This window comes from Streptomyces sp. NPDC028907 (assembly GCF_055564995.1).
The window spans coordinates 447864-505534 of sequence record NZ_JBVHVE010000005.1; the positions used below are offsets into that span (position 1 = coordinate 447864).

Here is a 57671-nt window from a genome sequence, read left to right on the forward strand (position 1 = left end):
GTGTCCGGCTTGGCGAAGCGGAATTCCTTGCCGTGCTTGGGCGGCCGCCCGCCCTGCGGATAGGCCAGGGCGTACTCCTTGAGCGTGGGTGTCCGCCGTCCCAGCGGCCCATCTCGATCAGGTCCTCGACCACGCTGCGGAGTTGGGTGGCGGTGATCTCGGCGACGTCGTCCTCGGGCCCGAGACGGAGGCGTCTAGGAGCTGGCACCAGGACGTCCGGCCTGATTCGAGGGCGGCGACGAAGGAGTAGGGCCAGCCGGGGATGAACTGGTCCGAGGGGCGTCCGCTGCGGCCGTAGACGTGGGAACTGGGCGCTGTGTTCCATGCGTTGCAGCTGCGGCGCTGCCTCTTGGTGCACGAACTGGGCCTGCTGGCGGAACCGGTCGAACTGGGCTTCGTTGACGGCGTGCCGGGCGGTGTCGTCGGCCATGGCCTTCGAGGCGATGGCCGGACGGCGCAGGTAGTCGGTGGTCACCACGGCCGCGACCGCGTCGTCGGTGGCCAGGTCGTGGATCGGGTTCAATGCCCCGATCTGTACCCTGGATCTCCTGCTGCCGGTCATCGACTTCGGTCAGCAGAATGCCTTCGCACCCACCGGCGTTTACCAGTGGTTGTCCTACCTACTGATCGCCGTCGGTTGGGTTCTCGCCACGACCATCGCTGCCAGGATCACACGCACCCTCAGCCGCCAATAGCGCCTGCAGCGGATCGGGATGACGCCGTCGGCTTCCCTGCCCCTCGGCGTATCACGCTGATCACGGCTCGCCGGCGGCACTCCGCGCTACCCATGACCAAAGAGGATGAATCTGGATGAATAACTAGATAGCGCTCAAACCGCCCGACATGGCGAAACCCTCTGCCCGTCTCACCGAGGTGTGGCCGAATCCCCGGTTGCCCGTCGTTGGCCGGGCCACATGTCGTCATACGCGGCGTCCATGAACTGCGCCTGCGGCCCGCGCAGCGCAGAGGAGTCGGCTATCTCGCCCCGGACTGCCTGCACCAGGCAAAACGCGTAACGATAGGCAGAGCCTCGCAGGGGCTCGCTTCTGGCCGCCAGGTCGATCTCCGCCTGCGCGAGCCACAGGTCATCGACGAGTCGGTCGAGCACCGCATCGTCTGCCGTGCCATCACTGACCGGGTGCGTGAGGGCCGCCTTCTCCACCTGCGACGCGATGCCGAGGAACTTCAGGACCGCGTTCTTCAACTCCGCGCGGTGCGCGGCTGATTCCTGCACTTCGAGCTGCCGGGTACTCGCCCGCGACACGAGGTACTGGCCAAAGATCGACCCGCCAGCGCCGAGTGCGACACCGGCCAGAGACAACAATGCCGGCCCCAAGGTTCCCCAAGATCCCATAGCGGGAGTCTCTCAACTCCCCCCGATCGTCGTCCCCATGGGGACTCGTGGCCCTGAGGGTGAGGAATTCCGTGACCGTCGACACGTGGTGGGTCCTTCGACGTCGCCGCGCGCCGGGACCTCCACATCTACATGAAGAGCAGCGGCCCCTACCACCGGGGCAACTCCGGGGCGTCCGGCTTCGACTACTGTGCCGCGTTCATCTACACCGTCCTCCCCACGAGGACTCCCGGCGCCGCGCTGTTCGGCTCCACGCATAGGCAGAGTGGCTCGGTCAGCGTTCCGTGGCTCCACTTGTCAGCCGCCGCCGGCCCCACCTGCCGACCTGCGCTTTGCGTACGCCGTGCGGCCAAGTTCGGCTGTCGATCACGGCGTCCGAGATCGACAAGTGGGGCCGCTTCTCGGTGTCGAAGCCAGGCAGAGCACGGTTCCGACAGCGAACCAGCCTCGATCGTGGGCGTCGACGAGCCGGAAGGGGTAGGAGACCTGGTCCCCGACGGTGCCGGCTCGCCGCCTCCGTCGGGGACCAGGTGGTGCGCAGGCTCGGGTGCGCCTGGTGGTCTTGTACGTGGCAGCCAGCAACGTTTGCCGACGGTTGGGGTAGCACTTAGCGATCAAGCCGTCCGGAAACGTCGATGAGAACTGGCAACGGTCCCGGGGCGCTGACCGCTCCTGAACCCGCGCGCTCCGAAGTCATGATCCACCTCGCCATGACCCGATCTGGTGGCCCGCCGCCTCACCGGCGCAGCCGCCATCTCGTTGCGCGACGAGATGCAGTGCTCAAGTGAAGTCGGGGGCGTGATCGTGCGCCCATTGACGGAAGGTGCGAGCTGGGGTTCCTGTTATCTGATCAAGTGTGACGTAGGCGTCGTCGTCCGGTGCGCTCGTGTCATGGGGTTCATCTGCGATGCCTTCGACGCCGTCGTAGCTTTCGAAGCCGAACAGGAAGTCTGCGTTCGCGGCCGCGAAGCCCCCTTGGGCTCGGTAGAAGCCGCGGGCTTGTTCGGCGGAGACCTCATCGAGCGTGATCTGTTCTCCGATCGCTTCTGCGATCACTGCAACCTGTTCGCGCTTGGTGAGACTGTCCGGTCCGATGATCGTGTCGATCCGTCCGCGGCGGCGTGGGTCGAGCAGGTTGGCCAGGACGACGTCGGCAATGTCGGCCTCATGGATGGGGTGCCCGATCTGATCGGGAAAGGGCTCCACAGCTCGGCGATCTGTCTTGATTGCCGGCCCCCATATGAGGAGTGAGTTTGCCGCGAACTCACCGGGACGCACGATGCTCCAGCCCAGCCCCGAGCCCATGACGGCCTGCTCGACGACCGCGTTGTGCGTGGTGTCGTAGCCGGCTGTCACGGCGGCGGAGGAGACCACGGCCACGTGCTTGATGCCCGCCTGCTTTGCGCGAGAGACGACCGCCTCAACGGTCTCGGGGACCGCGATCAGGACGAGTTGCGCGGCACCGTCGAATGCGTGCCTCAGCGTGGAGGGGGCGTCCAGGTCGCCGAAGACAACGTCCGCACCATCCGGGAGTGAGGCACGTTGCGGGTGCCGCGACATTCCGCGCACCGTGTGACCGGCGTCAAGTAGTCCTGCGACGACCAGGCGGCCGACCGCCCCGGTTGCCCCGGTGACAGTAATGGGAGAGGTGTTCTCTAAATGAGACATATATTCTCACTATAAGACGTCGACGTATCATGACGCAATGGATCTCTCCCCTCAACGCGCCCGCACCCGTCAGGCGATCCTCGATGCCGCAGCGACGCAGTGGTCTCGCGATCCCACCGTCGGCCTGGGTGACATCGCCGCTGCCGCCGGCGTGGGGCGAGCAACCATTCACCGGTACTTCTCCGACCGTCAGGTCCTTCACACGGCACTCATCACCGACTCGTGGATGACGCTGCAAACCGCGATCAAGCAGGCTGGCCCCGTCACAGACTCGGCGCTCGAGGTGATCCAACGGATTATCACCGCGATGGTGCACGCTGGTGATCGGGTGAGCTTCTTGTTCACCACCACCGAAGGCACGCCTTCTGAGGCTGACGCCGGTATCGCACGAGAGGTCGACGAGCTGATCCTCGCCGAGATCGAGCGAGGCCAGCGTGAAGGGGCACTCGACTCGGCAGTTCCCGCGAGGTGGATCGAACTGATGATCTGGAGCACCGTCTACACGGGCATGCAAGCCGCCGCCGACGGACTCGTGCCACGGCACGGCGTGAACGAACTGATACGCCGAACTCTTCGCCGAGTGGTAAATCCGTCCTGAAGCCTGGCCGGTGCGTCCTCCAGAGGAGGGGCCGGCATGACCGGCCATGCCCGGAAGCAGCGGCCGACGGGACTGACGGGACTGTATTTGCGGGGCCGGTCACTGGCGGGCGGGGCCCGGGGGCTGGGCACGGTACCTCGAACCGCGTCGGTGTTCAGTCCCGGGATGAACCCAGGTCAGGCAGCCCTCCTCGGGGTATCACGGGACTGACGGGACTCACCCTGTCAGTTGTAACCATGGGCGCGTGCGTATGCGTGCGTGCAACAAGCTGGCCCCGGAGGGCGGAGCGGTGTAAGGGAATGCCGACAAGGCGTTCGGCAAACGCCTGCGTGCTCCTGGCGAGGCGGTCCCCGGGGAGCCGCTGACCGCCTGGCCGGATGCCGGCCTGGAGTGCAGTGGCTGCTGACGCCACTGGAAGTCGGCGGCACGTTCCACTGGGTGTTCGCTGTCGCGGACGGCGGTCTGTCCACCCCGGCCGTGTACGCCGAGTTCAACCGCCTCACCGAGGGCGTCACCGTAAGCCCGAGCCGTCGCCCGCCTTCCTCGAAGCCCGACGATCGCCGAGGCACTGCTCGCCTCCGGCACCTTTCGTACGGCGCGAGTGGCGGCCTCGCCGGCACAGGGGGCCGCGGTCGTGCAGTAGGTACCGCAGCGGTATGCACGTACGGAGAATCGGCGGTCTTGGCCTCAGGCAGTCGTCGCGATGGCGGATGCCCTTTCAGGCAATCGCTCCCGAACCAGCAGTGACTCCCCGACGGCCACAAGGTTCTGATGCCGTCGGGGAGTTCTTCGCCCGACCCACCGGGTGGACGTCAGCGCCGTGGGCGGCCGGGCCGCCGATCTACCGGCGGGGCCGGGGCGTCATTTGATGGGGCTGAAGAGTGCTATCGCGAGCACCAAGGTGAGCACATTCCTGGGAGTGAAGATTTGGAGTTTGTCCAGCATGCTCTTGTGCCGGCGCATGAGTTCCTGGGTGAGCTGGTCGTTCGGGTTGTTGACCTCCCGGTTGGCGATCTCGGACATGGGGTCCCAGCTGTTCTCGAGGTCCAGGATGTGCCCCTCCGGAAGCGCCGCCTCGGTGGTGTAGGTGTTGCGGAACAGGTTCTCGATCGGGCGGAACCGGGCGGCCTCGGAGATCGCCTGGATGAGAACGATCAGGCCGCGGGCCTGCTGGGCTGCGCTGGACCCGCTCCTGGACAAGTCGCGGACCGCCTGCCGGGCCGAGTTGGGAGAGAGCGGGATGTTCGCGCGGTCGCCGGCCCGGCGCTCCAGATCGATGTAGCTGCCGTTGAAGGGGGTGTCGCGCGCCGTGACGTCCGTACCGAGGGGGGGAGTGCCGGCCTCGAGCCGGTTGTAGATGTTCTCGTTCTGGTTGAGCCAGCCGACGACGAACAGGTCGCTGGCGCGGATGAGCACCCGGATCTGGCTCGGGGTGCTCGTTCCCTCGTCCTGCACACTGATGTTGACGCTGAAGAATTCGTTGCTGGCCTCGGGACGCGTGCGGTGCGTGTTGTCGTGCAGGAAGGTGCTGCTCGACGCGCGCTGCCGTACGGCGTTGAGCATGCTGGTGTAGCGGGACGCGCCGGCGTTTCCGTTGCCGATGTCCCAGGCGACCTCCTCGAGGAATTTGGTTTCCCCTGGTGACGACGTGGCGCGGGGTGCCACATCGTCGCCGGCCGCACTGGCCTTCTCCTGGAACTGCGGGGCCACCAGGGCGGCGCCGCCCAGCAGCGTGGCGACGGCGAGGAATAGCACCAGGAACTTCCCTGTGAACCATCGGGAACCGCGCCTGTGCCCGCGGCTGCCCGCCCTCGGCGGCGGGGCTGGATCGGAGACCGAGTGCATGTGCGTGTGCCCTTTCTCTGCCGGCGTACCGTCCTGCCCCAGCGGATCCGTGGATCGCATGGTTCGGGGGGAGTGCTTCCGGGTGCACGCCGACATGTCGTCCGCATGCCGCCCCGAATGGCCCAGGCAGGAGGTTTCTGGGCGTCTCAGTTTTCACTCGGGCAACTGACTTCACCAGAGTCAAACATCCCGACCAATGAGCAACGAGAAGAGTTCGGGATGCACGCATCGGTCCGGTTCGCAGGGCCGAGGGCTGCGGCCTGGTAGATCAGTTCTGGTGCCTTGGAGCGGAGGATGAATCCGGCGCCACGCAGACGGTTCCTCAATTCCCGAGCACCCAACGGAGTTCCCTCACCGACAGCCGGATCTTCTGTCCTGCCGGAAACTCCGTTGCCGCGTCCCGGCCTTCGCGGCGCATTACCCGAAGTGACGAACTCCGCAACATCCACCAGGGGATATTTGCCTGGAATCCACCACCGGTAAGCACCTGAACTGCAGAAACGGGGTAAGTCACCGGCCTTGCGGGTCACTCATACTATTTTGGCGGACTCACGCGAGGCGCCCCGCGCCCGCACTCCGGGCCGATTCCTGGCCCGACTCGACGACAACGCCTGGACATCGCGACCGACACCTGGCTGAACCATCTTGGCCGTCAGTGGCGACGCGCCAGTCGGCGGCCGGACGACCTGTGACCGGGTCGAGGACGCGCCCATTCGGGGCCTGCCACGCGGGCGGGATCTCATCGGGCCGTCGCGCGGGGGCCAGCACAGGGCAGCCGTCTCGGACGACCACCACGGCTTTGCTCCGGTGTTCCGCGAGCCGCTCCAGCGCCTCTCGGAGGGACCAGGTCTCCCCGGTGCGGTGGACGAGGCCGTGGTCGGCGAGGCGTTGCGGGGTCCGGTAGGTGGTCGCGCGGGAGACCGAGGAGGTACCGACGAGCTCGCTGGCCGTCCGGTCGGGCGCTGGTGCAGCGCGCTGATGAGCATCAGGGCGGCACTGCCGAGGCCGTGTCGGGCGAAGGCGTCGTGGCCCATGAGTCGGAAAACGCCTGCTCAGATGGTTGATCGGTACGCAGGCTGAGAGATCGCTACCGCACCTGACCCGCGTTCCGCCTCGCGGACCGGGCTGCCGCGATGTTGCGCGAAGGATTGACACCTTCTGTTCGACTGCGTAGATATGACTGCGCAGTCATGACAGCGCAGTCATACGTGACGGTCAGCTGACATCGGATGGCGGAACGTGACGGGCTAGGATCTCAGCCGCCGGACATCGGGAGACACGAATGACGCGAGTGGGAGGACGGGGCGGTAGCCCTGCGGCGCCGCGGAGCGTGGACGTGGCCCGGTCGGCCGGCGTCTCGCAGAAGACGGTGTCGCGGGTCCTCAACGGTGAGCGGTACGTGTCCGCCGAGGTGCGTCGGCGCGTTCTCGACGCCGCCGAGCAACTCGGCTACCGCATGAACAGCGCGGCCCGGGCACTGGCGTCGGGGCGTTCCCGCACCATCGGGGTGGTCACCCTGGGGACCGCCTTGTACGGACCTGCCTCACTGCTCATCCGAATCGAGCGGGCCGCCCGGGACGCGGGTTATGCCCTGCGGGTGTCGAACACGGTGGAAGGTGACCCGGGGGGCGTCTCCGGCGCCGTGGCGTCGTTGCTCGAGCAGGGTGTGGACGGAATCGTCGTGTCGGAACCGATCGACGAGGGAGACGAGGGATCAGTCTCGCTCAGCGTCGACGTACCGGTCCTCGTCCTCGGCGCGCCCGGGACTTTCGGTGGCTCCCGGACCGTGGTCGCGGGAGTCGGTGCCGAGTCGCTGGCGCGGGAGGCCACCGAACACCTTCTGGATCTCGGACATGTGACGGTCCATCATCTCGCCGGACCACAGCGGTGGTTCGCGGCCCGGGACCGCATCGAGGGCTGGCGGGCGGCGCTGTCGGCACGGGGCAGGGAACAGCCGCCCGTCGTCGAGGGCGACTGGTCCGCCGCGTCCGGCTACGCGGCGGGTCGCCAGTTCGCCTCCACCGGTGACGTCACGGCGGTGTTCGCCGCCAACGACGACATGGCCATCGGTCTGATCCGCGCTCTGACGGAAGCCGGCCTGCGTGTGCCGGACGACGTGAGCGTCGTCGGCTTCGACGACACCCCCGTCTCGGCCTACGTCACTCCACCACTGACCACGGTGCGCCAGCCGTTCGACGCCGTGGCCCAGGAAGGGCTCAGGCTCCTCGTGCAGGCCATCGAGAAACCGGACGCGGATCCGGCACCGGCGAGTGATCCGCCGGTCGAACTCGTCGTCCGCTCCTCGACCGCACCCCCACCGGCCCGGAAGACCCCGGGACGCGGGCAACGCGTGGCCTCCCGCTCGAACGACTCGGCACACGCACCCCCGGCCGAACACGGACCGTGCACCACCGACTGATCAACGTTCATCGGCCCGAGCGTCACCCGTTCATGGCCGGGCGGTGAGCCCGCCGGCGCTCACCGCTCCTCGAAGACCCTCCACGACCGTGGACTTCCGCTGTAGGGCACGCGACGCGCGGGCCCGCCACAGCCCGCGCGACGCACACCCGAACACGGCGACCCCGATGCCCTGGTAGCGACGTCCGTGCCTCGCCCCTCCTCACACCTCATCCTTCCCACCCGTGCGACACGCCCACGTCAGGCGTGCCGTGCCCATGCCCATCGGCGGGAGTTCAACCATGCCCAGATCCTTCGTACCCACGTCCTCCATGAGCCGTCGGCGGTTCCTCGCCGCGACCGGAGCGGTCTCCCTCGGTGCCGCACTCGCCGCGTGCAGTGGCGACAGCGACTCCGGCGGCTCCTCCGCCGCCACCGAGCCGGTCAGCCAGGCGGACATCGACAAGGCGATGAAGACGCCGACCCAGCTCACCTTCTGGACCTGGGCCCCGGACATCCAGCAGGAAGTCGCGCTCTTCGAGCAGAAGTACCCCGCGATCAAGGTCAAGGTCGTCAACGCCGGTCAGGGCGTCGCGCACTACACGAAGCTGCGCACCGCCCTCAAGGCCGGCACCGGCGCGCCCGACATGGCGCAGATCGAGTACCAGGCCATCCCCACCTTCACGATCACGGACAGCCTGCTGAACCTGAGCCCGTACGGCGCCACGGCGCTGAAGGACCGGTTCGTCGACTGGACGTGGGGACAGGTCAGCGGACCCGGCGGCGAAGTCTGGGCGATCCCCCAGGACACCGGCCCGATGGGCATGCTGTACCGCAAGGACATCTTCGACAAGCACGGCATCCAAGTGCCGAAGACCTGGGACGAGTTCGCGGCCGCGGCCCGAAAGCTCCACAAGGCCGACCCGGACGTCTACCTCACCAACCTCGCGGCGAACGAGCACGCCGCCTGGCACGGACTGCTCTGGCAGGCGGGCGCGAAGCCGTACGCCACCTCCGGCAAGAGCGACCTGACCATCAGCGTCGACGACGCGGTCTCCAAGAAGCTCGCCGGCTACTGGGGCGGGCTCGCGAAGGAAGGCGTCATCAGTACCGACCCGGACTTCACAGACGGCTGGTACGCCGGGTTCAACAAGGGCAAGTACGCCACCTGGCTCACCGCCGCCTGGGGCCCGGCGTTCCTCTCCGGGTCCGCCAAGCCCACCGCGGGCAAGTGGCGGGCGGCGCCGCTGCCGCAGTGGGACGCCGCCAAGCCGGTCTCGGGCAACTGGGGCGGCTCCACGACCGCGGTCATCCGCTCCACCAAGAACCCGATCGCGGCAGCCCAGTTCGCCCAGTTCCTCAACAGCGACCCGGCGAGCGCCAAGATGTTCGCCACCAAGCAGTTCTTCTTCCCGGCGACCAAGGCCCTGCTCGCGGACGAGAGCTTCACCGGGGATGCCCCCGCCTTCTACGGCGGCCAGAAGGTCAACCAGGTCTTCGCCGACATCAGCGACACGGTCCCGACCACGTTCCAGTGGCCGCCGTTCCTGGACCAGGCGGCGAAGGACTGGACCGAGACCGTCGGCAAGTCCCTCGCCGACCGGGCCGACACCGTCGCAGCCCTCGGCGCCTGGCAGTCACGGTTGACGACGTACGCCAAGAACCAGGGCTTCACGGTCAAGGGGGCCTGACATGGCAGCCACCGCCGCCGCCCCTGCCCGGAAACCACGCCGAGCCGGACCGCGCCGCCGGCTCGGCGGTCCGGGCCCCCTGTTCGTGGCCCCGTTCCTGGTCCTCTTCCTCCTGCTGTTCCTCGCGCCGCTCGGCTACGCCGCCTACCTCAGTCTCTTCCAGCAACGCCTCATCGGCGGCACGGTCTTCGTCGGCCTGGACAACTACGTCACCGCCCTCAAGGACCCCCTCCTCCTGCACGGCATCGGTCGCGTGGCCCTGTTCTTCGTGATCCAGGTCCCGCTGATGCTGCTGCTGGCCCTGGCGTTCGCCCTCGCCCTCGACAGTGGTCTGCTGCGGCTGGCGCGCGTGATCCGGCTGGGCATCTTCGTGCCGTACGCGGTCCCGAGCGTGGTCGCCGCGCTCATGTGGGGCTACCTCTACGGCCCCGACTTCGGCCCGTTCGCCCAGGTGAGCCGGGAACTGGACATCCCGGCCCCGGCCTTCCTCAGCGAGAGCTGGATGCTCGGCAGCCTGGCGAACATCGTGACCTGGGAATTCGTCGGCTACAACATGATCATCCTGTACGCCGCCCTGCGCACCATCCCGCAGGACCTCTACGAGGCGGCGGCGATGGACGGGGCCGGCGCCTGGCGCATCGCCCGGTCGATCAAGCTGCCCGCGCTGCGGCCGGCGCTCCTGCTGACCCTGCTCTTCTCGGTGATCGGCAGCTTCCAGCTGTTCAACGAACCGAATCTGCTGATGAAGATCGCCCCGGACGTCATCAGCAGCTCCTACACCGCCAACCTCTACTCCTACTCCCTCGCCTTCACCGGCAACCAGCTCAACTACGCGGCCACGGTCTCCTTCCTCCTCGGACTGGTCATCGTCATCGCCTCCTACGTCGTCCTGCTCACCACGAACCGCAGGAGGGCCGCATGACGACCACCTTGCAGTCGCCGGCGACCGCGGCGGCCCCCACCGCGCCCAGGCGGCGCCGGCCCGCTCCCCGCCGCCGCAGCACCCCGCTGACGATCGCCATGCTGGCGGCCCTTGCCTACTTCCTCCTCCCGCTGTTCTGGCTGCTGGTCGCCTCGACCAAGGGCACCCAGGACCTGATCAACAGCTTCGGCCTGTGGTTCTCCGACGCCCCGCAGCTCCTGGCGAACATCAAAGCCACCTTCACCCAGGACGACGGCGTCTTCGTCCACTGGCTGCTCAACACCGCCGCGTACGCGGGCGTCAGCGCGGTCGGTGCCGCCCTGCTCGCGGCCGCCGCCGGATACGGGTTCGCCAAGTTCCGCTTCCGCGGCGACCGCGCCGCGTTCAACCTGGTCCTCGGCGCCATCATGGTCCCGGCCACCGCCCTGGCGATCCCGACCTATCTGCTGTTCGCCAAGGTCGGCCTGGTCAACACCCCCTGGGCGATCATCCTGCCCTCTCTAGTCAACCCCTTCGGCCTCTACCTCATGCGTATCTACGCGGCCGACGCCATCCCGGACAGCCTCCTGGAGGCCGCCCGCATCGACGGCGCGGGGGAGGCGCGGATCTTCTTCCGGATCGCGCTCAGGCTGCTGTCCCCCGGCCTGGTCACCGTCCTGTTGTTCACGCTCGTCGCGACCTGGAACAACTACTTCCTGCCGCTGATCATGCTCAACGACCCGCAGCTGTATCCGATCACGGTCGGCCTCTCCTCCTGGGCCGCGCAGGCACAGAACGGAGGAGGCGGCGCCAGCAGCGACATGCTGCCACTCGTCGTGACCGGCTCCCTGCTCTCCATCGTGCCGCTCGTCATCGCCTTCCTCCTGCTCCAGCGCTACTGGCAGAGCGGGCTGGCCACCGGCGGCGTCAAGCAGTAACCCCCTCAACTCTCCCGGAGGTTCCTTTCATGGCGGATCTACCCGCCCGCGTCCTGTTCGGGGCCGCGTATTACCACGAGTACATGCCTGCGTACGACCCCGAATCGCGGTCCGACGAACGGCTGAAGACCGACCTCGACCTGATGGCCGAGGCGAACTTCACCGTGATCCGGGTGGGCGAGTCGGTGTGGTCGACCTGGGAGCCGGAGAACGGCCGGTTCGACCTCGACTGGCTGCAGCCGGTGCTCGACGGCGCCCACGAACGCGGTATCTCCGTCATCCTCGGCACACCGACGTACGCCGTACCGCCGTGGCTGGCCCGCCAGTACCCGGAGATCACCGGCGAGTACGCCACCGGGAAGCGCATCGGCTGGGGCGGCCGCCAGGAGGCCGACTTCACCCACCCCGCCTTCCGCTTCCACGCCGAGCGCGTCATCCGCAAGATCGTCGCCCGGTACGCCGACCACCCGGCGATCATCGGCTGGCAGGTCGACAACGAACCGGGACTGCACCTCTTCCACAACCAGGGCGTCTTCCAGCGCTTCGTCGACCACCTGCGCGACAAGTACGGGGACGTCGAGACCCTCAACCGGGAGTGGGGCCTGGTCTACTGGTCCCACCGCCTGTCCACCTGGGCCGACCTGTGGACCCCGGACGGCAACCAACAGCCCCAGTACGACGTCGCCTGGCGGGAGTTCCAGGCCCGCCAGGTCACCGAGTTCATCGGCTGGCAGGCCGACATCGTCCGCGAGTACGCGCGCCCCGGCCAGTTCGTCACCACCTGCATCTCCTACACCCGCCAGGGAGTGGCGGACGACGAACTGTCCGCCGGCCTCGACATAGCCTCCGGCAACCCGTATTACGACATGCAGGACGGCCTCCTGCTCCCCGACCCCACCCCCGAGGACCACGAGCAGGTCTGGAAGACCACCGGCGTCTGGTCGATGTACCAGACCGCCGACTGGATGTTCTCCTCCCGTCAGGAGCCCTTCCTGGTCACCGAGACCAACGCGGCCTCCATCGGCTTCGCCTGGGACAACCGGCCCGGCTACGACGGCCAGTGGCGGCAGGCCGCCTGGGCACACGTGGCACGCGGCGCCCGCATGATCGAGTACTGGCAGTGGCAGACCCTGCGCTTCGGCGCCGAGACCTACTGGGGCGGCGTCCTGCCGCACAGCGGACAACCCGGTCGCGTCTACGCCGAACTCGCGCGTCTGGGAGCCGAGTTCGAGGCCGCCGGGCCACTCGTCGCCGGGATCGAGCCGGACGCCGACATCACGATGGTCTACTCGACACCCAGCAAGTGGCTGATGCAGAAGCACCCACCGCTCGCGACCCCCGACGGCGCCCCCGACCCCGCCGCCTACCACCGTATCTTCGACCCCTTCTACCGCGGCGCGTTCGACGCCGGCCGCCAGGTGCGGATCGTGCACGCCCGCCAACTGCACGACCCGAGTGGCGAGCAGGAGGGCATGACCCCGGCAGAGGCGGCCGGCCGCCACCCCGTGCTGGTCGTACCGGCGTTGTACATCGCCGCCGACGCGACCCTCGACTGGCTCACCGCCTACGCCGACGCGGGCGGCCACCTGGTCCTCGGACCGCGCACCGGATACGCCGACCACGAGGCCCGCGCCCGGCATGAAGAGGCACCCGGACGCCTCACCGAGGCCGCGGGAGTCACGTACGACGAGTTCAGCAACCTCTCGCGCGCCATCCCGGTCCGCCCCGTGTCCGGCAGCCCGCTGCAGCTGCCCCAGGAGGCGACGGCGACCCGCTGGACCGACGGCCTGACCGTCACCGACGCCGAGGTCCTCGCCGTATACGACCACCCGCACTTCGGCCGCTGGCCCGCCGTCACCACCCGCCGCCACGGCGCGGGCCGCGTCACCTGTGTCGGCACGGTCCCGGACCGGAGCCTTGCGCACGCGGTGGCCGAGTGGCTCGTGCCCTCCGCGGTCAGCGGCTGGCGTGACCTTCCGGAGACCGTCACCGCGACGACCGGCACGTCCCCCGACGGACGCCGAGTCCATGTGATCCACAACTGGAGCTGGGAGCCGGCCCGCGTCACGGCTCCGGTCGAGCTGTCCGACCTCCTGGACAGCGGTCCGATACCCGCAGGCACGGCGCTGGAGCTCCACGCCTGGGACGTACGGGTGTTCATCGCCGCAGACAGGCCGACGGCCTAGGACGAAAGCCGTCGGTACGGGGGCACCGTGATCAACCTCGAAGGAGAGGCAATGCAGAGAAGAAGACTGGGCAAGGCACTGGGAACCTTCGTCGCGGCATCCGCGCTGGTGGCGATACCCATGGGCGGTGCGCAGGCATACAACCCGACAGGTGGGATCCTCTACCAGCTCGGCAACGAGCCGTGCCTGAAGGGAAGAGGCAACTGCGCGATCTACCCGAAGTCGACGCAGCTGCCGAGCGGACGTCTGGTCGCGTCGTTCGAGAAGGCCACGGTCGTGCCGCAGACGGGAAGCGCCGACCAGGAGACGCTCCCGATCTACAAGAGCGACGACTACGGAACGTCATGGCAGCACCTGTCGGACGTCAAGGCCCCGGCGTATCTCTCCGACGATCCCCGCTACGCGAAGTACAAGAGCAACTGGGGGAGCCCGTACCTCTACGCGCTTCCGCAGAGCGTCGGCATGCTGAAGAAGGGCACGCTGCTCCTCGCGAGCGTCGTGACGGGTGACGACGCCTACTACAACGAGCACAAGGCAGCCGACCCGAACTGGATCCCGTCCAACGACGGGGACCGCCCCGACATGGCGCTCGCCCTCTACTCCAGCACTGACGACGGTGCGACGTGGAAGGTCCTCAACATCATCGCGACAGGCGGCTGGCAGGGCGGCAGCGCGGGCGCGATCGGCAGGAACGTCGCCACGGCGAACACGTACAAGCAGGTGGATCCCCTCTGGGAGCCGTACCTGATGGTCCACGACGGCAAGCTCGTCTGCTACTACTCCGACGAGAACGACTACACCGGATTCGACCCGGTCACCGGCGTGGCGAAGGTCGATCCGGAGAACGAGACGGCTACGGATTCGCACGGCCAGATCCTCGTCCACAAGACCTGGAACGGCCGCGGCGCGCAGTGGAGCGAGCCCGTTCTCGACGTCGCGGGCCTGACCACCGACATGGGAGGCGGCAGGAAGGAGATCGGAGGAGGGCGGCCGGGCATGACGAACGTCGTCCCGACGACGGACGGCAAGTGGCTCCTGACCTACGAGTGGTGGGGCGGCGGAGAGAACACCAGGTACGTCGTCGCCGACGACCCACTGAAGTTCTACGAGGGCTCCGCGGGCAACCCCGTCACCAAACTGCCGCTCGCCGCCGGCTCCCGCCCCCTCGCGACCGGCGGCAGCCCGGTCATCATCAGGCTCCCCGATGGACGCCTGGTCTACAACGCCCACGGCAGCGGCAACGTCTGGGTCAATGAGAGCGGACGCAGCGACGGCGAGTGGAAGGAGTACCAGACGACCTCGCGCAACGGCTACAGCCGCAACCTGCAGTACGTCGAGGGCACCGGCCGCCTGTCGATACTCAACAACCAGGGCACCTCCACGCTCGCCTACGCCGAGGTCGATCTCGGTGACTCGGAGGGCGCCTACTACGAGTTGGTGAACCGAAAGACCGGCCAGGTGATCGGCACCGGGAACAAGACCAACGACGCGAACATCGGCAACGGGGACGTTCCTGACGTCGTCATGGAAGACCGTGGCTCGGCGGCGAACAAGGACACCCAGTACTGGCACGTGGTGGACGCGCCGAAGGGCGGCACGACCCTGCTGAACAAGTCGGGCGGCCGCATGGCGGGGATCTGGACGGGGAACGCGACGCCCGGCCAGCGGATCGGCCAGTGGGTCGACAACAGCGCCGCAGGAGTCTGGAACGTCGTCAGGACCGCCGATGGTTACTACAAGTTCCAGGCGGCCAAGAACACGAACCTGTACCTGACCGGTGCGTCCAAGGGCGCGCCACTGACCCTGCAGAACGCCGCCACGGACGGCTCGCAGGAGTGGCAGCTCGTCCAACAGGTGCCGAGTGCCGCGGAGCTGACCAAGAGCAAGCGGTCGAAGCACCTGGTCACGAGCAGCGTCAGGCAGAAGGCCACCGTGTCGCTGAACGTCGCCGCGTCGGATCCCGCGGGCACGGCTCTGCACGCGAACACGACAGGCCACGCCTATGCGTTCACGGCCGGCGGGAAGGTCACGGACCTTGGCACGGTCTCCTTCGACGAGGGTCAGAAGGGCAGCGTGACGCTGCCGGCGACGATCGCGGCCGGAAAGAAGATCAAGATCGCCGTCGTCTTCGACGACACGCCCCTGATGTGGGACGCGGTCACCGTTCGGGCTGCTGCCACCGAACGCTGACCCAGGGGACGGGGTGAGCCGGCGAGGCGGCTCACCCCGTACCAGGAGCAGTGCGGCGTCGTCCTCCGCCGGCCCGTCAGACCATGCGGCGGTGATAGCGGGAGATGACCTGCGGCGGCGGCGCGGGGGTGCGCGTGGAAGGGGTCAGGGCAGGAGGCCGGCGCGGCGGGCGATCACGACGGCTTCGAGGCGGGTGGTGGCGTGCAGCTTGGACATCGCGGACTTCATGTAGCTCTTCACGGTTTGCGAAGTCAGTCCGAGCCGGTCGGCAATTGTCTTGTTGGGCAGCCCCGAGGACGCGAGAGCGAGCACGTCCAACTCTCGCCTGGTCAGGTTGTCCAGGGGGCGTGCGTCGGTGCCGGGCTCGGTGAGCTGTCGCGCGATGTCGTGGAGCGCCCGTTCCACCGCGGGGTCCGAAACACGTCGGCCGAGGGCCCGTAGCTCGGTGTACGCCTCCCGAACGCGTTCGCGCAGCCTTCCGAGATCCGCGTCCGTCTCCTCCTGGCTGCCGCGCAGGGCGTGCAGGGTGACGAGTTCCTGTTCCAGCGCGCGGGCCTCGTCCTTGAGGCCGTCCTGGATCCGGTCGCCCACGATCTCGTCGGTGCGGAATGCCGCGTACACCAGGGCTATGGGCCTGCGGTCGACGACCACGGGAACGGCGGCGATGGAGCGGATGCCCTCGGCGCGGATGATGAGGTCGTAGCGGTGGGTGATCTGGTCACAGGAGAAGTAGTCGTTCACCGCGATCGGCCGGCGTGAGGCCACTGCTCGGCCGCCCAGTCCTTCGCCATAGCGCAGGATCACCCCGGGTAGGGCGCCCACCGTCGGTCCCGCGAAGTTGCCGAGCACGAGGTCGTTGGCGGGTGTGACGGAGCCTGCGAAGGCCAGCGAGACACCTGTCACCTTGCGGACGCGTTCGGCCGTTCGGTCAAGCCGGTGGGGGAGGTCATTGGCGATCTTCATTGATCCCCTTCTTCGTACATGCCTGCCGTGGTGTCGGAACGTCTGGGCGAGGGGAAGGCAGGAAGGTCATTCTCAGCGAAGGCCAGGACGTCGGCAATGAGTCCGCCCCCCTCCATGGGGGGTGTGGCTCCACCTTGCCAGGAGGAGACAGTGGACCCCGCAGCCTCCCGGCCGCTTTCCTGGGGCGTGGGCGCTGTTCGCATTGATGCCAGACCCACGGAGGCTCGAAGTGTCCGACCCCATGGCCGGTCTGCCGGCCGCCCCAGCCGCCGATGACGTCCCCTTGGCCGCCCCCGCACCATGGCTGGACCTGCCGGACGTCGTGGATGAGGTGGCAGACCTGCGCCGGCGATTCGATCAGCCGGATCTCTGCGTGGCGTCCGTCCTGTGCGACGAGCATCCACGAGAGGACACGGCCTTCATCCTCGTCGACAGTGAGCTCGATGTCCGCCGCCTGACCTTCGGCGAACTCGCGGACGAGTCGCGCAGGCTCGCCGCCGCACTCCGTGCGCGGGGGATCGGCCCGGGGGACAGGGTCGGGGTGCTGATGAGCAGGAGGCGCGAGCTTCCGGTCGTCCTGCTCGCGCTGTGGCGGCTCGGCGCTGTCCAGGTGCCGCTCTTCACGGCCTTCGCCGCACCGGCCATCAGCGTGCGGGTGCGGGGCGCGGGCGCGAAGCTGGTCGTGACCGAGCCAGGTCAGCGTGCGAAGGTCGAAGGGCTGGGGACGGACGTGATCGAGGCGGGAGACGAGCTGGACGGTCTTGTCGCGGCGCACCGCCCGGTCGAGGACAGCGCGGCCGTCGGCCCGGACGGTCTGTTCATCGAGCTGTACACCTCGGGAACCACAGGTGCCCCGAAAGGCGTGGGAGTGCCGGCGCGGGCCATCGCCGCGTTCGTCGCCTACATGCGCTACGGCTTTCACCTCCTCGACAGTGATGTCTTGTGGAACGCCGCCGACCCGGGGTGGGCGTACGGGCTGTACTTCGGTGTGGTGGGCCCCCTCGCCACGGGGCGCCCCAACGTGCTGCTCTCCAGCGGGTTCTCGGCGGAACTCACGGCACAGGTGATCAGCGCGGCCGGTGTCACCAACTTCGCGGCGGCGCCGACCGTCTACCGGGCGCTCAAGCAGCGGGGAGTGGTCCTGGCGGACAGCGATCGTCTGCGCGTCGCGTCTTCGGCCGGCGAGCCGCTGACCCCCGATGTCACCGCGTGGGCTCCGGATGCTCTGGGGACACAGGTCCGCGACCACTTCGGCCAGACCGAGCAGGGCATGGTGATCGTCAACGCCTGGGACCCGAGACTGCGGCGCGAGGTGCGTCCCGGCTCGATGGGGCAGGCGCTGCCGGGATTCGTGGCCGGCACGGTGGGCGCGGCGATCACGATCTCGGCCGAGAGGAGCCTCCTGATGTGGTTCACCGGATACGTGAACGCGCCCGAGCGCACCAGGGAACGCTTCGTCGCCGATGGCAACTGGTACCTGACCGGGGACGTGGGACGTGCGGAGGACGGCGACTTCTTCTTCGCCTCCCGTGACGACGACGTCATCCTCGCCGCCGGCTACCGGATCGGCCCCTTCGACATCGAGAGCATTCTCACCGCGGATCCCGCTGTGGCCGAGGCGGCCGTGGTCGGGCGGCCCGACGAGATCCGCGGCGAAGTCGTCGAGGCGTTCATCGTGCTCCAGCCGGGCGAAGCAGGCGGCACGCCCCTGGTGGACCGGCTCCAGGGGCTGGTGCGCAGCCAGTACGGCGTCCATGCGTACCCACGCAGAGTGCACTTCGTCGAACGTCTTCCGAAGACGCCGAGCGGCAAGATCCAGCGCTTCGTCCTCAGAGGGATGAGCGACGAGGACATAGCCGGCCTGTCCTGACAGTGAGCCCCGCTGGGACATGCCTCAGTGGCGGGAGTCGAGTCAGTGCACGAGTTGGGTGGGTGCCGCTTGCCCGGTCGGGGTGCGGGAGTCCGTCATCGTCAGTCTCGCGCAGAGGTAGGAGAAGCCGCGGTGCCGCGATGTCCTGAACAGCGCGATGAGCGAGACGGCGGCCAGGACGACGGCAGGGCCGGACAACAACTCGAAGTGGTTGAGGAGGAGGAAGCCGCCGACACCCGTCAGGCCGCGCAGGAGTCTCGCCTTCACGTCCGGTCGGCGGCCGTCAGCGGTGGTCGCCTGCAACTTGACGATGTGCTGTCCGAGACTGGCCCCGCTGCCTGCCAGGGGAATTCCGACGGTGAGCACCAGCCACGGCACCCAGAACCCGACCCGTTCGACGGTCGCGTGGAAGAAGAAGTCCGAGTACGTAGGAGTATCACCGGCGGGCAGGCTCCCCTGCGATACCCACATCAGCGCCGCGCAGGCGGCGACGGTCGGCACGTAGAGGAAGGCGAAGCTCATCAGGTCGCACACGGACGCCAGCAGCCGCCTGCGCCAGGTGATCGGGCGCGGCTCTCCCGGTTCGGCGTGGACCCGCTGACCGGGCACGGCACTGAGCAGGGGGGCGGCCAGCGCGCCGATCAGACCTCCCAGGCCGTTCGCGATCAGGTCGTCGACGTCGAACAGCCGGTAGGCGCACGGGTAGATGAACCAGTCTCCGGTCAGTTGTGTCGTCTCGATCAGCAGGGACACACCGAGGCCGATGGCCGCGGTGACGGGCACGCTGCGCCCGAACATGTACCGGACGAACATGCCCAGAGGTATGAAGAGTGCCACGTTCAGCAGCACTTGGGTCAGCGCCGGGTTGTTCAGCATCGCCATGGGGCCGCTTCCGCTGGCGGACTTCCCCATGTCGTGCAGGAAATGGAAGGGGATCAGCTGCGGTCGGCGCACACCGATGACGGCACAGAAATCGTGCCGCACTGTCGGGAACGGCGCGAACACGTAGAAGAACAGCGCCAGGCCGTAGAGAGGCCCGGCGAACGCCAATGCCAGGTTGCCCAGGCCCAGTTCGCCACGTCGCCGGTACCGTACGGCGATATAGGGCACGAACAGCACGAACGCGGCCATGGACATCAGCAGGGCGGCCCAGACGGCCGGCTCCACCCTCGTACTCACGAGCGGATTCCTCTCAGCGCCGCGGACTCGGTCGGCGTCGGCGCAAAAAAAGTGGGATCAGTACAGGCGCAGCAGACCGATGACGGCCAGCAGCGCGCAGATGCCGAGATTCAGGACCCGGTGCGACAGGAAGACGGCCACGAATTCGCGGATCGTCGCGCTCGGCCAGAAATAGCGGGCCGTCGGCGCACCGATGACCTGTGCCTCGACCTTCTCCTTGCGGGCGATCTGCGCGGCGCGCATGACATGGAAGTTGTTGGTCACCACCAGGGCCCGGTAGTCCGTCTTGCGGTCCCGCATCAGGGCCTTGCTGAATCGCAGGTTCTCCTGGGTGGTGCGGGACTTGTCCTCGATGAGGATCCGATCGCCCGGCACGCCGGCCGCGATGAGGTAGTCGGCCATCGCCCGCGCTTCGGGAAGGTCCTCGTCCGGCCCCTGGCCACCGGACGTCAGCAGCATCGTCTCCCGGCCCTCGGCCCGCTGGGCGTCGAAGGCGGCGCGTCCCCGGTCCAGTCGGCCGGCCAGCAGCGGAGGGACCCGCGAACCTCCGACGAGACCGGAACCGAGCACCACGACGAAATCGACGGCCTGCCCCTGCCGAATCCTGCCGTAGACGAACGAGTAGAGCAGAAAGCACACGAACAGCAGCGACACGTAACCGAGGACGAACCCCACCGCGTCCAGCGGGGTGCCCAGCAGCTCCGAGCGGGTGCTGTTGGCGATCGCCTTCAGCGCGATGAACAGCAGGATGCCCCCACCCGCCGCCAGAGACAGCAGGTTCGACAGGCTCCTGCCCTCGCGACGCAGCATCGTCACCCCGTTGGCGATCAGGAAGACCGCGAGTACGAAGGGCAGCAGCATGAGGAGGATCCCGAGCGCCAACAGCAGGACCAGAGTCGCCGTCTCGGACACCGACGCCAGTTTGTACAACAGCCCCAGGGACAGGAAGAGGAGCGCGAAGAAGAGATAGACGCCGTTGCGTACGAGTCTTCGGTCGTACAGGAAGCTGCAGGCGAACACCAGGAAGAAGACGCCTGCGGGAGCGAAGATGATCATGCGTTGGGCCCTTTGTCGGTCAACTGAGCGGGCCGTGAGGAGCCCCCGGCCGAGTAGGGAGATGGAGAAGGGGCATCCGCCGCCCGTGCAGGTCGTGCTTCGCCCGCCGCCCGGGTGAGCATCGCATCGCTCGGCTCGGCTGTGCATCGGCCGAATGGCCGAGGCGGTGACGGAGCGGAGTCCTGTCCAAGCAGGCGCCGCGCCTCGATGATCGGGGGCCGTCGTCCCCACGGCAGGCCCACTGACCCGGCGGTTTCCACCGGGTGTCATCCTCCGAGCTGATGCGACGGTATACCTGGGGCTGATGGGACGGCCGATCGCGTCAGCCCGGGGTGGTCGGCTCTTTGGCCGATACGCGGGGTCCCTTCGAGCCGGACGATGGAGAAGCCGTACCGCCTCCGCCGTCGATCGAGTGCCCGTGACCAACGCCTCGCCCGCCGGCCCCCGTCCCTGGCGGGATTCCGCGCGGTGGGTTCGGCGTACGGCGACGGGCGGGGCCGGAATGCGTCCCGCCGTCGAACCGGCGTGAGCGGCCGGCGGGCTTCCTGTATCAGCCTGCGGGCGTGGGGACGACCGGCAGGACGATGCGGGAGGGGCGTACGGCGTCGTGGGCGACCTGCTGGTGGGCCGGACGGGAGTCCGCTCCGCCGTCGAGGAAGTCGGCGGTGTTGAGATTGCGGTCCCAGCGGGGGAAGTTGCTGGAGGTGACGTGGACGCGTATGCGGTGCCCGGCGAGGAAGACATGGCTCGTCGACCACAGGTCGACGGCGTGCTCGGTGAACTCTCCCGGTGTGGTGACCGACCGCACGATCCCGTCGACGATGTTCCGGGAGACGCCCGCGGTGTCGACGTCGCAGAGCCGGACCACCCAGTCCGTGGTGGGGGCGTCGGTCGCCGCGTGGAGAATCGCGCGGACGCGGCCCGTGACCTCCAGGTCCTCGGTCAGCGGCTCCGTGGTGTGGACGAGGACGTCCGGCCGTGCTTCGACCGCGGCCTGATCGAGTGGGCCCGGCCGGAAGTTCTCCGTCATCAGGAGCGCGCCGCCCGTGGTCGGCACGGGGTCGGCGGGGTCGTAGGTGTAGGTGTCGCTCTCCTCATCCGCCTGCGGGAGGTCGAAGGTGAGCGCGCCGTCCGCGCGCAGGAACAGGTCCGTGTCGACGGCGCGGGCCGGCGGCCACTCCTGCTCCTCGCGCCACTCGTTCCTGCCCATGACGAAGAGCAGCACCGGGGGCAGCTCCGGCCCCGACGGGGTGGTTTCGGGGGTGAGCCACTGCCGGAGCCAGGTGCTCTGGATGTCGGCGAGCCTGCCGCGGAAACCGAGGAGTTCCGCGCTCGCCGCCATGCCGAAGTTGACGTCACCGATCTGCTGACCGTGGTTGAGATGTGTCCAGGGGCCCATGATCAGAGTGCTGGGCCGCCCTGCCGCGTGGCTTGCGGCGAAGTTGTCGAGGGTGCCCTGGCTGAAGATGTCGTACCAGCCGCCGGTCTGCAGGCTGGGCAGGTCGACTTCTGCCTGGCGTCCTGCGACCCGGCAGGCCGCGCTCCACTCGGGCTCCCGGCGGGAGCGCTCGTAGCCGATGTCCGGGATGCCGTGGCGCTGGAAGGCGGGATGGTGCCCGGCGGGCAGTTCCCGGTATCCGGACGTCGCGGCCATGTCCAGATCGTGGACCAACGCCTGGAGCGCCGGCGGGAGTGCGGCCGGGTCGGCGGCGTGCCGGCGCAGGATGGTGTCCACCCCCTGCTGCAGGGACCAGGGCAGCGCGATGCCCAGCTCGCGGGCCCCTCCCCGCGCGAAGAGTCCGTCGTCCGGTTCGGAGAAGGTGTCGAGCGGAGCGATGGCTTTCAGCTCCGGTGGCTTCGACAGCGCGGCCATCCACTGCGTGTTGCCGAAGTAGCTCTGCCCGAACATGCCGACGCGGCCGTTGGAGCCCGGGAGGGCGGCGGCCCAGCGGACCGTGTCGTAGCCGTCGTCCGCCTCGTGGGTCCACGGGTCCCACGCGCCGTCCGAGGCGAACCGGCCTCGGGTGTCCTGGATCACGACGAGGAATCCCTTGCGTGCCAGGCCCGTCGGATCGAGAGCGCCGAGCAGGAACGGAGTGTTCTTTCCGTAGGGAAGACGGGTGAGGAGTACGGGCCATGGCCCGCCTTCGGCGGGCTGATACACATCGGCCCGCAGCACGGTGCCGTCGCGCATGGTGGCGGGAACGTCGTAGCGGGCCGTCACGTCGGGCATGTACCGGATCCTTCTGTCGTGCCGTGTGGAGGGAGTCCGGACTCTCGCAGGCCGCATCATGCCCCGGCACCCCCGAAAGAGGGGGTGTCGCTGTCGGGGACGGAGGAGCCCCGCGGTGGCGCCAGGACGGCTTTGCTCACCGGACCCATGTCCTTTGCGTCTGTGATGAGGCAATGGTGGACATTGCCGACGCATAGTCAGGCGAGGCAGCGAACCTCTGAATGTGTCTCAAGGCACACATCAATAACCGGCCGGTAGGGACATTTGACTCTGTCGGCGCTTTCGGTTCGGTCCGATAATTTCATTCCGGTGAGACAAAGAACGTCTCCAGGAAGGAGCACGACATGGGTAAGAGGGCCCTGAAGAGCAGGAAGGTCCGGATCGTCGCCGTTGTTTCGGCGCTCGCCACCGGTGCGGCCGTTATCACCCTGCTGCCGTCGGCGAATGCCGCCCAGGCAGAGAAAACGCCGGACGAGATCATGCGGATGTGCCAGAAGGCCAAGGTGATCAACGGCAAGGAGCAGAAGACGGGAAGCGGCGTCCAGGATATTTTCCTGGCCGACAGCTGCGAGTTCGTCGAGACGAAGTTCGAGACCTTTGACGGCCCCACGAAGAAGGCCTCGATCGACTTCCCGAACTGCGAGCCGAATGCCACCGAACCGGCAAAGGTGTCGATCACCTGGAAGGCGGCCGTCCTCCAGGGTGAAGGCAAGTACACCGCGACACAACAGGGTGCCAGCGGAGGGCTCTTCGGTGCCTTGAGCGGGGCCTGGCAAAAGCACAAGGCAACGACGGACCTGACCCTCAAGTCGGTCGCCGCCGGCGACACGGAAACAAGGGACGTCCCCGTCGGCAAGGTCCTCCACCTGGAATTCACGCCGAAGATGCAGCGCATGACGGGCGAATGGCGGGTGAAGATCAACGCCAAGCCGGGGAGCACGGCCATCAACCCCGTCGAGGAACAGAACTACGCCGCGCCCGAATCCGTCGAGGGAGCTGTCGTCCTGGACGGCGCCGCCGGCGCTCCCGGCATCGCGGACGGGACGTCCAAGCCCGTCCTGACCGACTGCTGACGGCTCTCGTGACCAGGCAACTTCGCACTCCTCTCACATGTCCCCGGTCCCCTCAAGGAGACGCACGATGACCCGCACCGGACGCGGAAACCACCGGAGCAAGAAGAAGCGCGTAGGTCTCATACTGGCCCCGTTGGTGGCCGTCGCGGCGGCCGTTCCGCTGATGAACCAGGCGGGTGCCGCGACCGCCTCCGAGGTGTCCAAGGACTGTGCGGAGGACTCCTCCAAGCTGGAGAACTGTGAATTCGTCGATGTCCAGTTCAAGAGGGACAACCTGGGCCCGAACAAGCGCGTTTCCCCGGTGACGGACAACTGCGGATCCGCATCCGACGCCACGAAGGGCTTCAGCGTGTCCGCCTCGGTGACGAGGTCCATCACGCTCGAGGAAGGATTCACTGCCTCCGCCGACTCGAAGCTGGGAAACTCGTTCTTCGAGATCGGCGCCAAGTTCAACACGACGGAATACACGATCCAGCGCGACGACAAGACGGTCGGGTTCGATTTCTCCAGGACCGACACCGTGAAGGCCGGCCACATCGCCTTCTTCATGTGGTCGGAGAAGCGCACCGATGTCAGCGGCTACCTCAAGGCCACGTACAACGACGCGCAGGACGGCCAGAAGGTGTTCTTCTCCCCCAATGAGGGGGGCACGAGCGTGCACGTGTTCTATCCGCAACTCTTGGACGGCGGCACTCCCGACGGTCGGCTCTGGCTGCGCAACGTGAAGTGCGAAACTCCGCAGGCGAGCGAAGCCCAGAACTCGTCGGAGGGCGCCGGTGGGCGACCCGGATCCGATGACGGAACGCAACCCGGATTCCAGGAGGGCGGCCCCGACGTAATCGACGTCGAAATCCCGCTCTCGGAGGTTGTCAAACCCTAGCTCCGCAGCGATTCTCGCGATATACCGCGCGACTGCGGAAGGCGCCGGCCGGAAAAGAGGCGGCGAAGGCCGGCGCCATCGGAACGAGCCCTCGTGTGGACTTCCCACGGGGGCTCGTTCTCATGCGCGAACCAGGGAACTCAGGCCCGGACCGCAGGGGTGGCTCCCAGCCACGTCAGGACCGCTTCGGTGCTCCCCCGGACCTCCAGCTTGGCGTAGATGTTGCTGAGGTTGTTGCGGACGGTCTTCTCGCTCAGCTGTAAGCGCAGCCCGATCTCCTGCGCGCCCAGGCCGGTCGACAGCAGCTCCATGATCTGTCGCTCGCGCGGCGAGAGCAGTTCCCGCAGCCGTTCCCGCGCCGCCCCGCCGGTGGGCAGCCGCCGGGCCCCCTCCTGCAGTGCGGCGCAGGCCGCCGGGGAGAGGTAGGTGTGCCCGACGGTGGCGCCCACGACGGCGGAGGAGAGCATGCAGGTGCAGTAGTCGCCCTCGACCAGATAGCCCGCTCCGGCGCGGAACACCTCGACGATGACTTCGGTGTCCCGGCACGGGCTGATCACGATCACGGGGATGTCGGTGGCGGACAGTTCCCGAACGGCCGTAGAGGGGGCCTCGAGGCAGAGGATCACCACGTCCGTCGCCTCGCCCGCCCCCCGCGGCGCCGTCAGGGGCACCACCCGTCCGACGTACGGGTCGTCCGCGGCCGGCCAGTCGGGGTGCGGCCAGGCGTCCTCGGGACAGGCGAGAGCCACGGTGAGTTTCGGGGAAGTGCGCACGTCGTCGTGTCCTTCCGCTGAAGCGTACGGGCGTACGTCTACGTCAGTACGTCCGTACATACGCCGGTCGACGTGAACATGTTCAATCTCGGTAGGTGCGGAGTGGCTCATCCGGCTCCTCGGGCGCCGCAGGTGAACCGAGACCCCGATGCCGAAAGGGGAGGCGGCCGTGCCCGTCCAAAGCCAAATATTCTTCGGTTTTTGTATTGACGACCACCCAGGCGCCGTTTACGTTCACTCCACTCCCCTGAAGATGAAACGTTTCACATGGAGTCGATATGACCCCCATCTCCCGCAGGCGCCTGTGTTCGGACGTTGCGGCGCTGTCGATCGCCACGCCTGTACTCCTCTCCGCGGCCGGGACTGCTGCCGCTGGCACGACCGGTTCGGCCGTGACCACAGACCACCCCGTAGTCCCGGCGATCGCCCGGGAATTCGCCTCAATCAGCGAATCCGTCCGGCCCAAGATCCGGTACTGGTGGCCGTGCGGTGAGATCTCCGCGGAGGCGGTCGAGACCGAGATTCGTCAGATTGCCGGCCGCGGCTTCGCCGCCGCCGAGATCCAGTGCATCTTCACTGCCGATCCGGGCCGGTTCGGATGGGGCGGCGCGACTCTGACCGAGCGGCTCGAACAGGCTGTCGCAGCGGGTCGGCGCCATGGGCTGCGCATCGATCTGACCGTCGGTCCGGCCTGGCCTCTGGTGGTGCCCGGGCTGGGCCCGGACAGTCGGCAGGCCGCACAGGAACTGACATACGGCAGGTCGGCCGTCGCGGGCGGCAGTACGTACTCCGGTCCGGTGCCGGCGGCTCCCGAACCGCACTCGGGCGTGACCAAGCAGACGCTCGTGGCCGTACAGGCGTTCCGCCGCACGGGTTCCGCCGAGGCGAAGCCCGTTCTGCTGGAGCGGAGTTCGCGGGTGGACCTGACCGATTCGGTGCACGATGGGGTCCTTTCCTGGACTGCTCCGGCCGGCGGGCAGTGGCTGGTCCTTGCCTTCTGGCAGCGCGGTACCGGACAGGCGGCCGTAACCGGGCAGATCGTCTCCGCTCAACCGGCCTACGTGCCAGACCACTTCGCCTCCGCGGGCGTTCGCGCCGCAACGGGCTACTGGGACGACCATGTACTCACTCCCCGGCTCCGACGGCTGCTTCGGGACAACGGTGGTGACCTGTTCGAGGACTCCCTGGAGCTGGACTCCGCCCTGCACTGGACCTGGGACCTGCCGGAGCGATTCGAGAAACTGCGCGGCTACTCGCTGCGCCCCAACCTGCCGGTTCTGTTCATCGACGGCATCCACCGGCAGTACACGTCAGTGACCCTCGATGCCACACCGGACTTCGAGTTCACCGACGGCAGCGGCGCGCGCGTTCGCGAGGACTACTGCCAGACCCTGACGGACCTCTACATCAGCAACCACGTCGAGCCGCTGAAGAACTGGGCGCACGCCCTCGGCCTGCGACTCCGCGCTCAGCCCTACGGGACGACCATCGACACGCCCACCGTCGCCGCCTCGCTGGACGTGACCGAAACCGAGTCGCTCGGCATCAGCGCCGACTACAGCGACGATCCTTCCCGGTGGATCTCCTCAGGCTCCGTACACCTGTCGGGCCAAAAGATCTTTTCGCTGGAGGGCTGCGGGACTCTCAACGAGGCTTACGCGCAGACCTGGCCAGACATGCTGAAGCACTTCAACACGGCCTTCGCGCACGGCGTCAACCAAATCGTCTACCACGGGTTCGCCACCGGAACGGGTATGGGTGTGACGGGCTGGCCCGGATTCTCACCGTTCACGATGGGGGGCGGCAACGGCTTCTCCGAAGCGTGGGGACCACGCCAGCCAACCTGGGCCGACACGAACATCATCACGGACTGGACCGCACGCATGCAGTGGGTCCTGCGGCAGGGCCGCCCCTCGGTGGACCTTGCGGTCTACCGGCAGAGCTACGGTCACGACGTGCGCGTGCCTGACGGTGCGGCCGGGTTCACCTACGACTTCGCCGGCCCCGCGCAGCTGGAGGGCACCCGGGTCAGTGGCGGCCGTCTCGCCCCGGACGGGCCCGCCTACCGAGCGCTGATCCTGGACCGCCAGCCCACGCTTCCCGTGGCCACTGCCCGGCTCCTCCTCTCCCACGCCCGTGCCGGACTGCCCGTGGTCATCGTCGGGAACCTACCGACGCGAACCCCCGGCGCCCACCTGGCCGCCCAGCAGACCGCCCGGCTCACCCGCCTGCTGGACCAGTTGCTCGACCAGCCTTCGGTCCGCCGGGTCGCCGACCGGCGTGACCTTGCCGGCGCACTGAAGGCCCTCGGTGTCAGGCCCAGCGTTGACGTCAGTGCCGCTCCGGGCCTGCTGAGGGTGCGCCGCACTCTCCCGAGGGGAGAGCTGTACTACCTGTACAACCCCACGTCCTCCTCCATCACCGCCGATATCCGGGTGGAAGGAACGGGCCGACCCTACGAACTCGACGCGTGGTCCGGGAGGATTACGCCTCTCGGCCTCTACCGCACCAGTCGCAGCCACATCACCTTGCCCGTCCACCTTGCTCCCGGAGGCTCCACGGTGATCGCTCTCGACGGCCGCCATGGCCGTCACGCCACGGCCACCACGGGCGGGACGGTGACCGTGAGCGAGAGCGGACGTCTGCGGCTGCGGGCGACCGCCTCCGGTAGCCACACCGTCACCCTTGACGATGGCCGCAAGCAGCACGTTGTCATACCGTCCCCGGGCGGGGAACAGCGGCTGGACTCCTGGCACCTCACCGTCGAGGACTGGCGCCGCGGCCCCGACGGCGAGCGCGCGATCACCGTGCACGAGCTCGACCTGGACGTGCTCAAACCCTGGTCGGACATCCCTGGCCTGCAAGACGTCTCCGGCATCGGCACCTACACCACAACCGTCCGCCTGGGCCGGTTGGACGGGGCCTGCCTCGATCTGGGCCGGGTCACGGACACCTTCGAGGTGACGGTCAATGGCCGCCGCCTGTCTCCGCCGGACCAGATCAGCCACAGGCTCGACCTCGCGGGTCGCCTCAGAGAGGGCGCCAACACGATCACCGTCCGTGTCGCGACCCCGCTCCGCAACCGGCTACGGGTGACCGACGGTTTCCCCGGGCAGGCCGGGATGCCCCGTCAGGAGTACGGCCTCATCGGCCCCGTCAGTCTCGTCCCGTATGGCGAGGCACCGATCTCGGACTGACTTGCACCTGCTGTCTGGAGTGGACCGCTCAACGGCGCACCCTCGTCGCGGATATGCCGTGCTGTCCATCCGACTCGGCAGGGCACGGTGCATGGCCCGGCGGCTCGCCGCCGGTGTCTGGGAATCCCACTGGTTCTGCAATATGAGCGCGCCCACCGTGTTGTTGACACGCGTGGCCGGTTCGGCGCCGCGCGGCCAGAAGGCGCAGGGAGTGATGTTGGAGGTGAAGTCCGGAAGCGGAGTTGTCGGCGCACATGACCGCCCAGTGGAGCGCGTTGACGCCGGCGTCGAAGGGGTCCGCGGGGCCGTCGGACGGCTGCGGATCCGGGCGGGTGGCCCGGGCCTTGCGGAGGCTGACGACGTCACGGGCGGCCTGATAGGGGTCGTAGAAGAACATCGACCGCATCGACGCGCGGATGTCGGCACCGGTGACGGCCCTGTCTGCGAAATCGGGGTCGCTGCCGTTGTACTTGAGCGGCGTGCGGTCGGCGCGGGCGATCACCTTGAAGAAGTTGTCCAGCACCAGGTGCACGTCCGGGCCCGCCGGCATCTCCTTCTCCAGCTTGATCAGGAAATTCTTGAACTCCTCGGCCCGGTGCCGGCGCTGCGGGGAGCCGAGCACCTTGCCGGTGGCCACCTCCAGGGAGGCGAACAGCGTGGTCGTGCCCGCGCGCACGTAGTCGTGGGTGATGCGCTGAGGGACGCCGGGGACCGTCGCCCTCGTCGACCAGTGCGTGGCGTTCTTCGGCGTACTCTCCAGCGTCCGCTGGATCACCGTGGCGACCTGCTCGTCCGTGACCGTCCGAGGGCCGCCCGAGCGCGGCATATCACCCAGCCCGGCGATTCGGTGCTCAACGAACCGTGCCCGCTACCGACCCACCGCGTGCGGTGTCGAGCCCAGTTGTGATCGGCTTCGGAACGCGGGCCCAGCTCGCGGGTTGGTGGGCGGCCACCCAAGGGCCGGCGGAGCGAGCGCCGACGGGAATGCCCGTTGAGGCGACGCCGCAGCTTGGGCTCGTACGCATATCCGGTCGTGTCGATATTGACGCCAGGATCTACTGTGGGTAGTGGCAGTGAAGCGCTTCAGGACCGGGTGATCGTCGTCGTCACCAGGCGCGCACCAGGTGTCGGGCGGTGGGCGCCGATATGCGCACCCGCAGGAGGTCAGAGTGGCCGTTGGACACACAATGGCTGGGAAGCATGCTGAGGCGCTTGGACCGCAGCGGCTCGATCTCCTGTCGGCCATGAGTGAAGGGCTGTCGAGTGCCCAGGCGTTGTCGCTGGCCCTGCAGCAGGCGACAGCGGAGATGGGCGGGCTTGGTGGTCTGGCACATTGGCGTGACCCCCGTTCGGGTGGGCTGCTTCTCGTGACGGCGTGTGGGCTTGCGCCCAGGCACTCCGCCCTGTGGGCGGTGCTCCTGGAGAGCGATTCGGTGGCACCTGCTCTCGCTGTACACCGGAATGGCATTGTCTGGGTTCGGGACGACAATTTCGTGGCCGGGTCCTCGGGCGTGGCCGCAGTGCCGCTGCTCAAGGATGGTGGCTCCGTCGGTGCGCTGTCGGTGATCATGGCGGGGCAGGGAGAGCCGGACGCGGCGCAGAAAGACTTCCTGCGAGCAGTGGCCGAATGGGCGGCCAGGCATATTGAACTCGACGTGGCACCCGCCATGGGCTGCGACGGCGATGCGGCGCTGGCCATGGTGCGCACACTCAGTGACGCCTTCCTGACTGTCGATGTCCACTGGCGGATCACGTATGCCGACGAGGAGGCCGAACGACTTCTCGCCCCCGGCGTTCCATTGATCGGCTGCGATCTCGGGGAAGTGCCTGCGGCGAACGTCCCTGGACTGGAAGTACAGTGCCGTCGGGCATCCGCCGAGCACAGGAACGTCGTATTCGATCTTCGGCGAGCGGGCGACGGACGCTACTTGCGCGTAAGCGTCGTGCCTGTCCAGGACGGCGGGTTGGCCGTCTCTTTCACCGATGTCGGCGATGAGCGGCAGAAGCGGACCGTGCGCACGGCCGCTGGGCGGATGCACGCCGAATTGACCAGCCGTATGGCTGAGCTGACCTTGGCCCTGTCCGAGGCGGTGACCGCGAAGAATGTGGTCCGAGCCGTCGCAGATCACGTCCTGCCGGCGTTCGGCGCCGACGGAGTGTTGGTCGAGGCGCTGGAGGGCGAACACATACGCGTCGTCGACGCGGTCGGATATGACCAGGAGTTCCTGCGGCAGATCGACAGCATTCCCGTCTCCGTCAGGAGCGCGGCCACCGACGTGCTCCGGACCCGCACCCCGCGGTTTGTCGAATCCCCGGCCGAATTCGTCCGCGTCTATCCCGAGGTGAAGTACCTCGTGGCCTCGTCACCGAAGAAGGCGTGGGCTTTTCTGCCACTCATCGCCTCCGGGCACTCCATAGGCTGCTGCGTCGTCTCGTTCTCTCAGCTGCATGCCTTCAATGAGGATGAACGTGTCCTCCTCACCGCGCTCAGTGGTCTGGTGGGCCAGGCGCTCGAACGGGCACGCCTGTACGACGCGGAGCACTCCCGGGCCCAGGAACTGCAGCGTGGACTGCTGCCTAGATCTCTGCCTTCGCTGCCCGCGGTCTCCGCCGCAGCTCGCTACTTGCCTGCGGGCAGGGGCGACGAGGTGGGAGGTGACTGGTACGACCTGATTCCTCTGTCATCGGGGCGCGTCGCCATGGTCATCGGCGACGTGATGGGGCACGGCATCACCGAAGCTGCCACTATGGGACGCTTGCGGACAGCGGTACGAACCCTGGCCGACCTGGACCTGTCTCCCGACGAACTGCTCGGCAAACTCAATGCTCTGGTCGGTGATCTCGGTTATGACTACTACGCCACCTGCCTCTACGCGGTGTTCGATCCGGTGACGAGGATCTGCTCGTTCTCGGTGGCGGGTCATCCACCGCCGCTTGTCGTCCATCCCGATGGCACGGTCCATTGCCCTGATCTGACCGTCAATCCACCGCTGGGCGCCGCCGAGCCTCCGTTCGACAGCTGCGAGGTGCAACTGCCGGAGGAGAGCTTGCTCGTGTTCTGCACGGACGGTCTCGTCGAATCGGCCTCTCGCGACATCGACCAAGGGCTGACCGAGCTTCGGGACACCCTGTCCACTTCGGTGCGCCGGACGGCGTACTTCTCCGAAGGCCGGTCGAAAGGCACTCCCACCCGGCTCGACAGCCTGTGCGACATGCTGGTCTCCGCATTGCAGCCTGACAGGGACCAGACTGCGGATGATGCGGCACTCCTCGTCGTCCATACGCGCAGCACGCCCGTCGGTGACGTCGCCTCGCTTCAGCTGCCGGAGGATCCCCGGGCGGCCGCCGAGGCCCGCGAGTACGTCCGCAGGCAGCTCGCGCTTTGGGAACTGGACGATCTCATCATGCCCACCGAGTTGGTGGTGAGCGAGCTGATCGGCAATGTGGTCAGACATGCCAAGGGTCCGATGCTTCTGCGTCTGCTGCGCGACCGTGCACTGATCTGCGAGGTTTACGACGGCAGCCTCAGCTCCCCGCGAATCCGGCGGGCGGGCGTCGGCGACGAGGGAGGGCGTGGCCTGCACTTGGTGGCAGCTGTCTCACAACGGTGGGGTACCCGGTTCCTCGGCGACGGAAAGTGCATCTGGGCCGAACAGGATCTGCCGCCCGCGCGGTGTGGATGACGCGTCCGGCTACGGACAACGCCCGCCAGGCGCAGTCATGCCTGCGTGTCACCGGCTGTTCTGGGTTGATGATCCCGTCCGATGCCCGAGCCACCGCCGGTGACCAGGGCGCGGCGTCCTTCGTAGCGGTTCGTGCCGATCCTCCTACGCTGGATGTGTGGAGAGGGCGCAAGCTTCAGCCGCGGTCGCGGGGAGTCGCATGCTGGGCGTCTCCGTCCCGTTCGGCCATCCCTCCCAGGCACATCCGATTGAACGCTTCGAGGGTTTCCGCCATGTCGACGCCCGGGTCCAGCAGCCACTGCAACTGGAGTCCGTCCGACAGGGCGAGCATCATGCGTGCCATCTGGTCGGATCTGACGTCCGTGCGGATCTCGCCCCGCTCCTGGGCCGTGCGCAGACCGTCCTCGATACGCTCTGTCAGGTCCGCGTACCGCCGAGTGAAGAAGGAGTGGGCGGGGTGCTCCGGGTCCGACGCGGCGGCGGACAGGGTGACGAACAGGTCCACCAGCCCCCGCTGCTGGGTGTTGTGGGCCGCGGTTCGGGCGACGGCATCGCCGGGCGACGTCACATCGGCGGTCGCCTCGGCGTCCAGGGCGTCCCGCTCGGCGAGCACGGCCAGGAGCAGGTCCTCGCGGGAGTCGAAGTAGTGCAGCACACCCGCCTGCGACATGCCCGCACGGTCGGCGATCTCCTTCAGTGATGCGCCGCGCTCGCCGTGCTCGCTGAAGACGTCCAGAGCCGCCCGCAGGATCTGCTCCCGGCGCTCGATGCCTTTTCGGTAGGGGCCCCTTGGTTTGCGAGGTGTGCTCACGCTCCGACGTTACTTCAGCCATGGCTTCGTTCGGCCATGGGGGCGCCTGTCGCGATCACGAGGAACGGGGGACGGCGGCTGTGAGCCGGACGTCCGCCGACGAGCGCCCCACTCGCAGCCGATGACCTCCCGTGCGTGCGGCCCAGCTTTCGCCGGTCCAGGTGGCGAGAGTCCGCGCCGGCACACTGATGGTGGCGACGACCGCCTCGCTCGGGCCTGCTTCGACGGCGGAGGAACCGACCAGGCGCGGCGGCTCGGAACCGTCGGCCGGTTCCAGGTAAACCTGGACGACCTCCCGCCCTGGCCGGTCGCCGGAGTTGCGGACGGTGACGTGGACAGTGAGTCCGCGGGCCATGTCGCCGGAAACGACCACGTCCTGGTAGTCCCAGGTGGTGTACGACAACCCGTGCCCGAAGGGGAAGAGAGGGGCGGCGCGGTCGGCATCGTAGGCCCGGTAGCCGATTCGGCTGCCCTCCGCGTAGGCGAGTATTCCCTCGACGGGCTGGGTGGACAGGACGGGCACGTCGGCCTCCGTGGCCGGGAAGGTGGTGGGGAGCCGCCCGCCCGGTTCGGTTCCGGTGAGGACGTCGGCGATGGCGTCCCCGCCTTCCTGGCCGGGGAACCATGACCACAGCAGGGCGGCGGGTCGGTCGGCCCAGGGGAGGACGAAGGGGGACCCGGCGTTGACGATGACAGCTGTGCGCGGGTTCGCGGCGCAGACCCGCTCGACGAGTTCGCCCTGCCGTCCGCGCAGGGCGAGCGTCGTACGGTCGACGTTCTCCGCCTCGGTGTCCGCGTCGCTGCCCACCATGAGGACGACGACGTCAGCCTCCGCCGCGGCGGCGACCGCGGCCTGCAGCTCCTCCTCGTCGCTGCCGCGCGGGACGTCGTATCCGAGGCCCAACAGGGTGATGGGGTAGGGGAGATTACGCTGCGGCCTCACGCGCACCATCACCTCGGTCTCGCCCTGCGCGGCGGGGAAGGCGAAGGTGTGCGAGGGCGGGTTGAGCAGCAGGGCGGCGATGTCGTCGCCCTCCTGGAGTTGCGTGTGTGTCTGCGGTTCGTTCCCGGGGGCGTACAGGGTGAAGGACCCGGTGCCGAGGACGGACAGCCGGTGGGTGCCCGAGTCCTGGAGGGCGAGCCGAGTACGCAGGGTCAGTTCCTCGACTCCGTCGCCGAGTACCACGGGTGGCCGAGGTCCGGCATGCCGAGCGAGACAGTAGTTCGCTGGTCGATCTGGGCGAGTTTGGCTTTGGCGTCGGCGAGGCTGACTTGGAGCCCTTCGACTTCGCCGAGCCAGCCCTCACGTTCGGCTTCTGCGATGCGTGCGTTGAGGTTGTCGATGATCTCGACGAGGCGGGGTCTTTGGGCCGGGTCGGGCCGCAGCATGGGACAGCGGATGCAGGCGTGTTCGTGGATGCAGGATGTGCCGAAGGCTCGTCCGCAGGTTCCGATCGAGACCTTGCGGCGTTCGAAGTGACCGAGGAACTCCTCACCGAGACCTTCGCCCTGGTCGATGGCATCCCGCCCGTGGCCAGGACGGCCCGGGCGCCCGCGCCGCCGCCCCGACTCACTTCTTGGTGACAAGGGCTACGACTCCAGCCTCAACCGCCGAGAGCCGCGCAAGCGGCGGATCCTGCCCGTCATCTCGGGCAAAGGCGCCCCGAACATCAAGGGCCTGGGCAAACTCCGTTACGTCGTCGAGCAGACCCTCGCCCTGCTCCACCAGTTCAAGCGCCTCGCCGTCCGCTGGGAACGCCGAACCGAACTCCACGACGCCTTCATCTCGTTGGCTTGCAGCCTCATCTGCTGGAGACGCCTCAAGTGTGACTGAGCGCTTCAGTTGGCGGATGAGCCGGGTCGATACGCAGCCCACATCGGATCGTCCAGTGCTGGTCGTCCTGAAAGGCGCCGGAGCGGACCTCCGGCGAGCGAGAGTCGGTGGCGCGCGACGTTGAGGAAGTGGCCCTGCGCCGCTTCAACGCGAGCTCGCAGATCCAGCCAGCTCTCGTCAGGGGTCAGACCGCGTTTCACAGCGAAGTGGAGCTGCCAGATTTGCTCATCGAGGGCGTGGACGGCTTCTGCGGTGTCGCAATCAGCTACGAGATTCACCATGGCTATCGCCTCGTTCCAGGGCCGCCAGTCGACAGTGGTGGCCACGACGACACCCTGCGGAGCTGAGTCGGGACGACTTCCTTCCATCTGGCCGAGGCCAATGAGTACCGCAGACGATTCCCGCAGCACACGTGCATATGCTGCCACCTGCTGGTCCCTGATCCAGTGTCGATCCTGAGATCTCCTGCTGACCGCGCTGCCGGCGAACACACCTATGAGCGTGGTCACCACCGCGCCAGCAGGAGCCGCCAGCAGGCTCCATAACGCACTCATGGAGACAGTCTTGTGGAGTCATCGACGGGCTCGCAGGCTATTCGGATCCAAGCCTGCAGCCCTTTGACTGACTCGCTAGCGGTGTGCTATCGGCGCCAACTGAAGCACTCAAGTCACGTCAAGAAAGGCCGCTCATGATCCTGTTACGAGTTCCATGGGCATGGATGAGGGCCTCAGTGGCTCGCGAAGTCCGTGACGGCTTGGTGAAGCTGTTCGAGGAAGCGGATCAGGGTTGAAGCGGACATCTCGAAGTCGTCGAACCAGGATGGCGTGGTGGACCGGTGGACTCTTCCGTCACCATCGAGGGCGAACAGGATGCCTCCGCCGTCACTGCCGAACACGACGCCGGTGGCGTGATCGGTGACGCGGACGGGACCGTACTGGGTGATGTCGTTGAGTACCTGAGCAGGTGTGTGCACGAAGTATCCGTGGTCGATATCAGGTAGCGAGAGCTCGGCGATCGTGGCATAGAGGCTGATCAGCCCTTGGGGCATGTGCACGGCCTCCTTGAGCCGTGCCGTCGCGGCTCGGCTCTCCTCATCCGCCAGGAGCACTTCGTTGTCGCCTGGCGGATAGCCGAAGGTGGCCTCGAAGGTGCAAAGCGTCGTCTCGAGTGCGGCGGTGATCTCCTGCTGCCAGCCGGTGAGCCAGTCTGTGGAGAGGTTCGAGGCGGTCATCGGGAGTGCTGCTTTCTGTTGTCGGCGGGCGGAGCGGTCTGCTGGCTGGCGCGTTGACCAGCATCGGCGGCATAGGCGGCCCAGTCGCCGCCGGACGCGTTTTGCCACTGGACGGCGACTTGGATGTGAACGCCGAGCATCCGGGCGAGGATCGCGGCGGGGATCTCGGCGGCGAGGGTGAACAGGGCGGTGGACCTGTCCTGTTGGGGCCGAATGTCGATCTTGTGCAGCCGCTGACCGATCTGGCTGTTGCTGAGAGGCCGGCCTGGCTGTCCGCCGGGGAAGAGCCATGGGACGTCGTCCGGAGTGCCGATCTTGGCCTTGCCGCGTCGGGTCGCGACGAGCTCGCGGACCAGGGCGGCCAGCGGCATCGGGAGGATGACGGGCGAGGTTCCGAAGGAGATCGCAACGATCTCGCCGTCGATGCTGACATCATCGACGGTGAGTTGGCTGATGGCTGCGATCTCCTGTGCGTAGAGGATCAGTACCAGTCCCGCGACGCGGTCCGGGGTCGGCAGCGTGTCGTCGTTGAGGAGGCGGCGGGCGCCGGCCCAGCGTTTCTCGCTGTCGATGGTGCCCTGCGGGCCGGTCCAGCGAACGGTGCCGTAGTTCAGTCCGTGGGCAGGGCGGTGCTGTACGGACCAGCGGACGAAGTGGCCGGTCTCGTCGCGATAGGTGAAGGCGGGGTCGGGTCAGCCAGCGTTCGAGGTCGGCTTGTGCGCAGGTGCCCAGGGTGAGTCCTTCGGCGACAAGCCAGGCGAGGAAGTTGTCGGCCGCGGTGACGTGGCAGCGCACGTTCATGTCCTGGAGCTGGGTGGTGTGCTGGTCACCGATGCGGCGGCGGAGTCGGCGCAGGTGGCGCCAGACCGCGTAGCCGTGCAGGATCCGGCGTTCTGCGGGGTCCGTGTGAACCGGCTCGTCGCCCTGGAGAAATGGATCAGCGAAGCGGTGCCGAACCTCGACCGTTCGGTATGGAACGTGCTTCTCAGCTTGGTTTTCAACCTCGGCTGTTCACCTGACCGCTGATCTTGGTTCGTTCTGAGGACAGCAGGGCGGCCGTTCTTCACACTTCGAGGTGTCGAGCAACGTCGCGTGAAGGAACGGCCGCTGGTGAAGAGTCTCGCCGCTGAACAGTCCGCTGACGCCGCGTTGGGCGTCTTTTCCGGTACCTTCCAGCCTCCGGTCCCGGACCCGCAACGGTTACCGCTCATCTGCCGGTGAATCGACCGGAAGATGGGCAAGCGATTCGTCGGTAACCACTATGTGGACCTCCCGGCGAGGCGGGAGGCGACGTGTCGCAGCGGACACGCCCTGAGCATCGTCATGTGGCTTGCAGCCCGTCGAGGAATTCAGGCATCGGCCGAATGGCTGAGCCGGCGACGGGACGGGTTTGTCGGTTTGAGGCTCTTGGTCCGCCATTCTCGGGCGGCTTCTCCTGCGAGTCATCCTTGGAGCTGACGCAATGCCATACCTGAGGATGACCGGGCCCGTTCCTAGATCAGCTTCAGGTGGTCAGTACTTCGGCTGATCCGGAGGGAGCGGTGCGGACCGGACGATGGAGGAGTCCCCAGCCCGGTGCGCGCCGTACGCGCGCGCGCCGGGCTGTCCGCGCCCCCGATCGGAGCACGACCTCGTGACCACCTCCCCGCCCGTTCCCCGCACTCCCACCTTCGCCGCCCGGGCCACCGACCTGTCCAAGGTCTACGGGCAGGGCGATACCCAGGTGGTCGCCCTCGACCGGGTCAGCGTCGGCTTCGGGCAGTCCCAGTTCACCGCGATCATGGGGCCCTCCGGGTCCGGCAAGTCCACGCTGATGCACTGCGTGGCCGGGCTGGACAGCTTCTCCTCCGGCTCCGTCCGCGTCGGCGACATCGAGTTGGGAGCCCTGTCGGACAGGCAGCTCACCAAACTCCGCCGGGACAAGGTCGGCTTCATATTCCAGGCGTTCAATCTGCTGCCGACCCTCACCGCGCTCGAGAACATCACGCTCCCGATGGACATCGCCGGCCGGGCGCCGGACAAGGCGTGGCTGGACAGCGTCATCCAGATGGTCGGCCTGTCGGGCCGGCTCACGCACCGCCCCGCCCAGCTCTCGGGCGGCCAGCAGCAGCGTGTGGCCGTCGCCCGGGCGCTCGCGTCCAAGCCGGACATCGTCTTCGGGGACGAGCCGACCGGAAACCTGGACTCGCGTGCGGGTGCCGAGGTCCTGGGGTTCCTGCGTGACTCCGTGCGGACGTTGGGTCAGACCGTCGTCATGGTGACCCATGACCCGGTCGCAGCCTCCTACGCGGACCGGGTCGTCTTCCTTGCTGACGGGCGGATCGTCGACGAGATGTACGAACCCACGGCGGACCGGGTCCTCGACCTCATGAAGGCCTTCGACGCCCCCAAGTTCCGTACGAGCTGAGCGGAGCTGGACCGCACCGAGTCGTACCGACCGACACGCACCCCCTGAACGACCCCCGTCCTCCCCTCACCTCACCAGGACAGACATCACCATGTTCCGCACAGCCCTGCGCAATGTCCTCGCGCACAAGGCCAGACTGCTGATGACCGTGCTCGCCGTCATGCTCGGCGTCGCGTTCGTCTCCGGCACCCTGATCTTCAACGACACCCTCAGCGGCGGCTACCGCGACCAGACGGCCAAGAGCTACGCCCACGTGGACGTCGAGGTCAGCTCCTACGACCCCTCCGACAAGGTCCCCGGCCTCAGCCGGAAGGCGCTGGACGAGATCGCCCGGCTCGACGGGGTCGCCGAAGCCGTCGGCCGGGTCGACGGGTTCGCCTCCGTCGCGGACAAGGACGGCGGGCTCATCGGCGGTGGCTCGTCCGGCGTGGGCGCCAACTTCGCGCCCGGGAAGGACGGCAAGGACCCGCTCTACGTCTTCACCGACGGCAGCGGGCCCACCGAGCCCCGGCAGGTCGCGCTCGACAAGGACACCGCGCAGAAGGGCGGCTACCACGTCGGCGACACCGTGCGCGTCGCCTTCAGGGGTCCGGCGAAGCCGTACAAGCTCTCCGGCATCTTCACCACCGACGACACCTGGGTGGCCCTGGGCGACAGCCTGGCGCTGTTCGACACGCCGGTCGCTCAGCGGTTCTTCCTCCAGCCCGGCTTCTATGACTACGCCACCGTCACCGCCGACCCGGGCACGTCGAACACCGAACTGGCCGCCGCCCTCAGGAAGCTGCTTCCGGACTACGCGGACGTCAAGACGGGTCAGCAACTCGCCGACGAGAGGGCCAAGGGAGGCGCGAATGACGCGCAGACGCTCAGTGCGATCCTGCTCGCCTTCGCCGCCGTCGCGCTCTTCGTCAGCGTCTTCCTGATCGCCAACACCTTCACCATGCTCGCCGCCCAGCGCACCCGGGAACTCGCTCTGCTGCGCGCGGTCGGCGCCTCCCGCAGGCAGGTCACCCGGTCCGTACTGATCGAAGCGATGGTGGTCGGTGCCGTCGGCGCCGCCGCCGGGCTCGGACTCGGCGCCGCCATCGCCGCCGTGGCACGGTCCACCATCGGCGTCTTCGGCGCGAAGAACCCGGACGGGCCGCTGGTCGTCACATCGACGACCGTCCTGGTCGCGGCTGTCGTCGGGGTCCTGGTCACCATGCTGGCCGCCTGGCTGCCGGCCCGCCGCGCCGCGAAGATCCCGCCCGTCGCGGCGATCGGCAGCGCACACCTGCCCGCCACCACCAGGTCCCTGCTGATACGGAACCTGCTCGGTGGCATCATCACGCTGCTCGGCGCGGTGGTCGTCGTCGTGGGCGCCGGGGCCGGCGACTCCACCGGCAAAGGGCTCGTCGGGCTCGGGGCCGTCCTCGCGGTGACCGGTGTCATCGTGCTGATCCCGTTGCTGTCCCGGCCCGTCATCGCGGTCGTACAGCCGCTGCTGCGGGCCGGCTTCGGGGTCTCCGGCAAGCTCGCCGGCCAGAACGCCGTACGCAGCCCGCGCCGTACCGGCGCCACCGCCTCCGCGCTGGCCATCGGCCTCACGGTGGTCAGCGCCATGACCGTGCTCGCCACCACCCTCGGCCAGTCCACGGACAAGGTGACGAGGGACATCTTCAAGGCGGACTACATGGTCACGGACAGCGGCGCGGGCCTGGACACCTCGGTGTCCGCCGCACTGCGCAAGGTCCCCGGCGTCACGACGGTGTCGGAGGAACAGCAGTCCTGGATGCAACTCGACGGCGTCCAGGAGGATGTCTCCGCCGTCACCCCGGCGGACTTCGACAAGGCCATCCGGCTCCCGGTCGTCTCAGGCTCGCAGGGCACGCTAGCGAAGGGGCAGGTCGCCGTCGCCGCTGGCGAAGCGCGGGCCCACGGCTGGAAAGTGGGGGACACCCTGCCGGCGGTGTACGGGGACTCCGACAAGAGCCGCAAGCTGACCGTCGGGGCCGTCTTCGAGACCAACGAAGTCGTCATGCCGGTCGTCTTCTCCGCGGACGTGATCGATCCGAACGCCACCTCCACGACTCTCTCGAAGGTCTACCTCAAGACGGATGGCAGTACGAACGAGAAGGCACTCGCCGACGCCCTCGCCGGGTACCCGGGGATCAAGATCGATGACCGGCAGGCCATCCGCGACGAGCTCAGCGGAGCCTACGACACCGTGCTGAACGTGCTGTACGCACTGCTGGCGATCTCCCTGGTCATCGCGGTGCTCGGGGTGGTGAACACCCTCGCGATGTCGGTCTTCGAACGGCAGCGGGAGGTCGGCATGCTGCGCGCCGTCGGACTCGACCGGCGGGGCGTGACGCGCATGATCCAGCTGGAGTCCGTGGTCATCTCCCTCTTCGGCGCGGCGATCGGCATCGCGGTCGGAACCTTCCTGGGCTGGGCGGTCTGCGAGCTCACCAAGGCGGAGATCCCGGGATACGCGTTTGTGCTGCCGTGGGACCGGTTCGGGCTCTTCCTGCTGCTGGCGGCGCTGGTCGGCCTGCTGGCCGCCATGTGGCCGGCCCGCAGCGCGGCCCGGCTGAACATGCTCATGGCCATCAAGACCGAGTAGACAGGCCGAGCGCGCCTCGGGGCCGAAGGCACACCGTGCGCTGGTGGTCCGGCGCCACCACATGCGCGGTGTGCCGTAGGTGGTCCACTGGCGCAAGGCTCCGGAATCCGCAGGCCAAGGACGATGGCTCCGCTGCTTTGGGGTCCTCCAGCCACCTCAAGGGGACGCTTCGCGGGCTGTCTCTTCCGACCGGGACATCGAGGCCGAATTGTGCATGACCTGGCCGTGAGTGAGCGCCGACACGGGCTTCATCGCAGAGCTGGACTCCTGAGGTCCCCTTCCTCGTATCCGGACTGCAACAGGAGCGGCCGCTGCCGGAGCGACGGCAGTGATCCGCAGAGCGCCGCACCGCAGGGCACCCCCGTCTTTCCGCTTTCCCGACTGTGCGAAGAACCATGGCATACCACTGCTTTCACCCCGTCGCAGTTACTTCACAGTTGGCCGCGATGTCGATTGCCTTATTCAGCCAAGACGGAGTCAGACCGCGTCCTCTGTGCGATATTCCGGCTCGCATGATGTGCGATGCGTGCGATCTCCATGATGACGACGATGTGGTACTCCTGCACGGAACCGGAATGGCCGTGGAATTGCGGCGTATCTCCATTGCCCGGGAGGGCCGTTTGCCGCCGGTTGTCGTTCTCGCGCCGCGGCTGGATTGGAACGATGTGTCGCTGGCTCTGAGAAGCCAAGCCCGGGGATATCTGCTGGAGAACCGCTACGAAACACTGCTCCCGTACGCCCTCCTGTGTGCCGTGCATGGCGGATGCGTCCTGGACCCGGTCATCGCCGCTCGGCAGATCCGGGCGGCCGCCCGGGCCAGGGCACGGGCGCGCAGACGCTACGAACTGACGCGTGCGGAGCAGCGGCTGATGGAGTTGATCTCCGCAGGGTTGTCGGTCCGTGAGGTGGCCCAGGAATTAGGCGTGACCCGGCCAACGGTCCGCAACCAGTTGAGCAGGATCTACGGGAAGCTGGGCGTCCACACTCGAACGGAGGCGATCCTGCGCTGGATCGGCCATGAGATGTAGATCATGTTCACAGGCGGTGCTCCGAACCCTGTCGGACCCAGCGCAGTATCGCCTGGGATCGGGAGTTGACTCCGAGCTTCTCGTAGATGCGGGTCAGGTAGTTCCGCACCGTCTTCTCACTCAAGGACATGTGCCGGGCGACCTCACGGACGGTGAACCCGCTCGACAGGAGCTCCATGGTCTGCTGTTCGCGGGGCGACAGCGGGGCCAGGTATTCCGGGGCTGCGCTGGGATTTCTGAGCGGTGTCGCCATCCTGACCTGTTCGGCCGCGATCAGCGGATCGAGAATGCTCGCCCCGTGAGGGGCGCACTGGATCGCCTCGGCGAGGAGGAATCCGTAGCGGTTCTCCAGCAGGTAGCTGACCGCGCCGTGGTCGAAGGCCGATGAGACGTCGCTCCAGTCGAGCCAGGGGGCCAGGAAGACCGCCGGCGGCAGCTGGGCCGGTCGTTCAAGGCGGAAGCGGATCAGTTCCTGCGCCATTCGCTCGCCACGGAAGAGGACGACGTCGTCGCGGGAGCGGATGTCGTGTGGTTCGCGTACCAGACGTACGCGCACGTCCCCCACCGTGTCGGGAATCAGGCCGTGGCGGCAGACCAGGGCGACTGTGAGCTTTTCCATGCGGGTGAACGACTCCGGTGTTTCCTGGTCCCTGGTCGGACGCTGGACTCGTTGACGCGGCTGTCGGGGTGCAGGGGGTGAGTAGGCCCAGGCCGTCATGGGCTGCGGGTGTCAGGTTCCGCGGTCCCGGCGATGAGGTGTCGGCCGAAGCCGATGCCGATGCCGACGCCGACGATGGGCGTGTACTGCGGAGACCTGGCGGCCTCCATGCGCAGCCGCGTCACCGTGATGCGGGCAACAGTGCGTCAGTTGTCGGCGTACGGGGCGTGTGTGCGGGGAGCGGTGAACAGCAGCCGCACGTAGTTGCGGTGCTCCTCCGAAACCCGGCGAGGTCGGTGACCAAGGCGACGGCGAGGGAACTCCGGGCGAGGACGCCGGTGCGGTGAACCAGGACTACGGCCGAATGGTCGCCGGAATCCGCCACCGGGGCCCGCACCACACCCGCGAAGCGGGCAGACCTGCAACGGCCGCATGACCCAGCCGTTGCTCCGCGTCGCCGGGCGGCGGGTCATGCCGGCATCTGGTTGGTTCGCGCCACGTCGCCGTACCAGTGGGCCGATGGCTTGACGATCCGCTTCTGAGTGGTGCGGTCGACCGCTACGAGCCCGTACTTGGGGCGATAGCCGTCCCACCACTCGAAGTTGTCCAGCAGCGACCAGTGGACGTATCCGGTGATGGGCAGTCCGTCGTCGATCAGCTGGTGCACGACGCGCAGCCCTGCTCGGATGTAGTCGATGCGGTCGGCGTCATCCTCGGTTGCGACACCGTGCTCGGTGATGACGATCTCCTTACCGGGGAAGAGGTGCGCCACTCGTCGGATCGTCCATGCGACTGCCTCCGGTGCCCACTGATATCCCATCTGGGTGCGGCGGATCCCGTCGGCTGCTCCTTCCACAGGTACGGCGGCTGCGGCCTGGCGGCGCAGGTGTGGCAGTACGAGTGACTGCGTCAGGCGGCGGCTGCGCAGAAGGGCCGCGCTGAAGTACCCCACGATGCGGGGGGCGTTGACGTCGAGACGGGTGTAGGTCTGGACGCCGACGAAGTCGTCCTCGGCGGTTTCGGCGAAGAACCGGTCCTCGTGGAGTTCCCGAGCCCATTCCAGGGTCGGGGTTCCGCCCGAGTTGGCGTGCCAGTCCTGCAGCGCGTGCGCCATGCCGACCTTGACGCCGGGCTCGAGTTCGCGGATGACCTCCCGGGCGTTGCGATGTGCGGCGTTCACGCCTGCGGCTGCTGCGTCGAACGCGTCGAGGTTCCGGACGAAGGGCGGAGTCGGGAAGGTGCCCAGATACCCCCGCGTGATCATGTTGCCGGGTTCGTTGATCGTGCAGATGTAGGGAGCACGGCCTTGCAGGTGTTCCATCACGTGCCTGGTGTAGCGCCCGAACCAGGACGGGAGGCTGGGGTTCGTCCAGGCGCCGGCGTGGGTGACCCAGGCCGGCAACGTGAAGTGCTGCAGCGTGATGATCGGAGTGATGCCGTGCTCCAGGCAGGTATCCGCCATGTCGACGTAGTGCCGGAGCGCCTCGCGGTCGAATTCTCCCTCGCGGGGCTCGATACGCGCCCACTCCACGGAGAAGCGGTAGGTGTTCAGCCCGAGCCCGGCGAGCAGTGCGATGTCGTCCTTGTAGCGGTTGAAGTGGTCGCAGGCGATGCCGGAGGGGTCTGCCATGGGCGCCTTGGGAGTCGGGTCGGTCTCCCATTCCCACCAGTCGCTGGTCGTGTTGTTGCCTTCGACCTGGTGCGCGGCGGTCGCGGCGCCCCAGCGGAACCGGTCGGGGAAGATCAACGGATCGGACACGGTCAGCTCCTGAGGGTCTGTGCTCGTAGGGATCAGTCCGGACGGCGTGGCGACTGGGCCGGCGGCCGAGTCGCCGGACGAAGAGATCGGACGAAGAGATCGGACGAAGGGGTCGAACGAAGGGGTCGAACGAAGAGATCAGGCGCGCGGTCGTCGAGCAAAACGGACCTTCGGACGACCTGGAACCACCGCACCAGCTGCCTGGGCTCGCTGCCTCGGCTCGGCTGTGGACGGAACGGCATGACGAGTCACCGTGGCCACGGCGACCGTTTGCCGGCCACTACTAACGCGCGTTAGTGATGTGGCCGGTACAGTACATCAGGCGTGGTACACCCACAAGAGCGGAAGGAGGACGGATGGCGGGCCAGGCCGCTGCTCGGCCGGGGGGCCGGGTCACCAGTGCCGACGTCGCCCGGGAGGCCGGAGTCTCCAGGGCCACCGTCAGCTTCGTGCTCAACGGCACCAAGGGGCAGACGATCTCCGAGTCGACGCGGCAACGCGTCCTCGAAGCGGCCGCACGGCTGCGCTACGCCCCCTCGGCGGAGGCCCGCACGCTCAGTCGCGGCCGTAGCGACGTCGTGCTCCTCTATCAGCCCCCGCAGCTGCCGCTGACCGATCTCGGCGCGCTGGTCGAGTTTCTGTCGGCGGAGTTCGCGGCGGTCGGGCTCACGGCGGTGATCCACCCGTGGTCCCGCAAGCCCGCTGGGGACGCGTGGACCGCCATCACGCCCGCGGCCGTTCTCGCATGGGATCTGCCCGACAGCGACGTGGCAGCGATGCGACGCAATGGAGTGCGCGCCGTGGTGTCCCTCACCGCCGAGTCCGACCCCGTCGCGCAGTGGATCTGGGGGCCTCGGGAGAACAGCATCGCCCGGCTGCAGGTCGAGCGGCTGCTCAGGGCAGGGCACCGCCGGCTCGGCTACGCCCGCCCGCACGACGAACGCCTGGCCGAGGCAAGCGAGTTGCGCCTGAAGGCGCTGCAGCGCGCCTGCGCCGAGCGCGGTGTACCGGCCCCTGTGCCTTTGGCCATTCCCAGCGATGAGGAAGGAGCCGGGGCCGCCGTCGACGCCGTCACGGCTTGGCGCGGGTTGACCCCCGCCGTCACCGGCGTGTGCGCCCACGACGCCGTGGCAGCCCTGGCCGTCCTCGCGGGTCTGCGCGAGCTTGGACTGACCGCACCGTCGGATCTGGCGGTGATCGGCGTCGTCGATTCCCCGGCCGCGCGCCTTGCGGCCCCGCCGTTGACGATGGTGGCGGTGGACATGCGGGACACGGCGCGCCACCTCGTCGAGGCCGTCACCAGCCTGCTCGAAGACCGGCCCGTGCCGATCGGCCCTGAGGTCACGAGGGTGATCGAGCGTAGCTCGGTCTGATCTCGGCGCACGTCCCGCAGCACCGCAGCACCGCAGCAGCCCGTGTGCCGTTGTCTCTCGCGAAGCGGGGAATACGGACAACCACTTGCGCGCCCGTCACTAACGCGCTTTAGTAGCGCTCGCGTGACGGGACCGCGCGAGGAAGGGCCCGTTGACGCCAGAAACCGGCTGCGGTGCAGGCGTGACGCCAGCGTCCCTCGACGCCCGTGGGGCGGACCACCGTGGTGGCTCGGGAACCGACCGGCACCGAGCAGGGAATAGCCAACTGCGTTTTCAGCCGGTCACCTCGCAGATCGCCGCCTGCGATCGCCGTCTGCGTCCTCGCGGAAATCGTCTCCCCCGAAGGAGCTTGCGTGACCCCCTCCGATGCCATCGCCGCCACTCTCGTCGCCCAGCGCCCCACTCTCGCCATGCGGCTCGTCAGCGCGGCACTCGGCCGACGAGGACGCCGCAAGGAAGGTGCGCCGGCCGACCTGGCCGCGGATCGCCGACTGCTGCGGCGACTCACGTCCCTGGCTCGCGCACCCCGCGGCGTGAAGCTGACCGAGGAGGTGATCGCGGGCGTCGCGGTGCTTCGCGCGTCGTCCGGTGCGCGGGCCCGCGGCACCGTCCTCTACCTGCACGGCGGGGCCTATATGGCCGGCAGCGCCCGGGACGGCGTCACCGCGGCCCACATGTCCGCCGACAACGGTCCCGACCTGGTCAGCGTGGAGTACCGGCGTGCGCCTGAGCACCCGTACCCCGCAGCGGTGGAAGACGCGTTGGCCGTCTACCGGGAACTGGTACGCGCTCCCGGCCCCGATCGACTGGTGGTCGTCGGCGAGTCGGCCGGCGGCGGCCTGGCGCTGGTCCTCCTGCAAAAGGCGCGAGAGGAGGGTTTGCCGATGCCGGCCGCCGTGGTGCCGGTCTTCCCCTGGGCCGACCTGACTCTCAGCGGCGCGAGCAGTACGGCGAACATCGGACGCGACATGCTCACCCGCTCCCATCTGCTGGAGGCAGCAGGTTGGTACGCCGGCGGGCGTGATCTGCGCGATCCCGGAGTGTCACCGTTGTTCGGTTCCTTCCGCGGCTTCCCGCGCACCTACGTTCCGGTGGGCCGGCACGACCTGTTGCTCGACGACGCACGACGGCTGGTGGCGCGGATGCGCGCCGAGGACGTCCAGGTCGCTCTCGATGAGTGGCCGGGAACGATCCACGGTTTCGTCCAAGTGCCCTCAGCGGAGGGCCGGGAGTGCCGTCGGCGGATACGGGCCTTCGTGCATGAGGCTCTTCCCGCGGTAACCCCCGCGGTCGGCGTGGAACGTTCCTAGAGCCCAGAGCTTTCACAACTGCGGTCCGACGGGCGCATGACCATGTGCCCGACGACAGAGACAGCAGCACCGAGGACAGCCCGGCGGGACCCCCTACCGGCCGGCCTGCGCACGACCTTGGCTGTCGGCGCGTCCGACTGCCGGGTACCCCGACGCCCCGCTTCGGACGGGCCGTTCCGGCCCAAAGGAAATCACCGCTGCTCGGCCACAGGACGTGAGCTGCGCATCGGCCGCTGGGTCCCCGCTCGCCACGCGACCGTACGGCTGCGGGCCCACTTGCCTGCAGCCGTTTGAAGGGCACGCTCCAGTGCCGGTATATCTCCAGGAGTTGCTCGCGTAGCCGGTACATCGGGCGGTTTCGGAGAAGAAGCCGCCCAGTTGCCTGGATCTCCTCAAAGTACTCAGCAAAATGCTCGGCTGGGATTTCCCAGCCGAGCATTTTGACCAAGCACCCTGGCAGAGGCCGCGTCGGCCCCCTGCGATTTGAAGCCCCGAGGGCCATGGGACCGCAACCGAGGGGCAGCTTGTATGGCGAGGCCCTCGGTCAGCTGGATCTGTGTCGTAGACCGGGTGGCTCCCAGGAATCAGACGCAATTTGCCCAGAGGTGCCGTTGGGTGTTGATCCAGAGCCGGAGGATTTGGCAGTCCCTTCCCATCTCGCCCCGGTCGTCATTCTCGCCGAAGGTGTAAGAGGCGGTCGCGCCGGGAGCGCCCTGGCAGCGCGAGTCTGCGTAGGCCGTCAATTTCTCGGTCTCATTGGCCTTAAGGCGCCCGTAAGTCGCAGTGGCTACGGAGCCGCTGACGGTGTAGCAGCGTGAGGGGAAAAGCCCTTGGGGTGAGGAGGACAGAAAGCTGCCACCCCCGACGGAGCTGTTTACGATCTGGACTTTCCAGTCAGTCGCGGCTGCGGATGGAGCCGTCCCCGCAACATGCGCGCCGAGGACTGCCAGTCCTACCAAACCCGCCTTGAAACCGGTGCGAAATGGGCGCTTGCGCAGGAGATTTTCGAACGTGGACATGGGATGATGCTCCATTCAGTGTGGGGGACTGATGTGGATGTGCCAAAACCTGCACATCCCCTCGGCGTTGCGCATGTGGCGGAATGCTGCTGGTGTGCGAGGCACTGGTTCCTCAAGCCCTGCATGGCAGGCGCCGAAGCGTGGGGCATCGGCCACCTGACCACGATCCGCGGTCAGGTGGCCGCTCCGCCGCCGAGATGGCCGTCCGGGCCAACCAGCGACAAGAGGTGAGAACAAGCGAGAGGTTGCTACGGCGGTCAGTCACTCATCGACCGGGCGGCCACCCGCTCAAGGGGGCTGTTCAGCCGGGTACGAGAACACACGTCACGTGATGTTCCAGGTGGTCGTGTTGGGTGCGACGTACGAGTTCGTCCGCAGGAAGGAGGACGGTCCGCAGTTGTTGCTGTGCCATTCGAAGCGCACGGTGTCGCCGCTGTTGACCGGGAAACCGCTCTTCTGGAAGCTGCCGCCCGCGGTGAAGACATATGGGCCGCCGGTGCGTCCGGAACCAGAAGCGGGCTCGTCCGTGATGTACACGCAGTTGGCGCCTCTCGGGATGACCGAGGTACTGACGTTGATCTGGGTGATGGTCGCGGCGGAAGCGGGCGCAGCCGCCAGCGCCACCGCCGAGGCTGCGGCCACAAGCGTGCCCGTGGTGAGGCAGCGTGCACGAGCGAAGATGCTCATCGTGATTCCTCCATCATGGAGTCGGATTTACTGAGGGTGGTGCCCAGCGGTGCAGAGAGCGGCTTCGGGCTTACGTTGCAGCCGACACAGTCAGCCCTTTCTGGTGTCGGGAAACGCTGGATGCCGAGGCTCGTTGCGCGACTCGCCGTAGCTCCCTCACAGCATTCCGATGGGATGTGGTCACGAGTAGAGGCAAACGTCATCGCGTCCCTGACCGTCACCGTCGTGGCGGGCCTGCTGTCATCGTGTTGCTGTGCTCCGTACGCAGGCAGAGGGGAAGGGCGGCGCCGATCGGTCGTCGAGGAACGGCCGTCGTGTCCCCCGACCCGGACCGTCACCACCTGCGGGCCGGGGTTTCGTCAGTCACCACGAGCTTGGGCCGCGACCTGCCTGAAGGCGCCTTCGCGCGGGCGAGGACCGACCGCTGACACGCGATGCCCCGACCTCAACGCGACTGTCACCGCCCGCGACGGCGGAACCGAGTGTGCCCTGCCCTCAACTGCCCAGCACCGGGTTCAGGGTCCCATCCACGTACACCCACGCCCCGTCCACCCGCTCGAACCGGCTCCGCTCATGCAGAGCGCCGCCCCGAAAAGAGGCCCGGAAGGTCACTGTCCCGGTGCTGTGAAAGGCCGAACCCTCGCTCGTGTCGAGGATCTCCAACCCAGTCCACCGCATCCCCGGTACGAAGCCGATCTGATCCGGACGCGTCCTCGGATGCCATGTCCGCAGCAGATACGCCTCGTTCTTATGCACGAAGGCGCTGTAGCGCGACCGCATGAGCGCTTCTGCCGTCGGCGCGGCGGCGGCACCGGAGTGGTAACGCCCACAGCACTGTCCATACCTCTCCAGAAGCCCACAAGGACAAGAACGCACGGTGATACCAGCCATCATCCATTCCCTACCGGCACGTTCTCGACCGCTTTGCGATGCCTGGCCCGGACTCCTGGGACTCCCCGGACTCCCTGGCCTTCACAGCCCGACCATGCCGTGGTCGAACTGCCCGGTGGGTAAGGCGGTGCAACAGGGGCCACCTCGCCGAACAGCATGGGCCCAAATACCCTGTCAGTCTCGTTCACTGATTCACAACTCGTTTCTCACGGGAAATCCACGGAACCTGATCTTGAGTGACTATCATAATGACACTCAGTTCCACCTCGGATCCCCGCTGGACGTGCCGCGGACGCGGTGCGCGAGCAATAGCAGGGCCGGCGCTCGATGAGACCACGAGGGTCCTTCATCCTCGGTATGCGCACGATGAACGAGGTGGCTTTCCCATGACAGGCAGGAATTGCGGTGCCCAGCTCCAATGACACACCCCCACTGACCACCGGAACCACGAGCGGAATCGCCGACGGAATCCATCGCGTTGACGACGAGGGATTCGTCATCGACACGGACAACTGCGACGAGCGCGAACAGGCGTATCGCGAGCGAGGTACCTCACGTGCGATCACTGTCGTCGGAAGCCCAGTGCTCCGCACGGAGTGCCGGGAGGTCACCGAGTTCGACGATGAACTCCAACAGTTGGTCGCGGACATGTTCGCCAGCCAGCGCACCGCACAGGGCGTCGGCCTGGCCGCCAACCAGATCGGCGTCGACCTGAAAGTGTTTGTCTACGACTGCCCCGACGACAAGGGCGTCCGACATGTCGGGGTGGTCTGCAACCCCAGGCTCGTCGAACTTCCCGTGGAAAGACGCCGTCTGAACAACGACAACGAGGGCTGCCTCTCGGTGCCGAACGCGTACGCGAAGCTCGCCCGCCTCGATTATGCCGAGGTCACCGGACAGGACGAGAAGGGCAACCCGATCAAGGTACGAGGCACCGGCTACTTCGCTCGGTGTTTGCAACACGAGACCGACCATCTGAACGGATACCTCTACATCGATCGGCTCTCCAGGCGTGAGCGCAAGAACGCACTACGGCAGATGGCCGAGAGTGAACCGCATTACGCCGTAGTCCTGACGACTGAATCAGCGCCATCTCCGTCTTCGTGACTGGCTGAAGAGCAACCCAGGGCAGGATCTGCGGAGTTGTTCCCGCCGTCCGGGGTTCCCGACCGAACGGACGAGGAGTCTCACCGGCCTTACGGACGCGGGCGGCGTACGGACTGACGGATCACCAGTTGCGTACTGAGGACGACATGGTCGTCGCCGCTGATGCGTTCGCTGCGTTCCAGGGCGAGCCGGACCGCTGTTCTGCCGAGATCCTCGTACGGCACCCGGACCGACGTGAGCGACGGGGTCAGGTCCGCGGCGAAGGGGACGTCGTCGAAGCCCACCAGGGAGATGTCCCGGGGGACGTTCAGGCCGGCGTCGCGGAGCGCGGCCAACGCACCGAGGGCCACCATGTCCGTCCCCGCGAGGACGCCCGTGAAGTCGACCCCCGCCTTCAGTGCGTCCCTCGTGCGCTGGTAGCCGGAGACGCGGGTGTACGGACCGGGGACGTCCAGCTCTTCCGCGTACTCCACGCCGTGCGCGCGCAGGGCGTGGAGGTAGCCCTCCCTCCGTTGCACCCCCGTACTGAGCTGTGGGTCGCCGCCCAGGAAGAGGACGCGCCGGTGGCCCTGGACGAACAGATGGTCTGCGGCCTGGAAGGCGCCTCCGCGGTTGTCGTAGTCCACGACGGTGACCGGGTGATCCCCGGGCAGGGGCGGGCGGCCGACCAGGACCAGACGTGACCCGGCGGCGTCCAGGGCGCGCGCGTACTCGGTCATGCGCTGGAAGTAGACCTCGTCCTGCACCGCCCCGCCGACGAGGACCACCGCGGCAGCGTGCTGCTCGCGCATCAACTGCACCAGGTCGTCCTCGCGGGCAGTGTCTCCGTGAGTGGCGCAGACCAGGCTCAGCCGGCCCCGCAGGGCCGCCTCCTGCTCGACCCCGGCGGCGACATGGGCCAGCGACGGCCCGGTGATGTCCCGCAGGACCAGCGCGACGGGACCGGCCACCCGCCCGGAGAGGGCTTTGGCGTGGACGTTCACCACATAGTGCAGCGACTCCACGGCAGCCATGATGCGCTCCCGGGTGGCGGCCGACACGGGATAGTTGCCGGCCAGGGCCCTGGAAACGGTTGCTACCGACACCCCCGCCCGTTCGGCGACATCGCGAATCGTGCTGGGGCGCTCTTCACCTGCCTGGTTCTTGCGCCGACGCCTGGAAGCCGGGGAGGCGGGCGTTGTGGGAGAACCGTTTCCATTCGCTGTCACACCTCGACGTTACTGCACTGCGCCTCCTCTCGGACACCGGATGGGGCGATCGGTTCACAAATTTCAGTAAACGATTACTGTCGCCATGTTGACCACGCCGACGTCTACCCGCGGGCGGCCAGCGGCAGCCAGACCCGCATGGCGCCCGGCTCGCGGTTGGCCCAGGCGTAGTACGGCACCGCCGTCAGCTCGACGCTCTCCCGGGGTTCGCCGGAAGTCGCCGACGCGTACGGCAGGTAGGGCCAGTCGCCGGACGCATCGTCGGCGCGGAGGCGGTTCCCCGTGACGCTCACCGTCCGCACCCCGCCGAGCAGTTCGGGGCGGTTGCGCACGGTCAGTGGCGTGTCCGGCGGCACAGCGATCGCGTCCGGGTCCAGGCGCCCCGGCTGGTCGGTCTGCTCCAGGCAGTAGACCAGCGGACCGCGTTCGACGGCGGCGCAGCCCCGGACGGCGTCGACGCGCGAGGAAGGGACGGTGAGCCGGGCCGGCATCGCGAGGTCGAGGCGGACGGTGTCGCCGGGGGTGAACGCGCGGGTGACGCGCAGCCAGCCGGAGTCGGCCCCGTCTTCGACGGTGGTGCCGTTCACGGTCAGGGTGTGGTCGGCGCACCACGCCGGCAGGCGTAGGGAGAGCGTGCGCGGCAGGGCGGTGGGAGCCTCGTCCACGGTGACGGTCACCGTGCCCTCCCACGGATACTCCGTCGTCACCCGTACGGTGAGGCCGTCGCCGCCGTAGACGCCCGTGGCGTACTGGTGCAGCTGCAGACCGCTGTCGTCGGCCGTGGCCAGGTAGTGCGGGAGCCCGGCGAGCAGGCGCATGACGTTGGGCGGGCAGCACGCGCAGCGGAACCAGGGGGTGCGGTGGGCGGTCTGGTCGCCGGGGCGTTCGTGTGAACGGGCCCGCCGATGAAGCGGGTTGACGTACAGCCAGGTGCGGCCGTCGAGACCGGCGCCGGCCAGGAAGCCGTTGAACAGGGTGCGCTCGACGAGGTCGGAGTAGCGGGCCTCGCCGGTGAGCAGGGCCATGCGCCAGGAGAAGTGGACGGAGGCGATGGCGGCGCAGGTCTCGGCGTAGGCGCGGTCGGCCGGCAGTTCGTGGGCGTCGCCGAAGGCCTCCCAGTCGTGCCGGGAGCCGACGGCGCCGGTGAGGTAGGTCTTGGTCGTGACCATGTCCCGCCACAGCCGCTCCAGCGCCGTGCGGAGTTCCGTGTCGCCGGTCTCCGCGGCCAGGTCGGCGGCTCCGGCGAGGAGGTAGAGCTGGCGGACGGCGTGGCCGGTGACCTCGTCCGCCGCGCGGACCGGCGTGTGGTCCTGCCAGTACTCGGGCCCCGGGTCGCGGTCGTGGCCCCGGTCGGCGCCGGAGGAGAGGGTGCCGTGGCCGCGGCGTTCCAGGAAGTAGCGGGCGAGGTCCAGGTACCGCTTCTCGTCGGTCGTCCGGTGGAGTTCGACGAGGGCGGTCTCCACCTCGGGATGGCCGCAGACGGTGTCCACCTGCTTGCCAGGGCCGAAGACGGAGTCGATGTGGTCGGCGAGCCGGCGGGCCACGGCGAGCAGCCGGTCGGAACCGGTGGCCCGGTGGTGCGCCACGGCGGCCTGGATCAGATGTCCCGCGCAGTACAGCTCGTGTCCCCAGCCCGGCTCGGTCCAGGGGATGCCGCCGCCGAGCTGGTAGTACGTCTGGAGGTAGCCGTCCTCGCGCTGGGCGGCGGCGATCAGCTCGACGATGGCTTCGACCTCGGTGGCGAGTGTCTCGTCGGGAGTGTCCGCGAGCTGCCAGCAGGCGGCTTCCAGCCACTTGTAGACGTCGGAGTCCTGGAACTGGAAGTCGCCGGAGAAGCCGGTGCCGGACGGGGTGTCCGCGCCGTCGGTGCGCAGGGCCGCGGCGGCACGGAAGTTGGCGAGGTTGCCGGCCTGCTCCAGCCGCCCCGGGCCCTCGGCGAGGGAGATCCGGGCGTTGACCCGGCGACGTTCGGCCCAGAAGCCGCCCTCGATGCGGGCCGCGGAGGCGGGACGCAGGGGTGAGACGGCACGTGGGGAGGGGTGGACCGGTCCGGCCTGGGTGGTGTTCAAGGGTGTCTCCGAGGGAAGAGGGACGGGCTGGGGTGGGGTGGGGTGCGACGGGATCGGCGTTGCGGGAGCCCGGCGGGCGGGCGGCGTCCTCGGCCGTCGGGTGGGCGTCGAAGTCCTCAGGCGCTGATCGCCAGTTCGGCCCGGTGGACCGGGTGGGCAGGCGGCAGCCCCGTCGTCAGGCGTTCCAGTTCCGTCACCACCGTGCCGCCGAGGCGGGCCAGTTCGTTGCCGAGGGAGCCGGCGATGTGCGGCGTGAGGAACACGTTCGGAAGGCGGTAGAGCGGGGAGTCCGCGGGCAGCGGCTCGGGGTCGGTGACGTCCAGGATCGCGCTGAGCCGGCCGTTCACCAGTTCCTCGGTGAGCGCGGTGTGGTCGACGAGGGCGCCCCGTGAGGTGTTGATGAGGACGCCGCCGTCGGGGATGAGCGCCAGCCGCTCGCGGTTGAGCATGTGATGGGTCTGCGGGGTGTCGGGGGCGTGCACGCTGACGATGTCACTGGTGCGCAGCAACTCGTCGAGGCCCAGTGGGACCGCGCCCAGCTCCGCGGCCTCGGCGGCGTTGACGTAGGGGTCGTGGAGGCTCACCGACAGCTCGAAGGGCCGCAGCAGTTCCAGGACCCGGCGGCCCACCCGGGAGGCGCCGATCAGACCGACCCGGCGGCCGAGGTTGCCGACCGTCGCGTACTCCGTCGCAGCGGGGTAGACGTGCTCGGCCCGGAAGCGTTCGCGCAGCCCGAAGGCGTCCTTGCCGGCCAGCAGGATCGCGGCGAGCGTGTACTCGGCCACGGGCAGGGCGTTGGCCCGCACCGCGCTGGAGAGGGTGAGACCGCGCTCCCAGAACGGCTCACCCACGAGGTGGCGGACGCTGCCGCCGGCGTGCAGGACGGCGCGCAGTCGCGGCGCCGCCGCCAGTACCTCCGCGCCGAGGTGCGGGCAGCCCCAGCCGGTGACCAGTACCTCGGCGCGGCCCAGGGCCTCGGCCACGGCGGGATCGGAGAAGTCCTGGGCGACGAGCGTGGGGTCGACCCGTGCCAGTTGCTGGAGGCGGGTCAGCAGCGGAGGCGGGAAGAGTTCGGGCAGATGTACCGGATTCATGGCGAAGAGGGCGAACGGCGGCACTGACGTATGCATGCTGCTCCTGGGGAGGGGTGCCGGGATCGGCCGGCGACAAGCCTGAGCGTCACAGTAAACGTATTCCACGCTAGAAGCCCCAGAGAGCCCGGTCAATGACCAGCTCTGCGACACAGGTACGTCACAGAGAGTCCACCCACCTGCCCCGCGATGGCGCGAACGTCCATGGTCAGGCCCATCGACAGGTAACGTTCTGGAAAGTCGAGCGAAACAATCCGGCGCCACCTCTTGTGGATCTGGCTCCCTCGGTCGTACCGTCCACGACAACAAACGATTACTGCCTCGCCGCGCAGTACCCGTTTCTCTCCCCTCGCGTCGCCCTGACCGCGCCGTTCCCCCACGTGCAGGCGCCGTCCCGTTCCTTTCGTGGAGGACCGATGTCCAAGTCCGGTATCCGCCCCAGGGCCCTTGTCCCGGTGGCCGCCGCCGCTTCTCTCTCCCTGCTGCTGACCGCCTGCTCGGACGACTCCGGCTCCGAAGCCTCGGCGGCCACGAAGGGCAACGTCACCCTGGAGTTCTGGAGCTGGACGGACGGCATCGAGGCGCAGACCGAGGTGTGGAACAAGGAGCACCCCGAGACGCAGATCAAGTTCGTCAACGCCGCCGGTGAAACCGCCTACCAGAAGCTGCGGGCCGCGGTGAACGCGGGCACCGCGCCCTGTCTGTCCAAGATGGACGGGATGAATTTGGCGAACTTCGCCGCCGACGGGCTACTGACCGACATCAGCGAGGTCGCGGCCAAGTACAAGGGCGCGTACACGGTCGCCGCGTGGAACGCGGTCAGCCCCGGCGGCACCACCTTCGGCATTCCGATGGGGTCGGCGCCGCTGTTCACCGCCTACCGCGCGGACCTGTTCCAGAAGTACGGGATCGAGGCCCCGAAGACCTGGGACGACCTGATCGCCGCCGGCAAGAAGGTCCAGGAGAAGGACGAGAACGTCAAGATCTACAACATGGCGGGCGAGGACCCGAGCGCGCTCGTCGACCTGTCCTGGGAGGCCGGTGCCCAGTGGTACAAGGTGGACGGCGACCACTGGGTCGTGAACTTCACCTCACCCGAGGCGCTCAAGGCCGGTGACATAGTCCAGCAGCTCGTCGACAACGACCTCGCGTCCAGCGCGTCGTACGCCGACCCGGGCGTCTTCAAGACCTGGGACCTCGGCAAGACCATCGCGATGACCACCTCGACCTGGCAGCTGCCGATCTACGACACCAACTTCCCCAAGTCCAAGGGCAAGTGGCAGCTCGCCGACTCGCCGGCCTTCGACACCGCCAAGCCGCAGACCTCCAGCAACTTCGACACCACCGGCGTCCTCAAGGGCTGTAAGTACCCCGACCGCGCCGCCGAGTTCGCCGCCTGGCTGAGCAGCAGCAAGGAGTCACTGACGGCGCTCACCGACCCTGCCTCCAAGTCGGGCCTGTTCCCCGCGGTCAAGGACGTCTCGCCGTACGTCGACAAGATCATCCCGACCGGGATGTTCAACGGGAAGTCGGACAGCGCGCAGGTGATCACCACGGCGGCCTCGCGGGTCGGCGAGCAGTGGCAGTACGGCCCGAACTACGCGGCGATGTACTCCGAGATGCAGAAGCAGTGGGGCAAGGTCATGAAGAAGCAGCTGACGGTCAAGGACATGCTGACCTCGCTGCAGAAGTGGACCGTGGACGACCTCAACCGCAAGGGCATCAAGGCCGTCGCCGGCAGCTGACCTCCCCTGTAGGCCCCCGCCTCTGTAGGACCCACCTCTGGAGACACCCGTGTCCACCCTGACGCGACCCCCCAAGGTCGCCACCGACTCCCCGGCCCGGCGGCCCTCCCCCCGCCGGGCCGGGAGCCGGGGAGCCCACAAGGGACTGCTGTTCGCACTGCCC

At 68.0% G+C, this 57671-nt stretch carries 45 protein-coding genes and 7 pseudogenes (2 of these 52 cut by a window edge); 25 read left to right on the plus strand and 27 right to left on the minus strand.

All coding sequences use genetic code 11. From position 1 onward, the window contains the following. The 3 pseudogenes from ACZ4UU_RS18045 to ACZ4UU_RS18055 form a co-directional block, all read right to left on the minus strand. A pseudogene (locus ACZ4UU_RS18045) lies at positions 1-98 on the minus strand (NF041680 family putative transposase); its annotated part reaches 664 nt to the left of the window's first position; the annotation flags it as partial. A 2-nt stretch (positions 99-100) separates the two neighbouring features. After that, positions 101-303, minus strand: a pseudogene (locus tag ACZ4UU_RS18050) (transposase); the annotation flags it as partial. Positions 304-364: 61 nt separating this feature from the next. Then, positions 365-562 (minus strand): annotated as a pseudogene (locus ACZ4UU_RS18055) (DUF6192 family protein); the annotation flags it as partial. Here ACZ4UU_RS18055 and ACZ4UU_RS18060 point away from each other — a divergent pair. Continuing rightward, positions 519-695 (plus strand): annotated as a pseudogene (locus ACZ4UU_RS18060) (membrane-associated oxidoreductase); the annotation flags it as partial. The pseudogenes ACZ4UU_RS18055 and ACZ4UU_RS18060 overlap by 44 nt on opposite strands. Before the next feature lie 170 nt (positions 696-865). Here the strand turns inward: ACZ4UU_RS18060 and ACZ4UU_RS18065 are convergent. Both ACZ4UU_RS18065 and ACZ4UU_RS18070 read right to left on the minus strand, forming a co-directional pair. Further along, positions 866-1354, minus strand: a complete 489-nt coding sequence (locus ACZ4UU_RS18065; RefSeq protein WP_468040868.1) for a hypothetical protein — start codon at positions 1352-1354, stop codon at positions 866-868. Positions 1355-2134: 780 nt separating this feature from the next. Next, the gene (locus ACZ4UU_RS18070) at positions 2135-3022 is read right to left on the minus strand and encodes an SDR family oxidoreductase (RefSeq protein WP_468040870.1); all 888 of its coding nucleotides are present in this window, start codon (positions 3020-3022) and stop codon (positions 2135-2137) included. A gap of 37 nt (positions 3023-3059) precedes the next feature. On the opposite strand from ACZ4UU_RS18070, the gene ACZ4UU_RS18075 reads away from it, so the two are divergent. Together ACZ4UU_RS18075 and ACZ4UU_RS18080 are read left to right on the plus strand one after the other, a co-directional pair. Beyond that, the gene (locus tag ACZ4UU_RS18075) at positions 3060-3620 is read left to right on the plus strand and encodes a TetR/AcrR family transcriptional regulator (protein WP_468040871.1); all 561 of its coding nucleotides are present in this window, start codon (positions 3060-3062) and stop codon (positions 3618-3620) included. A 402-nt stretch (positions 3621-4022) separates the two neighbouring features. Next, positions 4023-4180 (plus strand): annotated as a pseudogene (locus tag ACZ4UU_RS18080) (4-(cytidine 5'-diphospho)-2-C-methyl-D-erythritol kinase); the annotation flags it as partial. Positions 4181-4481: 301 nt separating this feature from the next. Here ACZ4UU_RS18080 and ACZ4UU_RS18085 read toward each other — a convergent pair. After that, positions 4482-5375: a ribosome-inactivating family protein gene (locus ACZ4UU_RS18085; protein WP_468040872.1), complete on the minus strand. Its 894-nt coding sequence runs from the start codon at positions 5373-5375 to the stop codon at positions 4482-4484. Between the two features lie 1372 nt (positions 5376-6747). On the opposite strand from ACZ4UU_RS18085, the gene ACZ4UU_RS18090 reads away from it, so the two are divergent. The 6 genes and pseudogenes from ACZ4UU_RS18090 to ACZ4UU_RS18115 all read left to right on the plus strand — a co-directional run. Then, positions 6748-7884, plus strand: coding sequence for a LacI family DNA-binding transcriptional regulator (locus ACZ4UU_RS18090; protein WP_468040873.1), 1137 nt, complete (start codon positions 6748-6750; stop codon positions 7882-7884). Positions 7885-8164: 280 nt separating this feature from the next. Continuing rightward, on the plus strand, positions 8165-9553 hold the full coding sequence (locus ACZ4UU_RS18095) for an ABC transporter substrate-binding protein (RefSeq protein WP_468040874.1): 1389 nt from the start codon (positions 8165-8167) through the stop codon (positions 9551-9553). A gap of 1 nt (position 9554) precedes the next feature. Continuing rightward, positions 9555-10475 carry a carbohydrate ABC transporter permease gene (locus tag ACZ4UU_RS18100; RefSeq protein WP_468040875.1) on the plus strand — a complete coding sequence of 307 codons (921 nt, stop codon included), beginning with the start codon at positions 9555-9557 and terminating at the stop codon, positions 10473-10475. Further along, positions 10472-11392: a carbohydrate ABC transporter permease gene (locus ACZ4UU_RS18105; RefSeq protein WP_468040876.1), complete on the plus strand. Its 921-nt coding sequence runs from the start codon at positions 10472-10474 to the stop codon at positions 11390-11392. The genes ACZ4UU_RS18100 and ACZ4UU_RS18105 overlap by 4 nt, the downstream gene beginning before the upstream one ends. A gap of 29 nt (positions 11393-11421) precedes the next feature. Beyond that, complete coding sequence (locus ACZ4UU_RS18110; protein ID WP_468040878.1) at positions 11422-13578, plus strand: beta-galactosidase; 2157 nt, start codon at positions 11422-11424, stop codon at positions 13576-13578. Between the two features lie 51 nt (positions 13579-13629). Further along, positions 13630-15429, plus strand: a pseudogene (locus tag ACZ4UU_RS18115) (RICIN domain-containing protein); the annotation flags it as partial. A 483-nt stretch (positions 15430-15912) separates the two neighbouring features. Here ACZ4UU_RS18115 and ACZ4UU_RS18120 read toward each other — a convergent pair. Next, positions 15913-16731: a LuxR C-terminal-related transcriptional regulator gene (locus ACZ4UU_RS18120; RefSeq protein WP_468040879.1), complete on the minus strand. Its 819-nt coding sequence runs from the start codon at positions 16729-16731 to the stop codon at positions 15913-15915. Between the two features lie 229 nt (positions 16732-16960). On the opposite strand from ACZ4UU_RS18120, the gene ACZ4UU_RS18125 reads away from it, so the two are divergent. Continuing rightward, positions 16961-18601, plus strand: coding sequence for an AMP-binding protein (locus ACZ4UU_RS18125; protein WP_468040880.1), 1641 nt, complete (start codon positions 16961-16963; stop codon positions 18599-18601). A 42-nt stretch (positions 18602-18643) separates the two neighbouring features. On the opposite strand, the gene ACZ4UU_RS18130 is transcribed toward ACZ4UU_RS18125, so the two are convergent. The 3 genes from ACZ4UU_RS18130 to ACZ4UU_RS18140 all read right to left on the minus strand — a co-directional run bounded on the left by ACZ4UU_RS18130 (position 18644) and on the right by ACZ4UU_RS18140 (position 23069). After that, entirely contained in the window at positions 18644-19780 is a 1137-nt protein-coding gene (locus ACZ4UU_RS18130; protein WP_468040881.1) for a VanZ family protein, read from the minus strand. Positions 19781-19837: 57 nt separating this feature from the next. Further along, complete coding sequence (locus ACZ4UU_RS18135) at positions 19838-20836, minus strand: YdcF family protein (protein ID WP_468040883.1); 999 nt, start codon at positions 20834-20836, stop codon at positions 19838-19840. A 550-nt stretch (positions 20837-21386) separates the two neighbouring features. Then, positions 21387-23069, minus strand: a complete 1683-nt coding sequence (locus ACZ4UU_RS18140; protein WP_468040884.1) for a CocE/NonD family hydrolase — start codon at positions 23067-23069, stop codon at positions 21387-21389. A 344-nt stretch (positions 23070-23413) separates the two neighbouring features. Between ACZ4UU_RS18140 and ACZ4UU_RS18145 the strand changes: the two genes are divergently transcribed. Beyond that, a complete protein-coding gene (locus ACZ4UU_RS18145; RefSeq protein ID WP_468040886.1) occupies positions 23414-24142 on the plus strand; it encodes a hypothetical protein in 729 nt (242 codons plus the stop codon). Between the two features lie 67 nt (positions 24143-24209). Beyond that, positions 24210-25022: a hypothetical protein gene (locus tag ACZ4UU_RS18150; RefSeq protein WP_468040887.1), complete on the plus strand. Its 813-nt coding sequence runs from the start codon at positions 24210-24212 to the stop codon at positions 25020-25022. Positions 25023-25162: 140 nt separating this feature from the next. Here the strand turns inward: ACZ4UU_RS18150 and ACZ4UU_RS18155 are convergent, their stop codons facing one another. Then, positions 25163-25795, minus strand: coding sequence for a LuxR C-terminal-related transcriptional regulator (locus tag ACZ4UU_RS18155; RefSeq protein WP_468040889.1), 633 nt, complete (start codon positions 25793-25795; stop codon positions 25163-25165). A gap of 278 nt (positions 25796-26073) precedes the next feature. On the opposite strand from ACZ4UU_RS18155, the gene ACZ4UU_RS18160 reads away from it, so the two are divergent. Beyond that, the gene (locus ACZ4UU_RS18160; RefSeq protein ID WP_468040890.1) at positions 26074-28992 is read left to right on the plus strand and encodes a glycosyl hydrolase; all 2919 of its coding nucleotides are present in this window, start codon (positions 26074-26076) and stop codon (positions 28990-28992) included. Here ACZ4UU_RS18160 and ACZ4UU_RS18165 read toward each other — a convergent pair. Beyond that, the gene (locus tag ACZ4UU_RS18165) at positions 28882-29418 is read right to left on the minus strand and encodes an alpha/beta hydrolase (protein WP_468041134.1); all 537 of its coding nucleotides are present in this window, start codon (positions 29416-29418) and stop codon (positions 28882-28884) included. The two genes, ACZ4UU_RS18160 and ACZ4UU_RS18165, sit on opposite strands and share 111 nt — an antisense overlap. An 85-nt stretch (positions 29419-29503) precedes the next feature. Beyond that, positions 29504-29860 (minus strand): annotated as a pseudogene (locus ACZ4UU_RS18170) (helix-turn-helix domain-containing protein); the annotation flags it as partial. 376 nt (positions 29861-30236) lie between these two features. Between ACZ4UU_RS18170 and ACZ4UU_RS18175 the strand changes: the two are divergent. Next, positions 30237-32675 carry an ATP-binding SpoIIE family protein phosphatase gene (locus ACZ4UU_RS18175; RefSeq protein ID WP_468040892.1) on the plus strand — a complete coding sequence of 813 codons (2439 nt, stop codon included), beginning with the start codon at positions 30237-30239 and terminating at the stop codon, positions 32673-32675. Positions 32676-32850: 175 nt separating this feature from the next. Here ACZ4UU_RS18175 and ACZ4UU_RS18180 read toward each other — a convergent pair whose 3' ends face one another. Genes ACZ4UU_RS18180 through ACZ4UU_RS18190 form a run of 3 tightly spaced genes read right to left on the minus strand, consistent with a single transcriptional unit; the run spans position 32851 to position 34875 of the window. Next, entirely contained in the window at positions 32851-33486 is a 636-nt protein-coding gene (locus ACZ4UU_RS18180) for a TetR/AcrR family transcriptional regulator (protein ID WP_468040893.1), read from the minus strand. 55 nt (positions 33487-33541) lie between these two features. Continuing rightward, positions 33542-34672 carry a glycoside hydrolase family 3 C-terminal domain-containing protein gene (locus ACZ4UU_RS18185; RefSeq protein WP_468040894.1) on the minus strand — a complete coding sequence of 377 codons (1131 nt, stop codon included), beginning with the start codon at positions 34670-34672 and terminating at the stop codon, positions 33542-33544. After that, complete coding sequence (locus ACZ4UU_RS18190) at positions 34642-34875, minus strand: hypothetical protein (RefSeq protein WP_468040896.1); 234 nt, start codon at positions 34873-34875, stop codon at positions 34642-34644. The genes ACZ4UU_RS18185 and ACZ4UU_RS18190 overlap by 31 nt, the downstream gene beginning before the upstream one ends. Before the next feature lie 127 nt (positions 34876-35002). On the opposite strand from ACZ4UU_RS18190, the gene ACZ4UU_RS18195 reads away from it, so the two are divergent. Then, positions 35003-35320 carry a hypothetical protein gene (locus ACZ4UU_RS18195; RefSeq protein WP_468040897.1) on the plus strand — a complete coding sequence of 106 codons (318 nt, stop codon included), beginning with the start codon at positions 35003-35005 and terminating at the stop codon, positions 35318-35320. Between the two features lie 5 nt (positions 35321-35325). Here the strand turns inward: ACZ4UU_RS18195 and ACZ4UU_RS18200 are convergent, their stop codons facing one another. The 3 genes from ACZ4UU_RS18200 to ACZ4UU_RS18210 all read right to left on the minus strand — a co-directional run bounded on the left by ACZ4UU_RS18200 (position 35326) and on the right by ACZ4UU_RS18210 (position 36922). After that, positions 35326-35874: a hypothetical protein gene (locus ACZ4UU_RS18200; RefSeq protein ID WP_468040899.1), complete on the minus strand. Its 549-nt coding sequence runs from the start codon at positions 35872-35874 to the stop codon at positions 35326-35328. 173 nt (positions 35875-36047) lie between these two features. Continuing rightward, entirely contained in the window at positions 36048-36551 is a 504-nt protein-coding gene (locus ACZ4UU_RS18205) for a hypothetical protein (protein ID WP_468040900.1), read from the minus strand. Then, a complete protein-coding gene (locus ACZ4UU_RS18210; RefSeq protein WP_468040902.1) occupies positions 36548-36922 on the minus strand; it encodes a hypothetical protein in 375 nt (124 codons plus the stop codon). The genes ACZ4UU_RS18205 and ACZ4UU_RS18210 overlap by 4 nt, the downstream gene beginning before the upstream one ends. 412 nt (positions 36923-37334) lie before the next feature. On the opposite strand from ACZ4UU_RS18210, the gene ACZ4UU_RS18215 reads away from it, so the two are divergent. From ACZ4UU_RS18215 to ACZ4UU_RS18230, 4 genes are all read left to right on the plus strand, one after another. After that, positions 37335-37577, plus strand: coding sequence for a hypothetical protein (locus ACZ4UU_RS18215; protein ID WP_468040903.1), 243 nt, complete (start codon positions 37335-37337; stop codon positions 37575-37577). A 607-nt stretch (positions 37578-38184) separates the two neighbouring features. Continuing rightward, a complete protein-coding gene (locus ACZ4UU_RS18220; RefSeq protein WP_468040905.1) occupies positions 38185-38958 on the plus strand; it encodes an ABC transporter ATP-binding protein in 774 nt (257 codons plus the stop codon). A gap of 91 nt (positions 38959-39049) precedes the next feature. Then, complete coding sequence (locus ACZ4UU_RS18225; RefSeq protein ID WP_468040906.1) at positions 39050-41563, plus strand: ABC transporter permease; 2514 nt, start codon at positions 39050-39052, stop codon at positions 41561-41563. A 575-nt stretch (positions 41564-42138) separates the two neighbouring features. Further along, positions 42139-42591 carry a response regulator transcription factor gene (locus tag ACZ4UU_RS18230; protein WP_468040908.1) on the plus strand — a complete coding sequence of 151 codons (453 nt, stop codon included), beginning with the start codon at positions 42139-42141 and terminating at the stop codon, positions 42589-42591. 7 nt (positions 42592-42598) lie between these two features. On the opposite strand, the gene ACZ4UU_RS18235 is transcribed toward ACZ4UU_RS18230, so the two are convergent. After that, positions 42599-43210, minus strand: coding sequence for a helix-turn-helix transcriptional regulator (locus ACZ4UU_RS18235; protein ID WP_468040909.1), 612 nt, complete (start codon positions 43208-43210; stop codon positions 42599-42601). Between the two features lie 153 nt (positions 43211-43363). Between ACZ4UU_RS18235 and ACZ4UU_RS18240 the strand changes: the two genes are divergently transcribed. Next, on the plus strand, positions 43364-43513 hold the full coding sequence (locus ACZ4UU_RS18240) for a hypothetical protein (protein WP_468040911.1): 150 nt from the start codon (positions 43364-43366) through the stop codon (positions 43511-43513). A gap of 205 nt (positions 43514-43718) precedes the next feature. On the opposite strand, the gene ACZ4UU_RS18245 is transcribed toward ACZ4UU_RS18240, so the two are convergent. Continuing rightward, a complete protein-coding gene (locus tag ACZ4UU_RS18245) occupies positions 43719-45008 on the minus strand; it encodes a glycoside hydrolase family 1 protein (protein WP_468040912.1) in 1290 nt (429 codons plus the stop codon). 356 nt (positions 45009-45364) lie between these two features. Between ACZ4UU_RS18245 and ACZ4UU_RS18250 the strand changes: the two genes are divergently transcribed. Further along, positions 45365-46381 (plus strand): LacI family DNA-binding transcriptional regulator, encoded by a 1017-nt coding sequence (locus ACZ4UU_RS18250; protein ID WP_468040913.1) that lies wholly within the window; start codon positions 45365-45367, stop codon positions 46379-46381. Positions 46382-46734: 353 nt separating this feature from the next. Next, positions 46735-47691, plus strand: a complete 957-nt coding sequence (locus ACZ4UU_RS18255) for an alpha/beta hydrolase (protein WP_468040915.1) — start codon at positions 46735-46737, stop codon at positions 47689-47691. 584 nt (positions 47692-48275) lie between these two features. Here the strand turns inward: ACZ4UU_RS18255 and ACZ4UU_RS18260 are convergent. The 3 genes from ACZ4UU_RS18260 to ACZ4UU_RS18270 all read right to left on the minus strand — a co-directional run bounded on the left by ACZ4UU_RS18260 (position 48276) and on the right by ACZ4UU_RS18270 (position 50288). Further along, positions 48276-48710 carry a hypothetical protein gene (locus tag ACZ4UU_RS18260; protein WP_468040916.1) on the minus strand — a complete coding sequence of 145 codons (435 nt, stop codon included), beginning with the start codon at positions 48708-48710 and terminating at the stop codon, positions 48276-48278. A gap of 324 nt (positions 48711-49034) precedes the next feature. Beyond that, positions 49035-49397: a hypothetical protein gene (locus ACZ4UU_RS18265; RefSeq protein WP_468040918.1), complete on the minus strand. Its 363-nt coding sequence runs from the start codon at positions 49395-49397 to the stop codon at positions 49035-49037. A gap of 495 nt (positions 49398-49892) precedes the next feature. Continuing rightward, on the minus strand, positions 49893-50288 hold the full coding sequence (locus ACZ4UU_RS18270; RefSeq protein WP_468041136.1) for a YchJ family protein: 396 nt from the start codon (positions 50286-50288) through the stop codon (positions 49893-49895). A gap of 432 nt (positions 50289-50720) precedes the next feature. On the opposite strand from ACZ4UU_RS18270, the gene def reads away from it, so the two are divergent. Beyond that, complete coding sequence (def, locus tag ACZ4UU_RS18275; RefSeq protein WP_468041138.1) at positions 50721-51395, plus strand: peptide deformylase; 675 nt, start codon at positions 50721-50723, stop codon at positions 51393-51395. Positions 51396-51484: 89 nt separating this feature from the next. On the opposite strand, the gene ACZ4UU_RS18280 is transcribed toward def, so the two are convergent. The 3 genes from ACZ4UU_RS18280 to ACZ4UU_RS18290 form a co-directional block, all read right to left on the minus strand. Beyond that, entirely contained in the window at positions 51485-52603 is a 1119-nt protein-coding gene (locus ACZ4UU_RS18280) for a LacI family DNA-binding transcriptional regulator (protein WP_468040919.1), read from the minus strand. Positions 52604-52707: 104 nt separating this feature from the next. Further along, entirely contained in the window at positions 52708-54672 is a 1965-nt protein-coding gene (locus ACZ4UU_RS18285; protein ID WP_468040921.1) for a glycoside hydrolase family 127 protein, read from the minus strand. 116 nt (positions 54673-54788) lie between these two features. Continuing rightward, positions 54789-55802 carry a hydroxyacid dehydrogenase gene (locus tag ACZ4UU_RS18290; protein ID WP_468040923.1) on the minus strand — a complete coding sequence of 338 codons (1014 nt, stop codon included), beginning with the start codon at positions 55800-55802 and terminating at the stop codon, positions 54789-54791. 377 nt (positions 55803-56179) lie between these two features. Between ACZ4UU_RS18290 and ACZ4UU_RS18295 the strand changes: the two genes are divergently transcribed. Together ACZ4UU_RS18295 and ACZ4UU_RS18300 are read left to right on the plus strand one after the other, a co-directional pair. Then, on the plus strand, positions 56180-57508 hold the full coding sequence (locus ACZ4UU_RS18295) for an ABC transporter substrate-binding protein (protein WP_468040924.1): 1329 nt from the start codon (positions 56180-56182) through the stop codon (positions 57506-57508). Between the two features lie 49 nt (positions 57509-57557). Next, positions 57558-57671 carry the 5' portion of a carbohydrate ABC transporter permease gene (locus ACZ4UU_RS18300; RefSeq protein WP_391200447.1) on the plus strand. 840 nt of this gene lie beyond the right edge of the window, so 114 of the gene's 954 nt are visible here — the first part of the coding sequence; it begins with the start codon at positions 57558-57560; its stop codon lies off the right edge, out of view.

Bases quoted from the DNA above. Each gene is read 5' to 3' on its own strand.
- ACZ4UU_RS18065 (WP_468040868.1), bottom strand. From the start codon at position 1,354: ATGGGATCTTGGGGAACCTTGGGGCCGGCATTGTTGTCTCTGGCCGGT.
- ACZ4UU_RS18070 (WP_468040870.1), bottom strand. From the start codon at position 3,022: ATGTCTCATTTAGAGAACACCTCTCCCATTACTGTCACCGGGGCAACC.
- ACZ4UU_RS18075 (WP_468040871.1), top strand. From the start codon at position 3,060: ATGGATCTCTCCCCTCAACGCGCCCGCACCCGTCAGGCGATCCTCGAT.
- ACZ4UU_RS18090 (WP_468040873.1), top strand. From the start codon at position 6,748: ATGACGCGAGTGGGAGGACGGGGCGGTAGCCCTGCGGCGCCGCGGAGC.
- ACZ4UU_RS18095 (WP_468040874.1), top strand. From the start codon at position 8,165: ATGCCCAGATCCTTCGTACCCACGTCCTCCATGAGCCGTCGGCGGTTC.
- ACZ4UU_RS18100 (WP_468040875.1), top strand. From the start codon at position 9,555: ATGGCAGCCACCGCCGCCGCCCCTGCCCGGAAACCACGCCGAGCCGGA.
- ACZ4UU_RS18105 (WP_468040876.1), top strand. From the start codon at position 10,472: ATGACGACCACCTTGCAGTCGCCGGCGACCGCGGCGGCCCCCACCGCG.
- ACZ4UU_RS18110 (WP_468040878.1), top strand. From the start codon at position 11,422: ATGGCGGATCTACCCGCCCGCGTCCTGTTCGGGGCCGCGTATTACCAC.
- ACZ4UU_RS18120 (WP_468040879.1), bottom strand. From the start codon at position 16,731: ATGAAGATCGCCAATGACCTCCCCCACCGGCTTGACCGAACGGCCGAA.
- ACZ4UU_RS18135 (WP_468040883.1), bottom strand. From the start codon at position 20,836: ATGATCATCTTCGCTCCCGCAGGCGTCTTCTTCCTGGTGTTCGCCTGC.
- ACZ4UU_RS18140 (WP_468040884.1), bottom strand. From the start codon at position 23,069: ATGCCCGACGTGACGGCCCGCTACGACGTTCCCGCCACCATGCGCGAC.
- ACZ4UU_RS18145 (WP_468040886.1), top strand. From the start codon at position 23,414: ATGGGTAAGAGGGCCCTGAAGAGCAGGAAGGTCCGGATCGTCGCCGTT.
- ACZ4UU_RS18150 (WP_468040887.1), top strand. From the start codon at position 24,210: ATGACCCGCACCGGACGCGGAAACCACCGGAGCAAGAAGAAGCGCGTA.
- ACZ4UU_RS18160 (WP_468040890.1), top strand. From the start codon at position 26,074: ATGACCCCCATCTCCCGCAGGCGCCTGTGTTCGGACGTTGCGGCGCTG.
- ACZ4UU_RS18175 (WP_468040892.1), top strand. From the start codon at position 30,237: ATGAGTGAAGGGCTGTCGAGTGCCCAGGCGTTGTCGCTGGCCCTGCAG.
- ACZ4UU_RS18190 (WP_468040896.1), bottom strand. From the start codon at position 34,875: ATGCTGCGGCCCGACCCGGCCCAAAGACCCCGCCTCGTCGAGATCATC.
- ACZ4UU_RS18195 (WP_468040897.1), top strand. From the start codon at position 35,003: ATGGCATCCCGCCCGTGGCCAGGACGGCCCGGGCGCCCGCGCCGCCGC.
- ACZ4UU_RS18200 (WP_468040899.1), bottom strand. From the start codon at position 35,874: ATGAGTGCGTTATGGAGCCTGCTGGCGGCTCCTGCTGGCGCGGTGGTG.
- ACZ4UU_RS18205 (WP_468040900.1), bottom strand. From the start codon at position 36,551: ATGACCGCCTCGAACCTCTCCACAGACTGGCTCACCGGCTGGCAGCAG.
- ACZ4UU_RS18210 (WP_468040902.1), bottom strand. From the start codon at position 36,922: ATGCCGCTGGCCGCCCTGGTCCGCGAGCTCGTCGCGACCCGACGCGGC.
- ACZ4UU_RS18225 (WP_468040906.1), top strand. From the start codon at position 39,050: ATGTTCCGCACAGCCCTGCGCAATGTCCTCGCGCACAAGGCCAGACTG.
- ACZ4UU_RS18230 (WP_468040908.1), top strand. From the start codon at position 42,139: ATGGCCGTGGAATTGCGGCGTATCTCCATTGCCCGGGAGGGCCGTTTG.
- ACZ4UU_RS18235 (WP_468040909.1), bottom strand. From the start codon at position 43,210: ATGGAAAAGCTCACAGTCGCCCTGGTCTGCCGCCACGGCCTGATTCCC.
- ACZ4UU_RS18240 (WP_468040911.1), top strand. From the start codon at position 43,364: ATGCCGATGCCGACGCCGACGATGGGCGTGTACTGCGGAGACCTGGCG.
- ACZ4UU_RS18250 (WP_468040913.1), top strand. From the start codon at position 45,365: ATGGCGGGCCAGGCCGCTGCTCGGCCGGGGGGCCGGGTCACCAGTGCC.
- ACZ4UU_RS18260 (WP_468040916.1), bottom strand. From the start codon at position 48,710: ATGTCCACGTTCGAAAATCTCCTGCGCAAGCGCCCATTTCGCACCGGT.
- ACZ4UU_RS18265 (WP_468040918.1), bottom strand. From the start codon at position 49,397: ATGAGCATCTTCGCTCGTGCACGCTGCCTCACCACGGGCACGCTTGTG.
- ACZ4UU_RS18270 (WP_468041136.1), bottom strand. From the start codon at position 50,288: ATGGCTGGTATCACCGTGCGTTCTTGTCCTTGTGGGCTTCTGGAGAGG.
- ACZ4UU_RS18290 (WP_468040923.1), bottom strand. From the start codon at position 55,802: ATGCATACGTCAGTGCCGCCGTTCGCCCTCTTCGCCATGAATCCGGTA.
- ACZ4UU_RS18295 (WP_468040924.1), top strand. From the start codon at position 56,180: ATGTCCAAGTCCGGTATCCGCCCCAGGGCCCTTGTCCCGGTGGCCGCC.